The organism is Lentzea sp. NPDC060358, from assembly GCF_042725365.1.
GTDB lineage: Bacteria > Actinomycetota > Actinomycetes > Mycobacteriales > Pseudonocardiaceae > Lentzea.
This window is the reverse complement of record NZ_JBHXCW010000027.1, coordinates 1-52,920: the sequence shown is the minus strand read 5'-3', so window position 1 is coordinate 52,920 and position 52,920 is coordinate 1. Positions and strand designations below refer to the sequence as shown.

General features: G+C 68.7%; 52 protein-coding genes. 26 read left to right on the top strand and 26 right to left on the bottom strand.

Annotated features, from left to right (window positions below; genetic code table 11):
- Positions 1-41: 41 nt before the first annotated feature.
- Both ACFWGZ_RS08820 and ACFWGZ_RS08815 read right to left on the bottom strand, forming a co-directional pair.
- Positions 42-311 (bottom strand): hypothetical protein, encoded by a 270-nt coding sequence (locus ACFWGZ_RS08820; protein WP_382450895.1) that lies wholly within the window; start codon positions 309-311, stop codon positions 42-44.
- 88 nt (positions 312-399) lie between these two features.
- Positions 400-663 carry a hypothetical protein gene (locus tag ACFWGZ_RS08815; RefSeq protein ID WP_382450894.1) on the bottom strand — a complete coding sequence of 88 codons (264 nt, stop codon included), beginning with the start codon at positions 661-663 and terminating at the stop codon, positions 400-402.
- A gap of 214 nt (positions 664-877) precedes the next feature.
- On the opposite strand from ACFWGZ_RS08815, the gene ACFWGZ_RS08810 reads away from it, so the two are divergent.
- Both ACFWGZ_RS08810 and ACFWGZ_RS08805 read left to right on the top strand, forming a co-directional pair.
- Complete coding sequence (locus ACFWGZ_RS08810) at positions 878-2,128, top strand: DUF885 domain-containing protein (RefSeq protein ID WP_382450893.1); 1,251 nt, start codon at positions 878-880, stop codon at positions 2,126-2,128.
- 400 nt (positions 2,129-2,528) lie between these two features.
- A complete protein-coding gene (locus ACFWGZ_RS08805; RefSeq protein WP_382450892.1) occupies positions 2,529-3,821 on the top strand; it encodes a PhoH family protein in 1,293 nt (430 codons plus the stop codon).
- Between the two features lie 61 nt (positions 3,822-3,882).
- Here the strand turns inward: ACFWGZ_RS08805 and ACFWGZ_RS08800 are convergent, their stop codons facing one another.
- From ACFWGZ_RS08800 to ACFWGZ_RS08775, 6 genes are all read right to left on the bottom strand, one after another.
- Positions 3,883-4,653, bottom strand: coding sequence for an ABC transporter permease (locus tag ACFWGZ_RS08800; protein ID WP_382450891.1), 771 nt, complete (start codon positions 4,651-4,653; stop codon positions 3,883-3,885).
- Entirely contained in the window at positions 4,650-5,603 is a 954-nt protein-coding gene (locus tag ACFWGZ_RS08795) for an ATP-binding cassette domain-containing protein (protein ID WP_382450890.1), read from the bottom strand. Before ACFWGZ_RS08795 ends, ACFWGZ_RS08800 begins: the two co-directional genes overlap by 4 nt.
- A gap of 1 nt (position 5,604) precedes the next feature.
- Entirely contained in the window at positions 5,605-7,056 is a 1,452-nt protein-coding gene (locus ACFWGZ_RS08790; protein ID WP_382450889.1) for a GuaB1 family IMP dehydrogenase-related protein, read from the bottom strand.
- 31 nt (positions 7,057-7,087) lie between these two features.
- Positions 7,088-7,870 carry a GNAT family N-acetyltransferase gene (locus tag ACFWGZ_RS08785; RefSeq protein ID WP_382450888.1) on the bottom strand — a complete coding sequence of 261 codons (783 nt, stop codon included), beginning with the start codon at positions 7,868-7,870 and terminating at the stop codon, positions 7,088-7,090.
- A gap of 306 nt (positions 7,871-8,176) precedes the next feature.
- On the bottom strand, positions 8,177-9,814 hold the full coding sequence (locus ACFWGZ_RS08780) for an ATP-dependent DNA ligase (RefSeq protein ID WP_382450887.1): 1,638 nt from the start codon (positions 9,812-9,814) through the stop codon (positions 8,177-8,179).
- A gap of 251 nt (positions 9,815-10,065) precedes the next feature.
- On the bottom strand, positions 10,066-11,412 hold the full coding sequence (locus tag ACFWGZ_RS08775; protein WP_382450886.1) for a PLP-dependent aminotransferase family protein: 1,347 nt from the start codon (positions 11,410-11,412) through the stop codon (positions 10,066-10,068).
- 48 nt (positions 11,413-11,460) lie between these two features.
- Between ACFWGZ_RS08775 and ACFWGZ_RS08770 the strand changes: the two genes are divergently transcribed.
- Positions 11,461-12,327 (top strand): DMT family transporter, encoded by an 867-nt coding sequence (locus ACFWGZ_RS08770; RefSeq protein ID WP_382450885.1) that lies wholly within the window; start codon positions 11,461-11,463, stop codon positions 12,325-12,327.
- On the opposite strand, the gene ACFWGZ_RS08765 is transcribed toward ACFWGZ_RS08770, so the two are convergent.
- Together ACFWGZ_RS08765 and ACFWGZ_RS08760 are read right to left on the bottom strand one after the other, a co-directional pair.
- Positions 12,320-12,874 (bottom strand): hypothetical protein, encoded by a 555-nt coding sequence (locus ACFWGZ_RS08765; RefSeq protein WP_330856121.1) that lies wholly within the window; start codon positions 12,872-12,874, stop codon positions 12,320-12,322. The two genes, ACFWGZ_RS08770 and ACFWGZ_RS08765, sit on opposite strands and share 8 nt — an antisense overlap.
- Positions 12,875-12,930: 56 nt before the next feature.
- Positions 12,931-14,907 carry a thioredoxin domain-containing protein gene (locus ACFWGZ_RS08760; RefSeq protein WP_382450884.1) on the bottom strand — a complete coding sequence of 659 codons (1,977 nt, stop codon included), beginning with the start codon at positions 14,905-14,907 and terminating at the stop codon, positions 12,931-12,933.
- Between the two features lie 54 nt (positions 14,908-14,961).
- On the opposite strand from ACFWGZ_RS08760, the gene ACFWGZ_RS08755 reads away from it, so the two are divergent.
- The 3 genes from ACFWGZ_RS08755 to ACFWGZ_RS08745 are packed head-to-tail and all read left to right on the top strand — an operon-like array spanning position 14,962 to position 19,378.
- A complete protein-coding gene (locus tag ACFWGZ_RS08755) occupies positions 14,962-16,299 on the top strand; it encodes a 3' terminal RNA ribose 2'-O-methyltransferase Hen1 (RefSeq protein ID WP_382450883.1) in 1,338 nt (445 codons plus the stop codon).
- Positions 16,299-18,767, top strand: coding sequence for a polynucleotide kinase-phosphatase (locus ACFWGZ_RS08750; protein WP_382450882.1), 2,469 nt, complete (start codon positions 16,299-16,301; stop codon positions 18,765-18,767). The genes ACFWGZ_RS08755 and ACFWGZ_RS08750 overlap by 1 nt, the downstream gene beginning before the upstream one ends.
- Positions 18,764-19,378, top strand: a complete 615-nt coding sequence (locus tag ACFWGZ_RS08745) for a DNA polymerase beta superfamily protein (RefSeq protein WP_382450881.1) — start codon at positions 18,764-18,766, stop codon at positions 19,376-19,378. Before ACFWGZ_RS08750 ends, ACFWGZ_RS08745 begins: the two co-directional genes overlap by 4 nt.
- A gap of 10 nt (positions 19,379-19,388) precedes the next feature.
- Here ACFWGZ_RS08745 and ACFWGZ_RS08740 read toward each other — a convergent pair whose 3' ends face one another.
- Positions 19,389-19,670, bottom strand: a complete 282-nt coding sequence (locus tag ACFWGZ_RS08740) for a hypothetical protein (RefSeq protein WP_382450880.1) — start codon at positions 19,668-19,670, stop codon at positions 19,389-19,391.
- Positions 19,671-19,672: 2 nt separating this feature from the next.
- The gene (gene mca, locus ACFWGZ_RS08735) at positions 19,673-20,542 is read right to left on the bottom strand and encodes a mycothiol conjugate amidase Mca (protein WP_382450879.1); all 870 of its coding nucleotides are present in this window, start codon (positions 20,540-20,542) and stop codon (positions 19,673-19,675) included.
- A 96-nt stretch (positions 20,543-20,638) separates the two neighbouring features.
- On the opposite strand from mca, the gene ACFWGZ_RS08730 reads away from it, so the two are divergent.
- Complete coding sequence (locus tag ACFWGZ_RS08730) at positions 20,639-21,061, top strand: DUF4307 domain-containing protein (RefSeq protein WP_382450878.1); 423 nt, start codon at positions 20,639-20,641, stop codon at positions 21,059-21,061.
- 184 nt (positions 21,062-21,245) lie between these two features.
- The gene (gene greA / locus ACFWGZ_RS08725; RefSeq protein WP_382450877.1) at positions 21,246-21,743 is read left to right on the top strand and encodes a transcription elongation factor GreA; all 498 of its coding nucleotides are present in this window, start codon (positions 21,246-21,248) and stop codon (positions 21,741-21,743) included.
- A 25-nt stretch (positions 21,744-21,768) separates the two neighbouring features.
- Here the strand turns inward: greA and ACFWGZ_RS08720 are convergent, their stop codons facing one another.
- The gene (locus ACFWGZ_RS08720) at positions 21,769-22,278 is read right to left on the bottom strand and encodes an Lrp/AsnC family transcriptional regulator (protein WP_382450876.1); all 510 of its coding nucleotides are present in this window, start codon (positions 22,276-22,278) and stop codon (positions 21,769-21,771) included.
- 74 nt (positions 22,279-22,352) lie between these two features.
- Between ACFWGZ_RS08720 and hppD the strand changes: the two genes are divergently transcribed.
- Together hppD and ACFWGZ_RS08710 are read left to right on the top strand one after the other, a co-directional pair.
- The gene (gene hppD / locus ACFWGZ_RS08715; protein WP_382450875.1) at positions 22,353-23,534 is read left to right on the top strand and encodes a 4-hydroxyphenylpyruvate dioxygenase; all 1,182 of its coding nucleotides are present in this window, start codon (positions 22,353-22,355) and stop codon (positions 23,532-23,534) included.
- A gap of 55 nt (positions 23,535-23,589) precedes the next feature.
- Positions 23,590-23,835, top strand: coding sequence for a hypothetical protein (locus ACFWGZ_RS08710; RefSeq protein WP_382450874.1), 246 nt, complete (start codon positions 23,590-23,592; stop codon positions 23,833-23,835).
- A gap of 66 nt (positions 23,836-23,901) precedes the next feature.
- Here ACFWGZ_RS08710 and ACFWGZ_RS08705 read toward each other — a convergent pair whose 3' ends face one another.
- The 3 genes from ACFWGZ_RS08705 to ACFWGZ_RS08695 all read right to left on the bottom strand — a co-directional run bounded on the left by ACFWGZ_RS08705 (position 23,902) and on the right by ACFWGZ_RS08695 (position 27,708).
- Positions 23,902-25,047 (bottom strand): cystathionine gamma-synthase, encoded by a 1,146-nt coding sequence (locus ACFWGZ_RS08705; RefSeq protein WP_382450873.1) that lies wholly within the window; start codon positions 25,045-25,047, stop codon positions 23,902-23,904.
- Between the two features lie 120 nt (positions 25,048-25,167).
- Positions 25,168-26,250, bottom strand: coding sequence for an RDD family protein (locus ACFWGZ_RS08700; protein WP_382450872.1), 1,083 nt, complete (start codon positions 26,248-26,250; stop codon positions 25,168-25,170).
- Between the two features lie 87 nt (positions 26,251-26,337).
- On the bottom strand, positions 26,338-27,708 hold the full coding sequence (locus tag ACFWGZ_RS08695; RefSeq protein WP_382450871.1) for a cystathionine beta-synthase: 1,371 nt from the start codon (positions 27,706-27,708) through the stop codon (positions 26,338-26,340).
- Between the two features lie 117 nt (positions 27,709-27,825).
- On the opposite strand from ACFWGZ_RS08695, the gene ACFWGZ_RS08690 reads away from it, so the two are divergent.
- The 3 genes from ACFWGZ_RS08690 (at position 27,826) to ACFWGZ_RS08680 (ending at position 30,385) form a co-directional block, all read left to right on the top strand.
- On the top strand, positions 27,826-28,698 hold the full coding sequence (locus tag ACFWGZ_RS08690) for an SGNH/GDSL hydrolase family protein (RefSeq protein ID WP_382450870.1): 873 nt from the start codon (positions 27,826-27,828) through the stop codon (positions 28,696-28,698).
- A gap of 91 nt (positions 28,699-28,789) precedes the next feature.
- Complete coding sequence (locus ACFWGZ_RS08685; RefSeq protein ID WP_382450869.1) at positions 28,790-30,010, top strand: acetyl-CoA C-acetyltransferase; 1,221 nt, start codon at positions 28,790-28,792, stop codon at positions 30,008-30,010.
- Between the two features lie 165 nt (positions 30,011-30,175).
- Positions 30,176-30,385 (top strand): hypothetical protein, encoded by a 210-nt coding sequence (locus ACFWGZ_RS08680; RefSeq protein WP_382450868.1) that lies wholly within the window; start codon positions 30,176-30,178, stop codon positions 30,383-30,385.
- On the opposite strand, the gene ACFWGZ_RS08675 is transcribed toward ACFWGZ_RS08680, so the two are convergent.
- Both ACFWGZ_RS08675 and ACFWGZ_RS08670 read right to left on the bottom strand, forming a co-directional pair.
- Positions 30,382-30,768, bottom strand: a complete 387-nt coding sequence (locus ACFWGZ_RS08675) for a GNAT family N-acetyltransferase (protein WP_382450867.1) — start codon at positions 30,766-30,768, stop codon at positions 30,382-30,384. The genes ACFWGZ_RS08680 and ACFWGZ_RS08675 overlap by 4 nt on opposite strands.
- A 126-nt stretch (positions 30,769-30,894) precedes the next feature.
- Positions 30,895-31,701, bottom strand: coding sequence for a Bax inhibitor-1/YccA family protein (locus ACFWGZ_RS08670; RefSeq protein WP_382450866.1), 807 nt, complete (start codon positions 31,699-31,701; stop codon positions 30,895-30,897).
- 318 nt (positions 31,702-32,019) lie between these two features.
- Here ACFWGZ_RS08670 and ACFWGZ_RS08665 point away from each other — a divergent pair, with 318 nt between their 5' ends.
- Genes ACFWGZ_RS08665 through ACFWGZ_RS08655 form a run of 3 tightly spaced genes read left to right on the top strand, consistent with a single transcriptional unit; the run spans position 32,020 to position 35,334 of the window.
- Entirely contained in the window at positions 32,020-33,408 is a 1,389-nt protein-coding gene (locus ACFWGZ_RS08665) for a collagen binding domain-containing protein (RefSeq protein ID WP_382450865.1), read from the top strand.
- Positions 33,393-34,112 carry a class F sortase gene (locus ACFWGZ_RS08660; RefSeq protein ID WP_382450864.1) on the top strand — a complete coding sequence of 240 codons (720 nt, stop codon included), beginning with the start codon at positions 33,393-33,395 and terminating at the stop codon, positions 34,110-34,112. The genes ACFWGZ_RS08665 and ACFWGZ_RS08660 overlap by 16 nt, the downstream gene beginning before the upstream one ends.
- A 52-nt stretch (positions 34,113-34,164) precedes the next feature.
- Positions 34,165-35,334, top strand: coding sequence for a polysaccharide deacetylase (locus tag ACFWGZ_RS08655; RefSeq protein ID WP_382450863.1), 1,170 nt, complete (start codon positions 34,165-34,167; stop codon positions 35,332-35,334).
- 13 nt (positions 35,335-35,347) lie between these two features.
- Here the strand turns inward: ACFWGZ_RS08655 and ACFWGZ_RS08650 are convergent, their stop codons facing one another.
- Positions 35,348-36,382, bottom strand: coding sequence for a PQQ-dependent sugar dehydrogenase (locus tag ACFWGZ_RS08650; RefSeq protein WP_382450862.1), 1,035 nt, complete (start codon positions 36,380-36,382; stop codon positions 35,348-35,350).
- 304 nt (positions 36,383-36,686) lie between these two features.
- Between ACFWGZ_RS08650 and pqqA the strand changes: the two genes are divergently transcribed.
- The 6 genes from pqqA (at position 36,687) to ACFWGZ_RS08620 (ending at position 40,937) form a co-directional block, all read left to right on the top strand.
- Positions 36,687-36,806 (top strand): pyrroloquinoline quinone precursor peptide PqqA, encoded by a 120-nt coding sequence (gene pqqA, locus ACFWGZ_RS08645; protein ID WP_382450861.1) that lies wholly within the window; start codon positions 36,687-36,689, stop codon positions 36,804-36,806.
- A 79-nt stretch (positions 36,807-36,885) separates the two neighbouring features.
- Positions 36,886-37,575, top strand: coding sequence for a pyrroloquinoline-quinone synthase PqqC (gene pqqC / locus ACFWGZ_RS08640; RefSeq protein WP_382450860.1), 690 nt, complete (start codon positions 36,886-36,888; stop codon positions 37,573-37,575).
- The gene (pqqD, locus tag ACFWGZ_RS08635; protein WP_382450859.1) at positions 37,572-37,838 is read left to right on the top strand and encodes a pyrroloquinoline quinone biosynthesis peptide chaperone PqqD; all 267 of its coding nucleotides are present in this window, start codon (positions 37,572-37,574) and stop codon (positions 37,836-37,838) included. Before pqqC ends, pqqD begins: the two co-directional genes overlap by 4 nt.
- Positions 37,831-38,898 (top strand): pyrroloquinoline quinone biosynthesis protein PqqE, encoded by a 1,068-nt coding sequence (pqqE, locus tag ACFWGZ_RS08630; RefSeq protein WP_382450858.1) that lies wholly within the window; start codon positions 37,831-37,833, stop codon positions 38,896-38,898. Before pqqD ends, pqqE begins: the two co-directional genes overlap by 8 nt.
- The gene (gene pqqB, locus ACFWGZ_RS08625) at positions 38,895-39,770 is read left to right on the top strand and encodes a pyrroloquinoline quinone biosynthesis protein PqqB (protein WP_382450857.1); all 876 of its coding nucleotides are present in this window, start codon (positions 38,895-38,897) and stop codon (positions 39,768-39,770) included. Before pqqE ends, pqqB begins: the two co-directional genes overlap by 4 nt.
- 18 nt (positions 39,771-39,788) lie before the next feature.
- Positions 39,789-40,937 (top strand): PucR family transcriptional regulator, encoded by a 1,149-nt coding sequence (locus ACFWGZ_RS08620; RefSeq protein WP_382450856.1) that lies wholly within the window; start codon positions 39,789-39,791, stop codon positions 40,935-40,937.
- Here the strand turns inward: ACFWGZ_RS08620 and ACFWGZ_RS08615 are convergent.
- Complete coding sequence (locus tag ACFWGZ_RS08615) at positions 40,891-41,739, bottom strand: SGNH/GDSL hydrolase family protein (protein ID WP_382450855.1); 849 nt, start codon at positions 41,737-41,739, stop codon at positions 40,891-40,893. The two genes, ACFWGZ_RS08620 and ACFWGZ_RS08615, sit on opposite strands and share 47 nt — an antisense overlap.
- 117 nt (positions 41,740-41,856) lie before the next feature.
- Here ACFWGZ_RS08615 and ACFWGZ_RS08610 point away from each other — a divergent pair, with 117 nt between their 5' ends.
- Complete coding sequence (locus ACFWGZ_RS08610) at positions 41,857-42,597, top strand: inositol monophosphatase family protein (protein ID WP_382450854.1); 741 nt, start codon at positions 41,857-41,859, stop codon at positions 42,595-42,597.
- Complete coding sequence (locus ACFWGZ_RS08605) at positions 42,594-43,265, top strand: SDR family NAD(P)-dependent oxidoreductase (protein ID WP_382450853.1); 672 nt, start codon at positions 42,594-42,596, stop codon at positions 43,263-43,265. The genes ACFWGZ_RS08610 and ACFWGZ_RS08605 overlap by 4 nt, the downstream gene beginning before the upstream one ends.
- Here the strand turns inward: ACFWGZ_RS08605 and ACFWGZ_RS08600 are convergent, their stop codons facing one another.
- The gene (locus ACFWGZ_RS08600; protein ID WP_382450852.1) at positions 43,266-44,369 is read right to left on the bottom strand and encodes an MrcB family domain-containing protein; all 1,104 of its coding nucleotides are present in this window, start codon (positions 44,367-44,369) and stop codon (positions 43,266-43,268) included.
- A 656-nt stretch (positions 44,370-45,025) separates the two neighbouring features.
- Here ACFWGZ_RS08600 and ACFWGZ_RS08595 point away from each other — a divergent pair.
- Positions 45,026-45,847, top strand: a complete 822-nt coding sequence (locus tag ACFWGZ_RS08595; protein ID WP_382450851.1) for a hypothetical protein — start codon at positions 45,026-45,028, stop codon at positions 45,845-45,847.
- 143 nt (positions 45,848-45,990) lie between these two features.
- Here the strand turns inward: ACFWGZ_RS08595 and ACFWGZ_RS08590 are convergent, their stop codons facing one another.
- The 3 genes from ACFWGZ_RS08590 to ACFWGZ_RS08580 are packed head-to-tail and all read right to left on the bottom strand — an operon-like array spanning position 45,991 to position 49,858.
- Positions 45,991-46,998 (bottom strand): ComEC/Rec2 family competence protein, encoded by a 1,008-nt coding sequence (locus ACFWGZ_RS08590; protein WP_382450850.1) that lies wholly within the window; start codon positions 46,996-46,998, stop codon positions 45,991-45,993.
- Positions 46,995-47,717: a hypothetical protein gene (locus ACFWGZ_RS08585; RefSeq protein WP_382450849.1), complete on the bottom strand. Its 723-nt coding sequence runs from the start codon at positions 47,715-47,717 to the stop codon at positions 46,995-46,997. The genes ACFWGZ_RS08590 and ACFWGZ_RS08585 overlap by 4 nt, the downstream gene beginning before the upstream one ends.
- Positions 47,718-47,764: 47 nt before the next feature.
- Complete coding sequence (locus tag ACFWGZ_RS08580) at positions 47,765-49,858, bottom strand: ATP-binding protein (RefSeq protein ID WP_382450848.1); 2,094 nt, start codon at positions 49,856-49,858, stop codon at positions 47,765-47,767.
- Between the two features lie 121 nt (positions 49,859-49,979).
- Here ACFWGZ_RS08580 and ACFWGZ_RS08575 point away from each other — a divergent pair, with 121 nt between their 5' ends.
- On the top strand, positions 49,980-51,311 hold the full coding sequence (locus ACFWGZ_RS08575; RefSeq protein WP_382450847.1) for an N-6 DNA methylase: 1,332 nt from the start codon (positions 49,980-49,982) through the stop codon (positions 51,309-51,311).
- Positions 51,312-51,579: 268 nt separating this feature from the next.
- On the opposite strand, the gene ACFWGZ_RS08570 is transcribed toward ACFWGZ_RS08575, so the two are convergent.
- Both ACFWGZ_RS08570 and ACFWGZ_RS08565 read right to left on the bottom strand, forming a co-directional pair.
- Entirely contained in the window at positions 51,580-51,774 is a 195-nt protein-coding gene (locus ACFWGZ_RS08570) for a DUF397 domain-containing protein (protein ID WP_382450846.1), read from the bottom strand.
- Positions 51,761-52,639: a helix-turn-helix domain-containing protein gene (locus ACFWGZ_RS08565; protein ID WP_382450845.1), complete on the bottom strand. Its 879-nt coding sequence runs from the start codon at positions 52,637-52,639 to the stop codon at positions 51,761-51,763. Before ACFWGZ_RS08565 ends, ACFWGZ_RS08570 begins: the two co-directional genes overlap by 14 nt.
- Positions 52,640-52,920 lie beyond the last annotated feature (281 nt).

The window sequence follows — 52,920 nt, the reverse complement described above, 5'->3', positions numbered from 1 at the left end:
CTGCCGCGTGCGGTGGGCGCCCCTTCGAGTGCGAGACGAGATCAGTCGTCCCAGCCCATCCAGTCAGCGCCGTCCTCGATGCCGCCGGCGGCACAGGTGTCGGTGAGCGAGGGCGAGTTCACCGGAACCGCCGCGCCGAGCACGCCGACGTTGTTGCCGCAGGCACCGACGGTGCCGTTGACGTTGTTGGCGTTGCCGACGACCAGCAGCGGCAGGTTGGTCCACTCGTGGCCCTCCTGGGCCATCGCGGGGGAACCGACGGCCAGGAACGCAGCGGCGACACCGAGGGCGGCGGCAGCCTTCTTCAGCACGATTTTCTCCTCATGAAGGTGGACAGCGGTGGAAACAAATCCGGGAGCGCCAGAAAATGGCGCCCCCGGACGCAGAACGAGAAAGGGATCAGCCCTCGTCGACAATGCCGCCGGCGGCGCAGGTGTCGGTGAGCGACGGCGAGTTGATCGGCAGGGCGGCGCCCAGGACACCGACGTTGTTGCCGCAGGCACCGACGGTGCCGTTGACGTTGTTGCCGTTCAGCAGGACCAGCAGCGGGCCGTTGGCCCAGGTGTAGCCCTCGCCGGCCATGGCGGCCGGGGCGAACGCGAGCGACAGGGCGGCAGCGGCGACGACCGCGGCACAAGCCTTCTTCACGTCAATCTCCTTCATGTCGGGTTTTCCCCGTCATTTCCGGAGTCTTCGGGGATCTCCGGAGCGGTGGGGTCTCCGTGCGGAAACGCTATAGGCAGTGATCGCAATCGACCGCACGGGTGACACCATTGTGTGACGACGTGATCAACAACATTCCCCGATCAGGTGGTGGTGGTTTCACGATTCGGTCGCCGCCAAGACGCCGTGGTAGACGCTCTACGCTCTTCGACTTGTGGAGGCCGACGAGCTGGTTCGCGGATATCTGGTGCTGGGGCTGCGGCTCGGGCGCCTGGTGTCCGGGTTCGTCGACTCGTTCACCGGCGACCCGGCGCTGAGCCGGTCCGTCGACAACGAGCCGCGCCTGCACCCGCGGGCACTGGCGGGCCACGCCCGGCAGTTGCGCGCCGAACTGCCCGGCTGCGACCTCGCCGAGCAGCGCAAACAGTTCCTCGACGCGCACCTGCGCGCGCTGGAGTGCACCGCCCGCAAGCTCGACGGGGAGCGGATCGGGTTCGTCGACGAGGTCGAGCGGTACTTCCAGGTCCGGATCCGCCCCGGCGACGAGGACTCCTACGCCCACGCCCACCGCAAGCTCGACGCGGTCCTCGAGGGCCCCGGCTCGCTGGCCGAGCGCCTCACGGCCTTCCGCACGGCCGACGAGGTGCCCGCGCGCCGGCTCCAGGGCGCCGTGCAGGCCGTCTCCAGCGCCCTGCGGGACCGGGTGCGGCGCACGTACGCGCTGCCCGAGCAGGAGATCGTCGAGTACCAGGTCGTCACCAACAAGCCGTGGAGCGGCTTCAACCACTACCTCGGCGGCTACCGCAGCCGGGTCGCGGTCAACGCCGACCTGAACCACCGGATGTCCACCCTGCCGCACCTGGTCGCGCACGAGTCCTATCCCGGCCACCACACCGAGCACTGCCGCAAGGACGCGGGCCTGGTCGCCCAGCGCGGGTGCGCGGAGCAGTCGATCTTCCTGATCAACACCCCGCAGTGCCTGATGGCCGAGGGCATGGCCGACCTCGGGCTGCACGCCGCGGTCGGGCCCGGCTGGGGCGGCTGGGCGGAGGAGATCTTCCGCGACCTGGGGTTGCGAATGGACGGCGAACTGTCCGAAAAGGTCGAGTCGGCGTCATCGGGCCTGCTCACGGTGCGCCAGGACGCCGCCCTGCTGCTACACGATCGGGGTGGGGATCCGGATGACGTCGTTGCACATCTGTGCAGGTGGCTGCTAGTGCCCGAGCGGCGGGCGCGGCAGATGGTGCGTTTCCTGGCGGATCCGCTGTGGCGCGCGTACACCACCACGTACGTCGAAGGAGTCCGTCTCGTGCGGGCCTGGCTGGACGTCCGGGCACCGGGAGAAACGCTCGGCTCGCGTTATCTGCGGCTTCTCGACGAGCCCCTGGTTCCGGTCTCGCTCGAGAACGAGGTCAGGAACGGTCTGTCGTGGCTCGCTCACGGATCGCCGGAAAACATCGCTTGACCAGCGGAAACACGGAAGCGGTCACGTTTCGGGATGTTTTCGGGCAGATGACGAATTCGAATTCACCTGTGTGGCTTCGTGCCGTTGGGGCACTTCCACAGGTAACTTCGAAACCGGCGGGACGCGACCACTGCGGACCGCGCAGGGAGGCTCTGATCGTGGCAGACGAAGTCGCGAGGGGGCCGGCACCCGGCCCTCGTGGTCGGCCCGCCTGACGCCACACCGGCGGAAGGCGAGACGACCGATCAGGGTGGTGCCTGGCCCAGCGAGGAGCGGACGCGGGTGCCGCGTTCGTGAGGGAGTTGCCGTGAACGCACGACGTCCCGCGAGCCGTTCCTCAGGCTCATCGCGCAGTTCTTCCTCCCGGCGCAAGTCCGCCGCCCCAGCCATCACGACATATGTGCTGGACACGTCGGTACTGCTGTCCGATCCCCTCGCCCCCACCAGGTTCGCGGAGCACGAGGTCGTGCTCCCGCTCGTGGTGATCAGCGAGCTGGAGGGCAAGCGCCACCACCCCGAACTGGGCTGGTTCGCGAGGGAAGCACTGCGTCTGCTCGACGACCTGCGCTTGCGGCATGGTCGCCTCGATTCGCCGATCCCCATCGGGGATCTGGGAGGCACCTTGCACGTCGAGCTCAACCACTCCGACCCGGAGGTGTTGCCATCAGGTTTCCGAACGGACTCCAACGACGCCCGAATCCTCGCCTGCTCCCTCAACCTCGCTGCTGAGGGGCGCAACGTCACCCTGGTGACGAAGGACATGCCGCTGCGGGTCAAGGCCGGTTCGGTCGGCCTGCCGGCGGAGGAGTACCGGGCGCACGACGTCACCCTGTCAGGCTGGACCGGCATGTCCGATCTGGACGTTCCCCAGTCCCTCGTGGACGGCCTGTTCAAGGAGAACGTCGTCGACCCGACCCAGTACGAGGACCTGGAGCACATCGCCGAGCTGCCCTGCCACACCGGACTGAGGTTGCTGGCGGGCACGTCGAGCGCTCTGGGCCGGGTGACCGCGGACAAGCAGATCAGGCTGGTGCGCGGAGATCGGGAGGCGTTCGGACTGCACGGGAGGTCCGCCGAGCAGCGGATCGCGCTGGACCTGCTGCTCGACGCCGATGTCGGCATCGTCTCGCTGGGCGGACGTGCGGGCACCGGCAAGTCGGCACTGGCGCTGTGCGCCGGTCTCGAGGCGGTGATGGAACGCAGGCAGCACCGCAAGGTCGTGGTCTTCCGGCCGTTGTACGCGGTCGGCGGCCAGGAGCTCGGGTACCTGCCCGGCAGCGAGAACGAGAAGATGGGGCCGTGGGCGCAGGCGGTGTTCGACACCCTCGGCGCGCTGGTGAGCCAGGCGGTCGTGGAAGAGGTGATGGACCGCGGGATGCTCGAGGTCCTGCCCCTCACCCACATCCGCGGCCGTTCGCTGCACGACTCCTTCGTGATCGTCGACGAGGCGCAGTCGTTGGAGCGCAACGTGTTGCTGACCGTGCTGTCCCGCCTGGGCAGCAACTCGCGGGTGGTGCTGACGCACGACGTGGCGCAGCGCGACAACCTGCGGGTGGGCCGGCACGACGGCGTGGCGGCGGTGATCGAGAAGCTGAAGGGCCACCCGCTCTTCGCCCACGTCACCCTGACCCGCTCGGAGCGCTCGCCGATCGCGGCCCTCGTCACGGAGATGCTGGAGGACTACGCCTCCTAGCGTCCCGAACGAGGACGGCCCCGCGCAGCTTCCGTTGCGCGGGGCCGTTTCCACGTGTCCGCTAGTCGAGCGCGCGCTTCATGAACCCGCGCAACCCGAGGCCGCCGAACCCGGCGATCGCGACGACGAGCACGAGCAGCACGACCGGCATCGGGATGTGCGGCACGCCCGGCACCAGTTCGGCGCGCATGCCCTCGCTCACGTAGGTCAGCGGGTTGAGCGCGCAGATCACCTTGAACCACAGCAGGTTGTCGCTGAGCGACCGCCACGGGAACTGCGCGGAACCCGTGAACAGCAGCGGGGTCAGGATCACCGCGAACATCACGTTGACCCGGCGCGCGGGCACCGACGTGCCGATGACCATGCCGACGCTGCCACCGGCCAGGCACCCGAGGACGATCACCAGCAATGCGCCGGGAATGCCCTCCCAGGCCCAGGACACGTCGAGCATGACGAACCCGACGGGCACCATCAGCACCGCCGCGAAGAACCCGCGGATCGCACCGAACACGATCTTCTCCACCGCCACGAGCGGGATCGAGATGGGCGCGAGCAGCCGGTCCTCGATCTCGCGCGTCCACGAGAAGTCCAGCACCAGCGGCAGGGTCGTGTTCTGCAGCGCGCCCAGGAACCCGTTCATCGCGATGATGCCCGGTAACAGCACCTGGGCGAAGTCGCCCTGCACGTACCCGATGTCCCCCAGCACCTTCGCGAAGATGAAGAGGATGAAGAACGGCTGGATGATCACCTGCGCGAGGAAGCTCGGCAGTTCGCGACCCGTGACGAAGACGTCGCGCCACAGGATCGCCCGGAACGTCGTCAACTGGCTCACCGCAGCTCCCTGCCGGTCAGGTGGATGAAGACGTCTTCCAGGCTGGGCTTGCCGATCGCGACGTCGCTCACGACGACGTCGAGGCCGCTCAGCACGGTCAGCACCGCGGGCAGCGTGACCGCGGTGTCGGCGTCGGTGTAGACGCGGTACATGGCGCCGAGCTCCTCGACGCGCTGCACGTCGTCCACTTCGGACAGCGCCTGGACGATCTTGGCGGACTCGGGGCCGTTCGGGCTCACCGTGACGCTGACCGTGTTGCTGCCGGGCAGGCTCCGCGTGAGCTCGGCCGGGGTGTCGAGGGTGAGCAGCTTGCCGTGGTCGACGATGCCGACGCGGTCGCACAGCTTCGCGGCCTCGTCCATGTCGTGCGTGGTCAGCACGACCGTGACGCCCTCGTCGTGCAGGGCGGCCACGCGTTCGTGGACGAAGAGCCGGGCCTGCGGGTCGAGGCCGGTGCTCGGCTCGTCGAGGAACAGCACCTTCGGGCGGTGCATCAGCGCGCGGGCGATCATCAGCCGTTGCGCCTGGCCGCCCGACAGCGTGTCGACGAGCGCCTTCGCGTGGTCCTTCAGGCCCATCCGCTCCAGGATGTCGTCGGCGAGCGCTTCGCGTTCCCTGGAACCGATGCCGTGGTAGGCCGCGTGGAACAGCAGGTTCTGCCGCGCGTTGAGCGAACGGTCGAGGTTGTTGCGCTGCGGCACGACGGCGAGCAGCTGCCGTGCGCGCTTCGAGTCGGCGACCACGTCGACGCCCTCCACGAACGCCTGCCCCTCGGTGGGGCGCACGCGCGTGGTCAGCACGCCGACCGTCGTGGTCTTGCCGGCTCCGTTCGGGCCGAGCAAACCGAAGACCTCACCACGTCGGACGGAGAAGCTCAATCCGTCGACCGCAGGTTTTTGTCCTGGTTTGTAGATTTTGCGGAGTTCTCTTACCTCGACCGCTTCGTCCATTTCACCATCCCCCTGGCAGGGGCCGTCCCTCCGCGAACCCAGCCGCCGACTGGATGCCGAGAACTGCCCTGGCGTGGAATTCCTCGAGCGAAGTCGCGCCGGCATACGTGCAGGCCGAGCGGACGCCGGAGGTTATCGCATCAAGCAGGTCCTCCACACTCGGCCGCACCGGGTCCAGGCGCATCTTCGACGTGGAGATGCCTTCTTCGAACAATCCCTTCTTGGCGCGGTCGAACGCGTTGTCGCTGCGCGTGCGGGCCGTGACGGCACGTTTCGACGCCATTCCGAAGGATTCTTTGTAGAGGTTTCCGCGTTCGTCGCGCTGCAGGTCGCCCGGCGACTCGTAGGTGCCGGCGAACCAGCTGCCGACCATGACGCTGCCGGCGCCGGCCGCGAGCGCCAGCGCCACGTCGCGCGGGTGCCGCACGCCGCCGTCGGCCCAGACGTGCTTGCCGAGCCGGCGCGCCTCCGCCGAGCACTCCGCGACGGCGCTGAACTGCGGCCGCCCGACACCGGTCATCATGCGCGTGGTGCACATCGCGCCGGGACCGACACCGACCTTGACGATGTCCGCGCCGGCCTCGACCAGGTCGCGCACGCCCTCCGCGGTGACGACGTTGCCCGCCGCGATCGGCACGTGCGGGTGCGCGCCGTCCACGGCCTTCCGCACCGCCTTCAGGGCGGTGATCATCTTCTCCTGGTGCCCGTGCGCGGTGTCCACGACGAGAACGTCCACACCGGCCTCGAGCAGCGCCTCGGCTTTGGCCTTCACGTCACCGTTGACCCCGATCGCGGCGGCGATCCGCAGCCTGCCGTCCGCGTCCGCCGCGGGCTGGTAGACCTCCGCGCGCAACGCCGCGAGCTCGGTCAGCACCCCGCTGAGCCGGTCCTGCTCGTCGACGCCGAGCGCGACCTTGTGCGTGCTGTGGTGGAGCTTCTCGAAGACGTCCTGCGGCTTCGTGCCGAGGGGCAGCTTCAGCACATCGGTGTTCATCACGTCGCCGAGGCGCGCGAACCGGTCGACGCCCGTGAGCGCCGCCTCGTCGACGACCCCGAGCGGCCTGTTGCCCTCGTCCACGACCACGACCGCGCCGTGCGCCCGCTTGTGGATGAGGTTCCACGCGTCGGCCACCGCGTCGCCCGTGGTGAGCGTCAGCGGGGTGTCCCAGACCGGGTGCCGCTCCTTGACCCACGAGGTGATCTCCGCGACGGCCTCGGTCGGCACGTCCTGCGGGATGACGACGATCCCGCCGCGCCGCGCGATGGTCTCCGCCATCCGCCGGCCTGCCACGGCCGTCATGTTCGCGACGACGACGGGGATCGTGGCCCCGGTGCCGTCCGAAGTGGAGAGGTCGACGCCGAACCGCGACTCCACGGCGCTGCGGCCGGGAACGAGGAACACGTCGTCGTAGGTCAGGTCGTAAGAGGGTCGATGCCCTTCGATGAACCGCACGTGCTTCCACGATACGCGTCTTCGCAGGTTCTCACGGTGTCCAGACGTACCCCGTGGTCGTGGTGACCGCCACGAACCCGAGCCGTTCGAGGATCGGCCGGCTGTCCTCGGTGGCGTCGACCTGGAGGTACTTCACGCCTCTCGCCAGCGCCGTTTCCGCCCGGTGCGCGACGAGGGCGCGGTAGATGCCCTTGCCGCGCCACTCGGCGAGGGTGCTGCCGCCCCAGAGACCGGCGAACTCCGTGCCGCGCACGACCTCGAGCCGCGCGGAGGACACGACCCGGCCGCCCGCCTCGGCCAGGACGATGACCGTGTCGGGGTCGTCCTTCTTCTCGAGCAGGTAGTCGACGAGGAAGCTGACGTCCTTGCCGAACGCCTCGCTCGACGACGCGACGGCACTGCGGATGTCGGCCGCGTCCCTGGTCTCCCTGAGCGTGATCTCCCGGTCGAGCCGGACGGGCGTGGCCATCTCCTCGGCCCTGCCGATCAGCACGGTCTCGAGGCCGTCCGACTCGAACCCCGCCTCCACGAGCCGTTCGGGCAGGTCGGCCGGGGTGTCGTGGCCCCAGGTCTTCCACTCGAACTCCTGGCCGAGGGCCTGGAAGAAGTCGCGCTGGCGGGTGATCAGGTCGTCGAGCTCGCGGCCGGTGACGCCGAGGGCCGGTGATCCCGCGACGAAGCCGCGGCGGTTCGGGTAGGACACGCGGTGCACGGGGCCGTCGAGGTCGACGGTGGCCTCGGGGTCGCGGGAGGCCCACTCGGCGGAGCGGGCCTGGTCGTCGTACGCGCGCAGGAGCGTGGAAGCATCGGTCACCGGCGGGACGGTATTGCCGGGTGACGGCTGGTCGCACGCGATTTTCGGAGTGGGGCCTGGCCGCGAGTGCCGGGGCGCGGGGACGCGATGGGGCTGGGCCGAGGTGTGGGGACGAGGTGCGGGGACGCGGGGACGAGGTGCGAGGGCACCAGGTGCGGGGCGACGAGGTGCGGGGCGACGAGGTGCGGCGGCACCCGGACGGCCGCCAGGTGGGAGCCGGGCGAAATGTTCGGCGCAAGTGCGGCTCGCCGGTCCGGGTCTCCCGGTCCCAGCGGCCCCGACGCCCCGGAGGACAGCCGGGACGCCTCACTCCTCCGGCGTCGGCTGGCCCTCCGGCGTCGGCTGGCCCTCCGGCGTCGGCTGGGTTTCCGGCGTCGGCTGGGTTTCCGGAACCGGCCGGGCCTCCGAGACCGGCCGGGCCTCCGGGACCGGCCGGGCCGCGGGCAGCAGGGCTCGCACCTCGTCGATCGTCGTCGCCTCCGACGGGTCCTTGTCCGGCCGGTAGCGCACCACGCGGGCGAAGCGCAGGGCCACGCCGCCGGGGTAGCGCGGCGAGACCTGGACGCCGTCCAGCTCGATCTCGATCACCAGCTCCGGGCGGACCGTCACGACCCACTCGGAGCGGTCCACGGCGATGGCCTGCAGGGCCTCGGTCTGCCACTTCAGCAGTTCGTCGGTGAGGCCCTTGAAGGTCTTGCCGACCATCACCGGCGGGCCGCCGTCCGGGTCGCGGGCGCCCAGGTGCAGGTTCGACAGCCAGCCCCGGCGGCGGCCGCTGCCCCACTCGACGCCGAGCACCACCAGGTCGAGGGTGTGGACCGGCTTCACCTTCTGCCAGGCCCTGCCGCGGCGGCCGGCGGCGTAGGTGGAGGCGAGCGACTTGACCATCACGCCCTCGTGGCCCGCGGCCAGCGAGGCCGTGACGACCTCGGCGGCCTCCGCGGGCGACGGGTCCTGCACGCCGGGGATGACGTGCTCGCCCGCCACCTGGCGCAGCGCCGCGAGGCGGTCGCGCAGCGGTTCGTCGAGCAGGTCCTTGCCGTCGAGGTGCAGGCAGTCGAAGAAGTACGGGTGCAGGAGCAGCTCGCGTTCGTCCTGCGCGCCGAAGCGGCTCATCGTCTCCTGGAACGGGCGGGGCCTGCCCTCGTCGGTCAGGGCCAGGGTCTCGCCGTCGAGCACCACGGAGGTGCAGGGCAGGCCGCGGACCAGCTCCACCAGTTCGGGCACGGTCTTGGTGATCTCGCGCAGCGTGCGGGTGTAGACGTGCACCTCGTCGCCCGCGCGGTGCACCTGGATGCGGGCGCCGTCGAGCTTGTGCTCCACCACGCAGCTGCCGATCTCCTCCAGGGCCTCGTCCAGCGACTCCGCGGGCGAGGCGAGCATCGGGCGCAGCGGACGGCCCACCTCCAGGCGGAACGCCTCCAGCTCGGCGGCACCGCCGTGCAGCGCGGCCACCGCCGTCTCCGGCAGGCGGCCGGACAGCATGAACGCGCGGCGGACCGTCTCGCCGGGCACGTCGGCCGCCGAGGCGATGGCGTCGAGCATCACGCCCTCCAGCGCGCCCTGGCGCAGCTCGCCGGTGAGCAGCCGGCGCAAGAAGTCCTGCTCCGCCTCCGTGGAACGGGCGAAGAGCGCGGTCAGCAGGTCGACCCGGCGCTGGGCGGAGCCCTTGCCGGAGGTCGCCGCCACCTCGGCGAACGCGGCGTCGACCTCGGCGATCGTGAGCCCCGCTGCGGCGGCCGGGGGCACCGCGAGGTCGACGACCGTGCGCCAGCCCGTGCCGATGCGGCCCTGCCGGGGCGTGCCGATGAGGAACGACACCACCGCGACCACGACGTCGGCCGTCGCCGAGCGCAGCACCGCGGACAGCGCCTTGACCTTGGCCAGGCGCGACCGGGTCGCCGCCACGGCGGTCGACGTGTCGACTACTTCGGAGAAGAGCACGGGTCCCATGGTGCACCCGAGCACTGACAATTTCTCGAGACGCGGGCCAGGCCGGCCCGGCCGACGGATCTACCTGGGGATTCACTGGACGATGCGCGCCCTGCCGGCCGCCGCTCCCGGCACCGGCGACCGCGAACACGTCCTGGGCGACGACGTCGGCACCCGGCGCGAGCACGGCCTGGGCGACGACGTCGGCCCCCGCGCGAGCACGGCCCGGGCGCCGACGTCGGCGCCTAGCGCCAGCACGTCCGCTAGGCGGCTGCCGCGATCTCCCCGACCGCCTCGCGCAGGCGGTCCGGCGACAACGCCGCGTACCCCAGCACCAGACCGGGCCACATCGGCGTGCGCGTGTACTGCGCCAACGCCCACACGTGCACCCCTCGTGCCTCGAGCCTGCCCTTCAACGCGAGGTCGTCCGTCCCGTCCGGCATGCGCAGCACGACGTGCAACCCGGCCGCCACGCCGACGGCCTGCCATCCCGGCAGGTGCTCCGCCACGGCTTCTAGCAACGCATCGCGCCTCTTGCGGTAGAGCGCGCGCGTTCGGCGCAGATGGCGGTCGTAGCCGCCCGTCCGCAGCAGGTGCGCGAACGCCGCCTGCGGGATCGTGCCGGTGCCCATGTCGTTGTACTGCTTGCGCCGCACGATGTCCTCGCGCAGGCGTTCCGGCACCACCAGCCACCCCAGGCGCAACGCGGGCGCCAGCACCTTGCTCGCCGTCCCCTGGTACACCACGTGCTCGGGTGCGAGGGCCTGCAACGCGCTCAGCGCCGGCCGGTCGTACCGGTGCTCGGCGTCGTAGTCGTCCTCGATGATCAACGCGTCCCGCGACCGCGCCCACTCCACCAGCGCGCGGCGGCGTTCGGGGTGCAGCACCACGCCCAGCGGGAACTGGTGCGCGGCCGTCACGAGCACGGCCCGGCAGTCCGTCCGGGACAGGAGGTCGACCCGGATCCCCTTGTCGTCCACGGGGATCGGCACGGTGTCGAGACCGTGCGACCGCAGCATGTGCTCGCTGCCGAAGTGGCTGGGCTCCTCGATCGCGATGCTGCCGTCGAGGACGCGCGCGGTCAGCTGCAACCCGTCCGCGGCGCCGTTGGTGATCACGGCGTCCCGTGCGACTACGGCCCGCACCCGCGCCAGGTAGTCGACGATCTCCTTGCGCAGCCCCGCGAACCCGGCGGGGTCGGGGTAGGCGAGGTCGTCGTCCGGCAGCTCGGCCAGCGCCGCCCGGTGCGCGGAAACCCATTCGGAGCGCGGAAAGGCGCCCAGCGCGGGCAGCCCCGGCCGCAGGTTGTACCGCCACCGCGGCGGCGGCTCCGGCACCCCGCACGCGTCGGCGGGCCCGAGGCTCGCGACCGTGGTCCCCGAACCGCGGCGCGACGTGAGGTACCCCTCCGCCACGAGCTGCGTGTACGCCGACGTCACCGTGCCGCGCGCGACCCCGAGCTGCGTCGCGAGGTCCCTGCTCGACGGCAGCCGCGTACCCGGCACGAGCCGTCCGTCGCGGATCGCCCGGCGCAGCTCGACCTCCACGCCGCGCCGCCGCTGGTGCCCCGGCAGCAGCAGCTCGCGGAAAGTGGTCCAGTTCGTGGCCATCGAAGTGGAGCTTATGCCTGGACCAGTCCGGCGCAAGGCTCTAGCACCATGAGACTCGGGGTGGCCGCGGGAGCGGCAGCGGCAACGATCGTCGGAGCGTCGGTGCCGGTCACGGGGATGCTGGAGGGCTACCCGGTGCTGACCGGCCAGGCGATGCGCTATGCGCTCGGTGCGGCCGTGTTGCTGCTGGTGGCACGACGCTTGCCCATGCCGTCGTGGCGCGACATCCCGCCGTTGCTGGGCGTCGTCGCGACGGGCATGCTCGGCTTCAACGCCCTGTTGATCGCCGCGCAGCAGTACGCGGAACCCGGTTTCGTGGCCGCCGTGATGGGCGGCTCCCCTGTCGCACTGGCGTTGCTCTCACGCCAACGCACTACCTCGGCCCTGGTGGGTGCCGTGGTGGTGGCGGCGGGCATCGTGCTGTTGTCCGGCGGCGGTTCGTGGCACGGTCCCGGACTCGTGCTCGCCCTGCTCACGATGGTCGGCGAGGTCTGCTTCACGCTGTTCGCCGTCGGGGTCGTGCGCCGCCTCGGCGTGCTGGGCGTGGCCACCTGGACGTGCCTGCTGGCGACGGTGATCGGCGCGGTGCTCGGCACGTTCGTCGGCGGCTGGCAGGTGCCGGACGCCCGGCAGACGTCCGCTCTCGTGCTGCTGGCGGTCCTCGTGACCGCGCTGGCGTTCGGGCTCTGGTACTTCGCCGTCAACCGGCTGGGCTCCGACCGCGCCGGCGTGCTCATCGGCCTGATGCCGGTGTCCGGCCTGGCCACCTCGGTCCTGCTGGGCGCCCAGCACCTCACGCTCGTGTCGGTCCTCGGCGTCACCACGGTCGCGCTCGGGTGCGTCATCGGCCTGCGCAGGGCGCCGGAGCCGTCCGTCGGCCTCGCGGTCGAACGGACGGCTCCCGGCGTCACGTGAGGTCGGGCCCCTGCGAACGCAGGTCGTCGACCTTCGACATCGCGTCGCGCAGCTCACCGAGCCACGAGTCGGCGTGCTCGCCGACCAGCCGCACGGCCCACGCCAGCGCATCGGCACGAGACCGCGCCACGCCCGCGGCGACCAGGGTGTCGAGCACCTGGCGTTCCGGCTGGCGCAGGCGCGTCATCACCGGCACGGCCAGGTGCGTGAACAGCTCGCGCGTGCCGCCCTGGACCGCGCCCCAGGCCACCTTGCGGCCGTAGCGGTGCTCGGCCTGGCGGGCGATCTCGATGCGCTCGTCCCGCGTCTCCTCGCGCCAGCGGGCGATGCGGCCCGACTCGGCCGCGGCGCGCGAGGCGTCGTCGAACTCGCCTTCCAGGTCGGCCAGCGTGCCGACGACCGTGATCTCCTCGCGGTCGACGACCACCTCCGGCGCGCCCGTGAACCACGCGTCGGGCAGCCGGCCCGCGAACCACGCCGCCGCGTCGTCGGCCGACGGCAGGTCAGCCTGCTGCCACCCGCCTCGTCCTCGCCATCCTCGTCCCATCGGAACCACCCCTGATTACATGATTACGTCGTTGCCGACGTTACGCCTGCAATCAGTCAGAGGGTGTTCGCCGTCAGCGAAGTGACCAGCGCGTCCACCGACGCCACGGGCAGGTCGCACACGTAACTGCGGCACACGTAGGCCGCAGGGGCCTCATCGAGCAACGGCCGGTCTTCGAGCATCGGCACCGACGACTGCTCTCCGGCAACGACGACGCCGCCTCCGGGCACATGGGCGACCGCCGCCGCCCACAACGCCGCACGGCGCGGATCGTCGCCCGCACCCACGACGGCCACCTGCAACGGACCGGCGACCAACGTCTCGGCGACCGTCAGCCAGTGACCGGCGAAGCGCGGCGCGCGAGCGGCCAGCAGCCCGGCCCGCGTCACCGCCGCCGACGCGGCCTCCGCGTACCGCGCCGACCGGTCGGGCCCGGAGAGCAGGGACGCCGTCACCAACGCCGAGGCCAGCGAGGACGCCCCGGACGGCGACGCGTTGTCGGTCGAGTCCGCAGGACGGCGAACGAGCACCTCGGCGTCGTCGGCGGTGTCGTAGTAGGCACCGGGCGTGTCCGCCACGGCGAACCGGGCGAGCGCCGTGTCCAGCAGCCCGCACGCCAGGTCGAGCCACCGGATCGACCCGGTGACCTGGTGCAGCGCCAGCAGTCCGTCGGCGAGGCAGCCGTAGTCCTCCAGCACGCCGGACGACGGCCCGGCCACGCCGTCCCGCGAGGTCCGCAGCACCCGGCCCTCGACCAGGTGGACCGAGGTCAGCAACGACGCCGCCTCGAACGCCGCCGCGACCCACGCGGGTTCGGCGAAGAACGCGCCCGCCTCGGCCAGGGCCGCGATCGCCATGCCGTTCCAGGCCGCGACCACCTTGTCGTCCCGGCCGGGCTGGGGCCGCGCGGAACGCCGTTCCAGCAACGCCGCCCGCACCTGCTCCCCCGGTTCCGACACGAACCGCAGCGTCGACTTGCCGTCCTCGAAGTTCGGCTCCGCGGTGACCCCGAAGGCCGCGGCCGCGTCACCCAGCTCGTCGGGGGACCACACGTAGGTCAGGCCTTCGACGCCGTCGGTGTCCGCGTCCAGCGACGCCGCGAAGCCTCCTTCGGCCGTTCGCAGGTCCCGCAGCAGGAACGAAGCCGTGTCCCTGGCGACGCGCGCATAGCGTTCCGAACCGGTGACGCGGGTCAGGTGCGTGTAGAAGCGCAGCAGCAAAGCGTTGTCGTACAACATCTTCTCGAAGTGCGGCACGATCCACGACGCGTCCACGCTGTACCGCGCGAACCCGCCGCCGAGCTGGTCGTACATGCCGCCGTTCGCCATCGCGTCGGCCGTCGACGTCGCCATCGAGATCGCCTCGACCGACCCGGTGCGCTCGTGGTGGCGCAGCAGGAACTCGACGACCATCGACGGCGGGAACTTCGGTGCGCCGCCGAAACCTCCGTTGCGCCGGTCGAACTCGCCCAGCAACGACACCACCGCACCGGCCAGCGCATCGGAGTCCACAGTGGACGGCGGTAGCGGCGCGGCGTGCCGGGAGATCTCCTCCACCACGGCGGACGCGGACTGCAGGACCTCGTCCGGGCTGGCGGCCCACGTGGCCGACACGGCCTCGATGAGCTGCGTGAACGACGGCATGCCCTGCCGCGGCGACGGCGGGTAGTAGGTGCCGGCGTGGAACGGGCGCGCGTCGGGCGTGAGGAACACCGTCATCGGCCACCCGCCGTGGCCGGTCATGGCCTGCGTGACCTCCATGTAGACGGCGTCGACGTCGGGACGTTCCTCGCGGTCCACCTTCACGGACACGAAGTGCTCGTTCAGGTACGCGGCGACTTCGGCGTCCTCGAACGACTCGTGCGCCATGACGTGGCACCAGTGGCAGGCGGCGTACCCCACGGAGAGCAGCACCGGGACGTTGCGCCGGCGCGCCTCCGCGAACGCCTCCTCGCCCCACGGCCACCAGTCGACCGGGTTCCCGGCGTGCTGGAGCAGGTACGGGCTGATCGCGTCCGCGAGTCGGTTCGCCATGCCTCCACCCTAAATCGCCTGCGGAAACGGCGTCGCTCGATCAGACTCGTGCGGGTGTTGCTCACCATGACCACGACCCACCGGCCGGCGACCGACCTCGGTCACCTGCTGCACAAGCACCCCGACCGGGCCCGGTCCTTCACGACGAGCTCGGGTGTCGCGCACGTCTTCTACCCCAAGGCGACGCACGACGAATGCACGGTCGCCCTCCTGCTGGAGGTCGACCCCATCGCGTTGGTGCGAGGTCCCGGCAGCACGCTCACCCAATACGTCAACGACCGCCCGTACGCGGCGGGCTCGTTGCTCACGGTCGCGCTCGGCACCGTGTTCCGCACGGCCATGAACGGCCGCAGCGACAGCCTGCCCGAGCTCGCGAACACCCCGATCCCGCTGGTCGTCCGCATCCCCGCGCTGCCGCACCGGCTCGCGGAGCGGCTGTTCACGCCGCTCGGCTGGACCGTGGAGACGACCGGGCACGGCGACTCGCGCTACGGCGACGTCACGCTGACCGGCACCCTCAAGGTCAGCGACGCCCTCAAGCACCTCTACGTGCTGCTGCCCGTCCTCGACGGCGGCAAGCACTACTGGGTCGCGGCCGACGAGGTCGACAAGCTGCTCAAGGCCGGCGACGGCTGGCTGGCGGCGCACCCGGACAAGGAGCTGATCACCACCCGCTACCTCGCCCGCAGGCGTCCGCTGGTCACCTCGGCCCTGGAGCGCCTCGCCGACGTCGACGAGGTCGAGCCGGAGGAGCTCGACAACGCGCTGGCCGAACCGAAGGTCTCCCTTGCCGCCCAGCGCAAGGACGCCGTGGTCGCGGCGCTGAAGGACGTGGGTGCGAAGCGCGTGCTCGACCTCGGGTGCGGTGGCGGAGCCCTGCTGCGGGCGCTCGTGAACGATTCCTGGTTCACCGAGGTCCACGGGGTCGACGTGTCCGCGAAGGCGTTGCAGGAGGCCGAGCGCAAGCTGCACCTCGACCGCATGGGCGAGCGGCAGCGCGAGCGGATCACCCTGCGGCAGTCGGCCCTGACCTACGCCGACCCGGCGCTCGCGGGCTACGACGCGGCGGTGCTGATGGAGGTCGTCGAGCACGTCGACCCGGCGCGCCTGCCCGCGCTGGAGCACTCGGTGTTCGCGGTCGCCCGGCCGCGCACGGTGCTGGTGACGACGCCGAACGTCGAGTACAACCCGCTGTTCGAGACGTTGCCGGAAGGCCAGCTGCGGCATTCCGACCACCGTTTCGAGTGGACTCGGGCGGAGTTCGCGGAATGGGCCGACGGCGTGGCCGAACGTCGTGGCTATGCAGTGCGGTACGTGCCGATCGGACCGGAGGACGCCGACCGCGGCGCTCCGACCCAGATGGCCGTGTTCAGCGTGAAGGACGTGAACTGATGGAACTGAAGATTCCCGACCTGTGTCTGGTGGTGCTGGTCGGCGCCTCCGGTTCGGGCAAGTCCACGTTCGCGCGCAAGCACTTCCTGCCCACCCAGGTGCTGTCGAGCGACTACTTCCGCGGGCTCGTGTCCGACGACGAGAACGACCAGTCGGCGTCCGCGGCGGCGTTCGAGGTGCTGCACTTCGTGGCTTCGAAGCGGCTGGAAGCCGGACGGGTCACCGTGGTCGACGCGACCAACGTGCAGGCGCCCGACCGGGCCAAGCTGGTCGAGGTCGCGCGGAGGGCGAACGTGCTGCCGGTCGCGATCGTGCTCGACACCCCAACCGAGGTGTGCCTGGCGCGCAACGCGGCCCGGCCGGACCGCGACTTCGGCGCGCACGTCGTGAAGCGGCACCGCGACGCGCTGCGCCGGTCGTTGAAGTTCCTCGGCAGGGAAGGCTTCAAGCGCGTCCACGTGCTGCGCACGGAGTCCGAAGTGGACAGCGCCACGATCGTCCACGAGCGGCTGCTCAACGACCTGAAGCACGAGACCGGCCCGTTCGACGTGATCGGCGACGTGCACGGCTGCCGCGCGGAGCTGGAGGAACTGCTCACCGAGCTCGGTTACACCCTGGTCCGCGACGCCGAGGGCCGGCCCGTCGACGCCGTGCCGCCGGACGACCGCAAGGCCGTCTTCGTCGGCGACCTCGTCGACCGCGGCCCGGACACCCCCGGCGTGCTGCGGCTCGTCATGGGCATGGTCGGCAACGGCCACGCCCTGTGCGTGCGCGGAAACCACGAGGAGAAGCTGGTCCGGGCGCTGCGCGGGCACAAGGTGACGATCCGGCACGGGCTGGAGAAGTCGCTGGAGCAGCTGGCGCAGGAGACCGAGGAGTTCCGCCTGGCCGCCACGAAGTTCTGCGACGGCCTGATCGCGCACTACGTCCTCGACGGCGGGAACCTCGTCGTCGCGCACGCCGGACTGCCCGAGCGCTACCACGGCCGCGCGTCGGCGAAGGTGCGCAGCTTCGCGCTGTACGGCGACACGACCGGCGAGACCGACGAGCACGGACTGCCGGTGCGCCTGCCGTGGGCGAACGACTACCGCGGTGCGGCGATGGTGCTGTACGGCCACGTCCTGGTGCCCGAGGCCGAGTGGATCAACAACACGATGTGCCTCGAGACGGGTGTGGTGTTCGGCGGGAAGCTCACGGCGCTGCGCTACCCGTCGCGCGAGATCGTGTCCGTGAAGGCCCACCAGGCCTGGTACGAGAGCACGTCGCCGTTCCCGCCCAAGGCCGTCGAACGCGCACCGGACGTGCTGGCGCTGAGCGACGTCACCGGCCTGCGCCGGATCGAGACGTCGGTGGCGGGCGCCGTCACGATCCGCGCCGAGCAGTCGGCGTCGGCGCTCGAGGTCATGAGCCGGTTCGCGATCGACCCGCACGACCTGCTGTACCTGCCGCCGACGATGGCGCCGACGGCGACCTCGCAGCGCGACGACGTGCTGGAGCACCCGGAGGACGCCTTCGCGGAGTACCGGGCCGCGCGCGTCTCGCAGGTCATCTGCGAGGAGAAGCACATGGGCTCGCGCGCGGTGTTGCTGGTGCGCAAGGAGGGCGGCGCGATCTACACGCGCACCGGCCGCGCGTTCTTCGACGGCGCACTGGGCTCCGAACTGCTCGACCGTGTGCGTTCGGCTTGTTCGGGGCTGTTCGACGAGTTCGCCACCGACTGGCTGCTCATCGACGCCGAGCTGATGCCGTGGAACGCCAAGGCGTCCGGGCTGATCCGCGAGCAGTACGCGGCGGTCGGCGCGGCGGCCGGCGGCGCGCTGCCGGTCGCCGTCTCGGTGCTGGAATCGGCCGCGGCTCGCGGTGTCGACGTCGCGGACCTGCTGGCGCGCACCGCTCAGCGGGCGTCGAACGCCGCCGCCTACAGCGCGGCGTACGAGCGCTACTGCTGGCCGACCGACGGGCTGGAGGGCGTGCGGATCGCGCCGTTCCAGCTGCTGGCGGCCGAGGGGCGGACGTTCCACTACCGCTCGCACCTGTGGCACCTGGAGACGCTCGCGAAGCTGGACGGCCCGCTGTTCCAGCGCACGCGGCACCTCGTGGTCGACGTCACCGACCCCGAGCATGTCGCGGCCGGCGTGCAGTGGTGGGAGGAGCTGACCGCGGACGGCGGCGAGGGCATGGTCGTCAAGCCGCTCGCGCACCCCGGCGGACGGGTGCAGCCGGGCGTGAAGGTCCGCGGGCGCGAGTACCTGCGGATCATCTACGGCCCCGACTACACGCAGCCGAGGAACCTGGCGCGGCTGCGCAAGCGTTCGCTCGGCCGCAAGCGCGGACTGGCCCTGCGCGAGCACGCGCTGGGCCTCGAGGCGCTGGAACGCCTCGCGCGCGGCGAGCCGCTGTGGCGCGTGCACGAATGCGTCTTCGGCGTGCTGGCCCTGGAATCGGAACCGGTGGACCCGCGGCTGTGATCCTCGAAACGATCGTCGGCTCGCACGCCTACGGCCTGGCGACCGACGAGTCCGACGTCGACCGGCGCGGGGTGTTCGTCGCGCCCGCGGAGGCGTTCTGGCGGTTCGACAAACCCGCGACCTCGGTCGAGGGCCCGGACCCGGAGCAGCTGAGCTGGGAGGCCGAGCACTTCTGCAAGCTGGGGCTGAAGTCGAACCCGACGGTGCTGGAGACGCTGGTGAGCCCGCTGGTCGAGATCAGCACGCCGCTGGGAGAGGAGCTGCGGGACCTGCTGCCCGCGTTCCTCTCCCGGCACGCGGTGCGCTCCTTCACCCGCGCGACGGAGATGCAGCTGTCGCGCGCGGGCCGCAACCTCAAGCCGAAGCAGCTCATGCACGTCGTGCGGCTGCGGCTGGTGGGCCTGCACCTGCTGCGCACCGGCCGGTACGACATCGCGGCGGACCGGTCGCTGCTCAAGATCCGCGACGGCTCGATGCCGTGGGACGATGCGGTGGCGTGGGCGCACCGGCTCGGTGACGAGATCGCCGCCGCGCGCGGCCCGTTGCCGGAGGAGCCGGACTCCGGCCGGGTCGAGGACTGGCTGGTGTCGGTGCGCAGGAGGTCGTTGTGAGCGACGACTCCTAGTCGGCCTTCTTCGCCTCGGAACCCGTCCCGGGCGCGGCCTCGGAGGGCTGGTCCTGCGCGGCCGGCTCGTCGAACGACGCCGGCAGGCCCTTGATGTGCTTGTTCATCGACTTGACGAGGAAGAACACCGCCACGAAGAACAGGATCAGCAGGACGAGGCCGACCGGGGAGGACTTGCCGAAGTCCTCGCCCTGGCCGCCCTTGTCGTCGTTCGTGTTCGACGGCTGCACGGCGACGAACGCCACCGTGCTGCCGAGGTCGAATTCAGGGGAGAGCACCCCTAGACCTTAACTCCGGCGAACAGGTCGTTCTCCGGCAGCGTCGAGTCGACCTGCGAGCGCACGAGCTCGTACTCCTCGGTCGGCCAGATCTCGCGCTGCATCTCCATCGGGATGGCGAACCAGCGGCTGGTCGGGTCGATCTGGGTGGCGTGCGCCTTCAGCGCCTCGTCGCGGACGTCGAAGTAGTCCGCGCACTCGATCTGCGTCGTCACGCGCTGCATGACGTCGGGGCGGTCGGTGCTCCAGTTCGCGAGCCACTCCGTGTAGGGCGACTCGATGCCGCGGGCCTCCATCGCCTCGTGGAACGCCACGATCTTGGCGCGCGAGAACCCGTGCCCGTAGTAGACCTTCTGCGTCTGCCACGCCTCGCCCAGCTCCGGCTGGTACTCGGGGTCGGCGGCGGCGTCGAGCGCGGCCATCGAGACCTCGTGCGTGCGGATGTGGTCCGGGTGCGGGTAGCCGCCGTTCTCGTCGTAGGTCACGACGACGTGCGGGCGGAACTCGCGGATGGCCTGCACCAGCGGGGGCACCGACTCCTCCAGCGGCACGAGGGCGAAGCAGCCCTCGGGCAGCGGCGGCAGCGGGTCGCCCTCCGGCAGGCCGGAGTCCTTGAAGTTCAGCCAGCGGTGCTGGATGCCGAGGATCTTGGCCGCGGTGGCCATCTCCTCCCGGCGGATCTCGACCATGTTCGCGAGCACGTCCGGCTTGTCCATCGCCGGGTTGAGGATGCTGCCCGCACCACCGTCGGTACAGGTCACGACCATCACGTCGTGGCCTTCCGCGATGTAGCGGGCCATCGTGGCCGCGCCCTTGCTCGACTCGTCGTCGGGATGTGCGTGCACTGCCATAAGGCGCAGCTTTTCGGCCATGACCCCCGTGGTCCTCCTGTGTCTACGGTCCTGCGACACTCATCAACTGAACGTCGGTCACCATTGTTCCCCAGACGCCGAGGAGGGCGCGGACAAGTGGCACAGCGCGCGCTCCCCGAGGGGCGGTACAGCCGTCAGGGCGCCAGGCCGCTCGCGAAGTGGGGCCGCTGGGCGTTACTCGCTGTAGCGGTGGCGGTCGGTGCGGTGGTCGCTTTCGTCGGTTACCGAAATCTCGGCACAAAGCCGATCGAGGCGAAGCAGACGGCGTTCACGATCCTCGGCGACGACCGCGTGCAGGTCAGTTTCGAGGTTTCCCGAGATCAACCGGAACGTGCGGCGGTCTGCATCATTCGGGCCCGGTCCAAGGACGGGGACGAAGCAGGCCGGCGCGAAGTTCTGGTTCCGCCGGGAAATTCGCTCGTCGTCGAGACAACAGTTCTCCGGAGCTCGAAGCCCCCGGTCACCGGTGAGGTGTTCGGGTGCTCCTACCAGGTTCCCGCCTACTTGTCCACGAGCTAGCGGCCAAGCGGGTGATCTGCGTTGTGAACGGCGAGATTGGGAACAAATCGCCGTCGCTGAACGTTGTCTCCGTGTTATAGTTGCAGCTCAAGCACGGCCCCGGCGCGGGCCGTGTTTTTCCGTTCCGGGCCCCCGGCTCGGGAACTATCTGGTGCACACGCGTGCGCCAGAGCAAGACGAGGAGTTGGTGACCGTGAGCGACACCCAGGTGACCTGGCTGACCCAGGAGGCCTACGACCGGCTCAAGGCTGAGCTGGACGAACTCATCGCGTACCGCCCGGTCATGGCTGCCGAGATCAACGCCCGCCGCGAGGAGGGCGACCTCCGCGAGAACGGCGGCTACCACGCGGCCCGCGAGGAGCAGGGCAAGCAGGAGGCGCGGATCCGCCAGCTGCACGAGCTGCTCCAGGCTGCCAAGGTCGGCGAGGCCCCGACCACCAAGGGTGTCGCAGCGCCGGGCACGGTGCTCACGATCCGTTACGAGGGTGACGACGAGTCGGAGACCTTCCTCCTCGCGACCCGCGAAGAGGGCGCGCACGGCGAGATGGAGGTCTACTCCCCGCTTTCGCCGCTCGGCAAGGCGCTCAACGGCGCGAAGGACGGCGAGACGGTCTCGTACGAGCTGCCCAACGGCAAGCAGCAGAAGGTCACGCTGATCTCCGCTGTTCCCTACGGCGGGTAACACGACGACGTTGTCGAAGGGCCGGTCACTTCGGTGACCGGCCCTTCACGCGTTCCAGGAGCGGACGCACCCGCGGCGGCACCGGCGTCGACAGCGCGATCGAGGTCGAGAGCCGCCGGACGTGCGGGACGTCGACGATGTGGTCGACCACGCGCTGCAGGTCGGCGTTGGACCGGGCGACCATTCTCACGAAGAGATCTCCCTGACCCGTGGTCGCGTGCACCTCGCACACCTCGGGGATCGCCGCCAGCCCCGCGCACACCTCGGCCCGCCGGCCCTGCGCGATCTCGACGGTCGCGAACGCCGTCAGCCCGTAGCCCATCTCCCCCAGGTCGAGCGCCGGCGGGAACCCGGCGAGCACGCCCCTGCCGGTGAGCCGGTCCAGCCTGGCCTGCACCGTTCCCCTCGCGACGCCCAGCCGCCGGGAGCATTCGAGGACGCCCAGGCGGGGCTCGTCTGTCAAGAGCAGCAGCAGCTTCGCGTCGAGTTCGTCGACGGGCTGGTCAGAGTGCTCACCCTGCTGGTCGTTGGTCACAGATCACCATACAAATTGTGCAGCGAAATCGTCGACTGTTGCTCACCCTGCTAGGTCGAATCATGCTGATGAACATGACGCAGCAGCTTGACGACGTGAGCTACGACCAGCTCAGGCAGCTCGTGGGCTTGGTCGACTACGACGCGACCAAGGACCCGTTCCCCGTGCGAGCCATGGACGCCGTGGTGTTCGTCGCGGGCAACGCCACGCAGACCGCGTGGCTGTACCAGGTGGCGTTCGGCATGGAGCTGGTGGCCTACGCCGGCCCCGAGACCGGCCAACGCACCCACAAGTCGTTCGTGCTGAAGTCGGGCTCGGCCCGCTTCGTGATCCACGGCGGCGTCACGCCCGGCTCCGAGCTCCTCGACCACCACCGCCGCCACGGCGACGGTGTCGTCGACCTGGCTCTGGAGGTCGGCGACGTCGACCAGTGCATCGAGCACGCCCGCAAGCAGGGCGCGACCGTGCTGGAGGAGCCGCACGACGTCTCCGACGAGCACGGCACGGTGCGCATGGCGGCCATCGCGACGTACGGCGAGACCCGCCACACGCTCGTGGACCGCTCCAAGTACACCGGCCCGTACCTGCCGGGCTACGTCGCCAAGTCGTCCTCGGTCAAGCGTCCCGAGGGTGCGCCGAAGCGCCTGTTCCAGGCCGTCGACCACTGCGTCGGCAACGTCGAGCTCGGCAAGATGGACTACTGGGTCGAGTGGTACAACCGCGTCATGGGCTTCGTGAACATGGCGGAGTTCATCGGCGACGACATCGCCACGGACTACTCCGCGCTGATGTCCAAGGTCGTCTCCAACGGCAACCACCGCGTCAAGTTCCCGCTGAACGAGCCGGCGGTCGCGAAGAAGAAGTCGCAGATCGACGAGTACCTCGAGTTCTACGAGGGCGCGGGCGTCCAGCACATCGCGCTGGCGACCAACGACATCATCAAGACCGTGACGTCGATGCGCGACGCGGGCGTCGAGTTCCTGGAGACCCCGGACTCCTACTACGACGACCCGGAGCTGCGCGCCCGCATCGGCGAGGTCCGCGTCCCGATCGAGACGCTCAAGGAGCACCGCATCCTGGTCGACCGCGACGAGGACGGCTACCTGCTGCAGATCTTCACCAAGCCGATCGGCGACCGCCCCACGGTGTTCTACGAACTGATCGAGCGCCACGGCTCGCTGGGCTTCGGCAAGGGCAACTTCAAGGCCCTCTTCGAGGCGATCGAGCGCGAGCAGGAGCGCCGCGGCAACCTCTGATGGCGTTCCCCCGGTAAGGTGGCTTCACGGGGGCAACACATCGTGGGGAGGTGGCATGGCACTCGCACGACGCGTGGCCGCGGTGATCCCGCTGGTCGGAGCCGTGACCACGGCTGTGGCACTGACCGGCGCGGCCTTCTTGACCGTGGCGCACGCGGGCTGCGACGAAGCCGGCCGCTTCGTCCGCACCGGTGAGTCGATCGAGTTCGTCGGTGGCTGTGTGAACGGTGCCGATCTTCCGGCGGCTCCCGCTGCCGAGGTGGAGAACGTGGACCGGTTCGGCGGCTCCAAGAAGCCGTAGACGCTGTACGCACGAGAAAGGCCCCTCTCCTGGCGGGAGGGGCCTTTCTCGTGCGGTTCGGGCAGCTCAGCCCAGCGCTTCCAGCAGGTCCGCCACCAGGTCGTCGCCCGACTCGATGCCCACCGACACGCGCACCAGGTCCGCCGGCACCTCCAGCAGGGAGCCCGACGTCGAGGCGTGGGTCATCTTGCCGGGGTGTTCGATGAGCGACTCGACGCCGCCGAGCGACTCGGCGAGGGTGAAGAGCTTCGTCCGGGCGCAGACCTCCAGTGCCGCGGACTCGCCGCCGTCGACGATGAACGACACCATGCCGCCGAAGCGGCGCATCTGCTTCGCGGCGACCGCGTGGCCGGGGTGCGACTCGAGGCCCGGGTAGATCACCTTGCGCACGCGCGGGTGGCGGGTCAGGGCCTCGGCCACCAGCTCGGCGTTGTCCGAGTGCTTCTCCATGCGCAGTTCGAGGGTCTTGATGCCGCGCAGGGTCAGGTAGGCGTCGAACGGGCCGGGGACCGCTCCCGCGCCGTTCTGCAGGAAGCCGAAGGCCGCGTCGGTCTCCTCGTCGGAGGTGATCAGGGCGCCGCCGACCACGTCGGAGTGGCCGCCCACGTACTTCGTGGTCGAGTGCAGGACCACGTCCGCGCCCAGTTCCAGCGGGGTCTGCAGGGCCGGGGAGGCGAAGGTGTTGTCGACGACCAGCTTCGCGCCCGACTCGTGGGCCACCGAGGCGATGGCCGCGATGTCGCCGATGTTCAGCAGCGGGTTGGTCGGGGTCTCGATCCAGATCAGCTTGGTCTCCGGGCGCACGGCCGCGCGGATCGCGTCCACGTCCGACACCGGCGCCGGGGAGTGGGTGACGCCCCACTGCGAGAAGACCTTGTCGATCAGGCGGAACGTGCCGCCGTAGGCGTCGTTCGGGATGACGACGTGGTCGCCGGGCTTGAGGAACGCGCGCAGCGCCGCGTCGGTCGCACCCATGCCGGAGGAGAACGCCCTGCCGTAGCGGCCGCGTTCCAGGGACGCCAGGCAGGTCTCCAGCGCCCGGCGGGTCGGGTTGCCGGTGCGGGAGTACTCGAAGCCCTCGCGCAGACCGCCGACGCCGTCCTGGGCGTAGGTCGAGGTCGCGTAGATGGGCACGTTCACCGCACCCGTGGTCGGGTCCGGGTCCTGACCGGCGTGGATCGCCCTGGTGGCGAAGCCGTATGGGGTGCTCATGTCCGCAGGGTACTCACCCATCTGGCCCCCGGCGGTGGTGGTCCAGCCAGTGAACCGGAAAACGGCAAGGCCCCGGTCACCGACGCGGTGACCGGGGCCCTACCGGGACTGACCTGGGGCTTACCAGCCCTGCTGCTGGCCGCCGTAGCCCTGCTGCGGGGCCTGGCCGTAGCCGCCCGGCTGCTGCTGCGGGTAGCCGCCGGTGCCCGGCTGCTGCTGGAAGCCACCGGTGCTGCTGCCGCCGCCGTAGGGCGAGGCGGTCTCCGGGGCGTTGACCACGACCGACTTCATGATCTTGTCGGCCCAGGTCTGCTTCTTGGGCTCCCACAACGGGGCGAAGAAGCCCGCGTAGCACGGCAGGGCGTCGACGATGTGGCACAGCTGGCGCACGAACGTCGTGCCGGCGCCGAGCGGCTGGCCGGTCTCCTCGGAGATCAGCTTGATCTTCGCGACCTTCTTGCCGATCGACTGGCCGGTCTGCCCCTGCTTGATCACCGTGTTCCAGATGATGAAGCCGAAGTTGGCCACGTAGACCAGGATGCCCAGGAACATGATGCCCGGGGCGTCCGCGCCGACCGCGATCGCGACGATGATGTAGTACAGGATCACCGTGACGACGGTCGGTGCCGCGATGTCGATCAGGTAGCCGATGGCGCGCGTGCCCCACTCGGCGTAGCCGGTCGGGGGCGGCGGGGCCATGCCGGGAGCGCCGTAGCCGGGTGCGCCGCCGTACCCGGGCTGGCCGTACGGCGAAGCCGCCTGCTGGCCGTAGGGGTTCGACTGCGGAGCGCCGTAGGCCTGCTGCTGCGGCTGCCCGTAGGGCGACGCGGCCGGCTGGCCGTACGGGTTCGACTGCGGGGCGCCGTAGGGCTGCTGCGGCTGGCCGTAGTGCTGCTGCGGAGCGCCGTACGGGGGCGGCTGCTGGGCGGGGAACCCGCCGGAGCCGGGTCCCTGCGCCGGGAAGCCGCCCGAGCCGGGGGCTGCCGAGGGCGGCACCTGACCGGGGCTGACGACCTGGGTGGCGTCCGCGTTCTGCTGTGCGGCAGGAGCCTGACCAGGCGAGACGACCTGCGTCGCGTCCGGGTTGGGGTTGGCAGCGGAGGGCTGCCCACCTCCCGGGACGATCTGCGTGGCGTCCGCGTTGGGCTGCTCCTGGTGCGGCTGACCGCCGAACTGGTTTCCTGGCGGCTGCGGAGCGTTCATCCGGTTTCCAACCCCCTTGGCTGGGCCGTGTACGAGTAAGACTGATGATCTGGGGCGTCACGCTATCGGACGCACCCGGTTCTACGCTCAGCGACCAGCCAAGAACCCCAGAATGTCCTGTCGCGTGACTACGCCGGCGGGCTTCCCGTCCTCCAGGACGAGGGCCGCGTCGGCGTGCGAGAGGGCGTTCATCGCGATGCCGACCGGCTCGCCCGCGCCGAGCGTCGGCAGCGGCGGCGACATGTGGTTGTCCAGGCGGTCCGAGAGCTGCGCCTTGCCGGTGAACAGCGCGTCGAGCAGGTCCCGCTCGTTGACCGCGCCCGCGACCTCGGCGGCCATGACCGGCGGCTCGGCGTTGACGACGGGCATCTGCGAGACGCCGAACTCGCGCAGGATCGCGACGGCGTCGCCCACGGTCTCGTTCGGGTGAGCGTGCACCAGATCGGGGAGCATGCCGCCCTTGCGGCGCAGCACGTCGCCGACGGTCGCACCGGTCGAGTCGGGCGGGAGGAAGCCGTAGGAGGCCATCCAGCGGTCGTTGAAGACCTTGGACAGGTAGCCGCGGCCACCGTCGGGGAGGATCACGACCACGACGGCGTCCTCGGGCAGGTCCTTCGCGACGCGCAGCGCGGCGGCGGCCGCCATGCCGCACGAACCGCCGACGAGCAGGCCCTCCTCGCGGGCGAGGCGGCGGGTGATGTCGAACGAGTCCGCGTCGGAGACCTCGACGATCTGGTCGGCGACGGTCTTGTCGTAGGCCTCCGGCCAGAAGTCCTCGCCGACGCCCTCGACCAGGTACGGGCGGCCGGTGCCGCCGGAGTAGACCGAGCCCTCCGGGTCGGCGCCGATGACCTTGACGGCACCGTCGGAGACGTCCTTGAGGTAGCGGCCGGTGCCGGAGATCGTGCCGCCGGTGCCGACGCCCGCGACGAAGTGGGTGATCTTCCCCTCCGTCTGGCGCCAGATCTCGGGGCCGGTCTGGTGGTAGTGGCTCGCCGGGTTCTCCGGGTTGGAGTACTGGTTCGGCTTCCACGCGCCGGGGATCTCGCGGACGAGCCGGTCTGAGACGTTGTAGTAGGAGTCCGGGTGCTCGGGCGCGACGGCGGTCGGGCACACCACGACCTCGGCGCCGTAGGCCTTGAGGACGTTGCGCTTGTCCTCGCTGACCTTGTCGGGGCACACGAACACGCACTTGTAGCCCTTGCGCTGCGCGACCAGGGCGAGGCCGACGCCGGTGTTGCCGGACGTGGGCTCGACGATCGTGCCGCCGGGCTTGAGCTCACCGGAGCGCTCGGCCGCCTCGACCATCCGCAGCGCGATGCGGTCCTTCACGCTGCCGCCGGGGTTCAGGTACTCGACCTTCGCCAGGACCGTGGCCCTGATGCCGTCGGTCAGCGAGTTGAGCTTGACCAGCGGCGTGTTGCCGACCAGATCGACGACGTGCTCGACGTACTCCACCGGTATCTACTCCCTGCTCCCACTCTCCGAGATAGCGGGACGAAGCGTAGCTCTAGTGGCTGCGGAGGGTGATTCGAACGGCGCGGCCGACGATTCCACCGGAAGGGGGTGCCTCGGATGATCGGACTGAGGACGCTGCGAGCGGTGACGATGACGGCCGCGACGCTCGGGGGCCTCTCCGGCGCGCTGGTGGGCCTGCTGAACGAGCAGGGCAAACGCGCCCGCGTGGCCATCGGCGTGCTGGAACACCTCTGGCCCGCGCCCGACGGGGTGTACTTCGACGACGGCGGCGACCCGTTGCGGCTCGCGGTGCTCGGCGACTCGATGGCGGTCGGCGTCGGTGTGACACATCCCTCGCAGATGCCGGGCGTGTTGCTGGCCCAGGCGCTGGCCGAGGAGGCGGAACGGCCGGTGCGGCTCTCGACCTACGCCGTCAGCGGCTCCACCACGCGCGACCTGGTGCCGCAGGTCGACGCGGCCGTGCGGGACGAGCCGCAGGTCGCGCTGGTGATCATCGGCGCGAACGACGTGACGTCGCGGATCGGTGCCCGCGAGTCGGCCCTGCTGCTCGCCGACCAGGTCCGCAGGCTGCGCGCCGCCGGCTGCGGTGTCGTCGTCGGCACCTGCCCCGACCTGGGGATCGTCCGGCCGATCCCGCAACCGCTGCGGGCGCTCGGCCGCCGGTACAGCCTGCGGCTCGCGGCGGCGCAGACCGCGGAGGTGCGGCGCGCCGGCGGGGTGCCGGTGTCGCTCGCGAACCTGCTGGCGCCGGAGTTCCTGGCCCGGCACGTCGACATGTTCAGCTCGGACCGCTTCCACCCCAGCGCGATCGGCTACGAGGCGGCGGCAGGCGTGCTGCTGGCCCCGTTGTGCCAGGTCGCGGGTTTGTGGCCGGGGTGGGCCGCGTCGCCGCTGCCGGTCCGCTCAGCGGCGGCGCTGGCGGTCCGGCCGTCCCGCGTGCCGCCGTGGCTGCAGAAGCGGCACGCCTGAGTTCCGAAATCCTCGTCACTCGCGCTGGCCGGGGTGAGCGGGCGTTAACTACGCTCGGCGGCAACCTTGACTCTCAACGAGGAGTTTCGTGATGCCTGAGGCCGTGATCGTCTCCGCTGCCCGCTCCCCCATCGGCCGGGCGGGCAAGGGCTCGCTGAAGGACCTGCGGCCCGACGACCTCGCCGCGCGGATGGTGAAGGCGGCGCTCGACAAGGTTCCCCAGCTCGACCCCGCGCAGATCGACGACCTGATGCTCGGCTGCGGCCTGCCCGGCGGCGAGCAGGGCTTCAACATGGCGCGCGTCGTCTCCGTGCTGCTCGGCCAGGACACCCTGCCCGGCACGACCGTCACGCGGTACTGCGCCTCGTCGCTGCAGACCACGCGCATGGCCCTGCACGCCATCAAGGCGGGCGAGGGCGACGTGTTCATCTCCGCGGGCGTCGAGATGGTGTCGCGGTTCGCCAAGGGCAGCTCCGACTCGTGGCCGGACACGCACAACCCGCTCTTCGGCGACGCGGAGGCGCGCACGGCCTCCGTCGCCGCCTCGGGCGCCTCGGAGTGGACCGACCCGCGCACGCTCGGCGTCCTGCCGGACGTCTACGTCCCGATGGGCCAGACCGCCGAGAACCTCGCGCTGCTCAAGGGCGTCTCGCGCCAGGAGATGGACGAGTTCGGCGTCCGCTCGCAGAACCTCGCCGAGAAGGCGATCGCCGACGGTTTCTGGGCCCGCGAGATCACGCCGGTCGAGCTGCCCGACGGCACGGTCGTCTCCGCGGACGACGGCCCGCGCGCCGGCGTGACCTACGAGGCCGTGTCGCAGCTCAAGCCCGTCTTCCGCCCCGACGGCCGGATCAACGCCGGCAACTGCTGCCCGCTCAACGACGGCGCCGCGGCTCTCGTGGTCATGTCCGACACGAAGGCCCGAGAGCTCGGCATCACCCCGCTCGCCCGGATCGTCTCGACCGGCGTCTCGGGCCTGTCGCCGGAGATCATGGGCCTCGGCCCGGTGGAGGCCTCGAAGCGCGCGCTGGCGCTCGCCGGCCTGTCGATCTCCGACATCGACCTCGTGGAGATCAACGAGGCGTTCGCCGCCCAGGTCATCCCGTCCTACCGCGACCTCGGCATCGACCTCGACCGCCTGAACGTCAACGGCGGCGCGATCGCCGTCGGCCACCCGTTCGGCATGACGGGCGCCCGCATCACCACGACCCTGATCAACTCGCTGCAGTTCCACGACAAGCAGTTCGGTCTCGAGACCATGTGCGTCGGCGGCGGCCAGGGCATGGCGATGGTCGTCGAGCGGCTGAGCTGAGCTTTTCCTTTCAAGATCTGCAATTTGTCGCTTGCAAGTAGCTCCGTGTCACCCGGACGGAGCTACGTGCAAGCCCCCTTTCTGCCGATGAGACAAACTGTCGCTCAATGGCGTCATCAGGCGAGGGGAAGTCCGTCCCCACCCGTGAACAAGGAGGGATCGGACATGCCGTACGTGTGGTGGCAAAGTGAATACGACCTGCAATGCCACGCTTTTCCCCGAGACCAGGCGGACGGGGATCGCAGCTTCTACGAGGCCGTGTGCGAGCACTCGGTGCCTGATGAACGGGTCTCCCGCGCCCAGGCGGGCATGCTCTGCACGACCTGCCTGATCAAGGTGGGCACCGAACTGCCGGACCTCAGCTGGCGCGCCTAGGTGCGCTTCATGCCGATCGAACCCGGTGCGCTGTCCACGAACCCGTGCCGTGCGTAGAGACGGCGGCCAGGCGGGTCTGCCAGCAGGTTGACGTAGGCGCCCGGCGCCCGTTCGTCGATGTGGCCCAGCAGTGCGGTCAAGACCGCGTCACCGATGCCCTTGCGCTGGTGGTGCGGCAGCACGGCCATGTCGATGACGTGGAAGTACCAGCCGCCGTCACCGATCACGCGGCCCATGCCCGCGATTTCCCCTGATTCCACGTGAACGACGTGACACGCGGCCCACGCGCCGCGCACGCCTTTTTCAGCCTGTTCGCGCGTGCGTTCACTCAGACCGGATTCCTTGCGCAACCGCAAGTAGTCGTCGACGGCCGGCGGTTCCATGACGAGCCGATAAGCGGTGTCCACGCAATTCCTCCTGCCGCCGAATTCCGCGCAATTGTTTCACGTTCGAGAAACGGCGAAGGGGCGCCCCGCCGCAGCGGAACGCCCCTCCGGCCCACCCGGACGTCAGTCCGAGTTGAAGTACGACAGCAGGCGCAGGATCTCGGTGTAGAGCCACACCAGGGTGACCGTGAGACCGAACGCGATCTGCCACGCGAACTTCGCCGGGACACCGGCGCGGATCGCCTGGTCGGCGGCGTCGAAGTCGATCAGGAAGCTGAACGCCGCGAGGCCGATGCAGACGAGGCTGAAGATGATCGCGAGCGCGCCACCGTCGCGCAGGCCGAGGCCGCCCGTGGTGAAGAAGCTCATGATCAGGTTGAACAGCATGAGGACGGCGACGCCGATGATCGCGCCGGTGATCCACTTGGTGAACTTCGGCGTGACGCGGATCGCGCCGGTCTTGTAGACCACCAGCATGCCGGCGAAGACGCCGATCGTGCCGATGATGGCCTGGCCGATGACCACGACGCCCTGACCGGGGTTGCCGGTCCAGCGGTCGATCATCGTGCCGATGATGCCGCTGAACGCGCCGAGGAAGACGCCCTCGACGGCGGCGTAGGCGATGACCAGCGGCGGGCTCGGGACTCGCTTGAACGAGATGATCAGACCGAGCACCAGGCCGATGATCGCGGCCGGGAACAGCAGGACCCACGCCTGCATGAGGTAGGTGACGACGGCGGTGACGGCCACCACGGCCAGCGTGATGCCGGTCTTGGTGACGACGTCGTCGATCGTCATCGGCCGCTCGCTGGTCAGCGGCGGCGGGGCCTGCTGGTAGCCAGCCTGCTCTGGCTGGCCGAAGCCTGCGTAGCCTCCGTACCCGCCGCCGGTCGGCAGGTTACGGAAAGCCGGGTTGCTGCTCGAGCGCACCTGGTCCTCCTGGGGCGTTGCTTACGCCGTCACGGGGTTCAACGTGCACACGTGGTGACGTGTTCCCCGTCGGTAAAGGCGACTTTACCCCCGACGACGATCACACGTGCGCAAATGCGGCCCTGACTCCGGAGCGTTATGCGACTGCGGCGTGTCGCGGCACGGCGCGCTCGAATCGAGTAACCCACATCACACCGCATTCACGATCACACTCTCCGTAGCCCCCAGACTTCCCTCTCGTGGGGGCTTGTCGCCGGTCTGGGGGACCGACAAGCTCGGGCGCGGGATACACACAGGTCAGAGGGGATCAGATTCACAATGGGCTGGAAACGTCTGGCCGCCGTGGCGATGGTCTCGGGGCTCGCGCTCCTGACCGTTCCCGCGACGGCGACAGCAGTCGGCGTCAAGGGCATCGGCCACAACGCGTCAGGTCTCCAGCCCAACGCCACACCGGGCAGCGAATGGCACGGGTCCTACATCTGGCAGGACAAGCAGGTGTGGTGCGTGCAGTACGCGCTGCCCGCCCCCGACAGCAGCGTCGGGTACAAGGAGGGCGACGCGTTGCGGACGAAGGCGGGCAAGGACCTCGCTCCCGACATCGCCGCGAACATCTCCTACCTGCTGCTGCGCTACTCCACGACCAAGTCTCCGGACGAGGCCGCCGCGCTCGCGCACTTGTTGCACAGCTGGACTTCCGCACCGGATGGGGAGGTTCGGCTCGACACGACCGACCCGAAGTACCTCGCCTACGACGCGCCGTTCTACGCCGCGCGCCTGCCGCAGTCCGTCCTGGACACCGTCGCGCGCATCAAGGCCGACGCCGAGGCCAACCGCGGCCCGTGGGCGCTCAGCGCCACCGCGCCGAAGGAACCGCTGATCATCGGTGCCGAATCCACCTGGACCGTGTCGCTGGTGAAGGCCAACGGCCAGGGCGTGCCCAACGGCGCGATCGACTTCACGCTGACCGACGCGACGCTGCCCGACGGCAGCACGTCCGGCAAGGCCACCACGGGCGCCGACGGCAGCCCCGCCGCGATCAAGGTCGTCGCGACCGGCGAGAAGCCGTCGATCGCCGCCGTCGCGGACTCCCCCGCCGACCGGCCGGTCGTCCACCAGCCGATCCAGACGGACAACATGCAGCGCATGGTCACGACCGGCGGCGAGAAGAAGCTCAACGCGAACGCCAACGGCCAGGCCAAGACCGCGCCGGGCGCCGTCAAGATCACGAAGATCGACTCCGAGACCAAGAAGTCGATCGCGGGCGTCGCGCTGCGCGTCACGGCGAAGGACCAGGCCTCGCCCGCGAAGAAGCAGGACGACTCGGACCTCGTCGGCACCGACGGCAAGCCGCTGGTGCTGCAGACCGGCGCCGACGGCACGGTCGAGGTGCCGGACCTGCGCACCCCGCAGGAGATCTGCCTCGTCGAGGTGGCCGCCCCCAAGGGTTACGAGGAGTTCTTCGACCCGAAGGCGCCGCCGTCCGCGTGCGGCACGCTCGCCGCGGGCCAGACGCTCGCGCTCGAGATGGTGAACAAGCCGAACACGCCGGTGGTGCCGAGCACGATCCCCGCGGGCACCGAGGGCCAGACGCCGGTCGCGACCGCGTCGTTCGACACGCAGCTGCGCCCCGGCCTGATGCTCGGGGTGGGTGGCCTGGTGCTGCTCGGTGCGGCGCTGGCAGGCTTCCTGGCGTGGCGCAGGCAGTGAGCAGTTCCCGGGCGTTCCTGACCGGTGCGCTGGTGGCGGGCATCGCCGCCGCCGGCGTTCTGGTCGCGACGTCCGAGGTCGAGGTCGTCGGTGGCCGCGCGGTCGCCGACGACATCCCCGTGGTCGGTCCCGGCCCGGTCGCCGACAGCCTGAGCACCGGCCGCGGTGCCGACCTCACCGGGCTGATCGGCGGGGCGAACACGGACAACGCCAAGCCGGCCGACCCGCCCCCCGCGACGCAACAGCAGCAGCCCGCGCCGCCCAAGGCCGGTCCCGGGTCCGTGCGGCTGCCCGCGGGCGGTTCGGCCACGCTGGTGCGCCGCGAGGTCAAGGACGGCGTCCTGCCCGTGCCCGACGGCATCGGCGAGGCGACCTGGTGGGGCACCGAGCTCGCCGGTGCCGAAGGTGCCACGGTCCTCGCCGGGCACGTCGACTGGAGGGGCGCGAAGGGCCCGTTCGCGGAGCTGTGGCAGGCGCAGAACGGCCGCGAGGTCGTGATCGCCGACAGCGCGGGCAAGGAGTTCCGGTTCCGCATCAAGCAGATCGAGACCGTGCGCAAGGAAGAGCTGCCCGCCCGCGCCGTCGAGTTCTTCGGCCCTCGCGGCCCGCACCGGCTCGTGCTCGTCACGTGCGGCGGCACGTGGATCGGCGGTCAGCAGGGCTACGAGGCCAACCGGGTCGTGATCGCCGAACCCGTGGCGTGACCAGTTCTCGACTCCGCGCAACCCCTTCGGGTGACCAGTCGTCTCCTTAAGTGTGAAACGCTGGGGATGGCTGACCACGGGCGTGGCGCTCGCACTGGCCTTGGTGCTGGTGATGACTCTCGGGCCGAACAAGGACGCGGGGACCCAGGCCGAAGCCGGCCCACTGCCGATGGCGCCGCGACTGCCCGCTCCCAAGGACGCGGGGCCGACACCGACGGTGCCCGCCCCCACCCAGCAGCAGCTGCAGAAGCAGCCGTGGATGCACAAGCTCGCCCCCGGCGAGAAGCCGCCGCAGTTCGTGCTCTTCTCCTTCGACGGCGCGGTGTCGAAGCAGCACTGGGACAAGGTCCTGCCGATCGCCAAGGAGAAGAACGCACACGTCACCGGTCTGCTGTCCGGCGTCTACATGCTGGCCGACCTCGACAAGATGCAGTACCAGCCGCCCGCGGGGCTCAAGCGCGGCGTCTCCGACATCGACTTCGGCGGGACCCGCCAGGACATCACCAACCGGATCGGCTACCTGAACCAGGTGATCGCCGACGGCCACGAGATCGGCACGCACTACAACGGCCACTTCTGCTCCGGCGGCACGCAGCCGTCGGTCGACAAGTGGGACAACGCGGCCTGGAACGCGGAGCTCGACCAGTTCAAGATGATCGTCGACAAGGCGCGCGCCGCCGGCCTCAATCTGCCGGAGGGCGCCGTCCGGGGTGGGCGGACGCCGTGCCTGGAGGGCAACTGGGGCCAGGCCTTCCCGGCGATGGCGGCGCACGGGCTCGTCTACGACACCAGCAAGGTGGCGCTCGGCGTGCAGTGGCCGACCGTCCAGAACGGACTGTACGAGTTCCCGATGCCCGAGGTGCGCGTCCCGGCGCTGGGCAAGCAGGTCGTCATGATGGACTTCAACCTCTGGTACTCGCTGAACGGGGCGAAGGAACAGCCGGAGCGCGCGCCCGACTTCACCCAGATCGTCTTCGACACCTACAAGTCGGTGCACCAGGCCGCGTTGAACGGCAACCGCGCGCCGATCGTCGTCGGCAACCACTTCAACGAGTGGAACGGGTCGGCGTTCTCGAGCGCGATGGAACTGTTCCTCGAGTACGTGTGCGACAAGCCGGAAACGGTGTGCGCCACCTACACCGAGGTGATCCAGTGGATGCAGCTGCAGGACCCGGCGGTGCTGGACCAGCTCCGCCGGATGCCCGCAGCCCGCAACTGGTGACTCCGCCGGCCGGTCAGCCGTCGGTCGAGATGATCCGGTCGTCGGTCGAGCCGGGCGAACCGTTGGCGTCCTGGTTCGACGTGCCCAGCCACAGCGTGCCGTCCGGCGCCGGGGCGACCGCGCGCACCCGGCCGTAGCTCGTGAACACGGCCTGCGGCGTGCCGAGCGCGGTGCCGCTGACCGGGATCTTCCACACGCGCCGGCCGGTCACCGCGCCGACGTAGAGCGCGTTCTTGTAGAGGGCGACGCCGGTCGGACCGGCCTGGCTGTTCTGCCACGTCACGACCGGGTTGGTCAGACCGGCGACGTTGCAGTTGCCCTCGCACGTCGGCCAGCCGTAGTTCTTGCCGGCCTCGATGCGGTTGAGCTCGTCGGTCCGGTTGTTGCCGAACTCCGTGGCGTACGCGGTGGTGCCGACCCACGTGATGCCCTGGACGTTGCGGTGGCCGATCGAGTAGACGACGCTGCCCGCGCGGGGGTTGCCGGCGGCGGGCTGACCCGCGGCGTCGAAGCGCAGCACCTTGCCGCCCAACGAGTTCCAGTTCTGCGAGTTGGCGGTGTTCTGGCCGTCACCCGTGGTGGCCCACAGGTAGCCGTCCGGACCCCACTCCAGGCCGCCGCCGTTGTGGTAGCGGTTCTTGGGGATGCCGGTCACGATCGGCTGCGGCGTCCCGCCGAGCTGGAGCTTGGCGACGCGGTTGTCGCTCGCCGTCGAGTAGTAGATGAAGACGGAGTTGTCCGAGGCGAACGTCTTCGACACGGCGAGGCCGAGCAGGCCTCCCTCGCCGCCGGTCGTCTGGGCCGCCTCCACCGTGTCCAGTTCGGTCACGGTCGTGCCGGTGATCTTCTTGATCTTGAGGGTGTCCCGCTCGGTGAAGATGCCGCTGCCGTCCGGCAGGAACTCGATGTCCCACGGGATGTCGAGCTTCGTGGCGAGTGTCCGCTCCGCCAGCGGCGCGGGGTCGTCCTGCGCCGAGGCCGGCACGGCGCACAGGCTGGCGGCCAGGGCAGTGCAGGCTGCCGCGGCTGCGATACGACGAGCACGCATGTGCTCTCCTTACGGTCCGCTCGTGAGGTTTCGGGCTTCGGCGGCGGAGTTGCAGGGCGTGGTTACCCAATCACACATCGCAGTAACCGGCAAAGGTCATCCGATGTATTTCGTCGAATGAAGACGATTGCCCGATGATCTACCCGCTGACCTGGGGTTCCACCCGATGACTACAGGTAACTTCCTGTACGGTCTGGACCTCGGCAGTCTGGACGTCCTACCGTGAGGTTCGCCGCCGCACCCCCCACGGAAAGCGCCTCGAGCCCTTCCCGGGCCCGCAGGCCGGACACCCGAGGAGTTGCGCATGAACCCTGTCGCCACCACCGAGCCGAAGCTTCCCGAGGTCAAGCGCGAGTGGGTCAAGCCCGACTTCCGCGACTTCGACACGCCGATGGAGGTCACCGCCTACGCGGCCCGCAGCTGACGCCGGATCCCGCGCCGGGGCCTCCCACCGGGGAGCCCCGGCCCCGTCCCGCCCGGTTTCCCTGCGACCGAGGAGTTCCATGACCGCCGTTGCCCACGGGGAGTTCGTCGGCGAGCTGCGCGCCCTCGCACCCCGGTACTGGGACAGCCACCCGTTCCACCTGCGCATGCACGAAGGCCGGCTGAGCAAGCACGAGCTCCAGGCGTGGGCCGCGAACCGCTGGTACTACCAGCGCTGCATCGCGCAGAAGGACGCCGCGATCCTGTCCAACTGCCCGCTGCCCGGCATCCGCCGCCAGTGGCGCGAGCGGATCGTCTGGCACGACGGCACGCGGCCGGGCGAGGGCGGCGCCGAGAACTGGATCCGGCTGGCCGAGGCAGTCGGCCTGACCAGGGACGAAGTGCTCGACGAACGGCACGTGCTGCCCGGCGTGCGGTTCGCCGTGGACGCCTACGTGAACTTCGCCCGCACGCAGCCGTGGGTCGTCGCGATCGCTTCCGGGCTCACCGAGATGTTCTCGGGTGCGTTGATGCGCAAGCGGCTCGCGGCGTTGCGGGAGCAGTACCCGTGGATCGCCGAGGAGGGGTTCGCCTACTTCACGAACCGGATCCGGGCCGTCGCCGGTGAAGGACAGGCCACTTTGGACATCGTGGTCGAGCATTCCGTGACCAGAGAACAACAACTGGCCGCCATCGCCGCCCTGTCGTTCAAGTGCGACGTGCTGCGGGCCGTGCTGGACGCCGTCGACTACCACGCGGGCAAGCCGTGAGGGCCGAGGCCGTGCCGCGCATCCGGCGCGGGGTGAGGTGCAGCTACGACCAGATCCGGTCGGCTCACGTCGTGCTGTTCCCCGAGGGCGTGCTGGTGCTGAACGAGACCGCCGCGTCCGTGGTGGCGTTGTGCGACGGCGTCCGTTCCGTCGGCGACATCGCGCTGGCCCTGGCCGGCGAGTACGACGGCGTCGAGGCGTCGGACGTCGCGTCGCTGGTCGACCGGCTCGTCGAGCGGAGGGTGGTGGACGTCGATGGCTGAGGCCCCGTTCGGCCTGCTGGCCGAGCTGACCCACCGGTGCCCGTTGCAGTGCGGCTACTGCTCGAACCCGGTCGAGCTGGTGCGCCGCGACGCCGAACTGCCGACCGAGGACTGGTTGCGCGTGTTCGACCAGGCCCGCTCGCTCGGCGTCCTGCAGATCCACCTCTCCGGCGGTGAACCGCTGCTGCGCCACGACCTGCCCGAGCTGGTCGCGCACGCCAACAGCCTCGGCTGCTACGTCAACCTGGTCACGTCCGGCGTCGGTCTCTCGCGCGAACGCCTGCGGGACCTCGCTTCCCGCGGCGTGGACCACGTGCAGCTCTCGCTGCAGGACGCGACCCGCGCCGGCAACGACCGGATCGCGGGCATCAGGGCGTTCGACCGCAAGGTGGTGGCCGCGGGGCTCGTCCGCGAGCTCGGCCTGCCGCTGACCGTGAACACCGTGCTGCACCGGCAGAACCTCGACAACGTCGCGGGCATCGTCGCGATGGCCGAGGAGATGGGCGCCGACCGCCTGGAGCTCGCCAACACCCAGTACTACGGGTGGGCGCTGCGCAACCGGTCCGCGTTGCTGCCGACCCGTGAGCAGCTCGCCCGCGCCGACCCGGTGGTGGCCGCCGCCCAGGAGCGGCTGCGCGGGCGGATGGAGATCGTCTACGTGATCGCCGACTACCACGAGGCGCACCCGAAGCCGTGCATGTACGGGTGGGGTGCGCGACAGCTGACGGTGGCGCCCGGCGGCGACGTCCTCCCCTGCCCCGCCGCCTCGGTGATCACCTCGCTGGAGGTCGAGAACGTGCGCGACTCGTCGTTGCACGACATCTGGCACTCCTCGCCGTCGTTCAACGCCTTCCGGGGCTTCGACTGGATGCGGGACCCGTGCCGGTCGTGCGCGCGCAAGGAGGTCGACTTCGGCGGGTGCCGCTGCCAGGCGTTCCAGCTGACCGGGGACGCCTCGGCCACCGACCCCGTCTGCTCGCTGTCGCCTGCACGCTCCACGGTGGACCTGATCCTGGAGTCCACGGCCGCTCCCGCGATCGAGATGAGGAAGATGCGGTGAAGGCGGTACTGCTCGGCACGACGGCCGGGGGCGGGTTCCCGCAGTGGAACTGCGCCTGCCCGTTGTGCGTGCGCGCCCGGTCCGGTGCGTTGCCGGCGCGGTCGCAGGACTGCCTGGCGATCACCGGTGACGGCTCCGGCTGGTGGCTCGTCAACGCCTCGCCCGACCTCCGCACGCAGATCGCCTCGTGCGCGTCGCTGAACCCAGGGCCCGGGCCGCGCGAGACCCCGTTGCGAGGCGTCCTGTTCACCGACGCCGAGCTCGACCACGCGCTGGGCCTGCTGACGTTGCGCGGCGGCGCGGGGCTGGCGGTGCGGGCGCCCGGCGCGGTGCTGCACGCGTTGCGGGACCAGTTCGACCTGCGCACGGTGGTCGACGGCTACGCGCCGCTGGAGTGGCTGCCGGTGGAGTCGCCGTTCGAGGTCGCCGGGCTGCGGGTGACGGCGTTCGGAGTCAGCGACAAGCGCCCGAAGTACGCCCGTTCGTCCACTGTGGAGGGACCGTGGGTGGTGGCGTACTCGTTCGAGGACCTCACCACCGGGGGCGTGCTGGTCTACGCGCCGTGCCTGGCTTCGTGGCCCGACGGGTTCGACGAGGTCGTGGAGCGGGCGGACTGCCTGCTGCTCGACGGCACGTTCCACGGCGCCTCCGAGATGGGGTCGGCGACCGGCAGCGCGTCCGGCCAGGCCGCCATGGGACACCTGCCCGTGGTGGAGAGCCTGCCACTGCTGCGGCGGTTCCCGTCCGTCCGGCGCCTCTACACGCACCTCAACAACACCAACCCGTTGCTCGACCCGGAGTCGCCGGAGTCGGCCGCGGTGCGCGCGGCGGGCGTCGAGGTGCCGCTCGACGGCACGGTGGTCGAGCTGTAGATCGGCCAGAATCACCGGATGTCCTACGTGATCGGTGGCCGCCCGGTCGCCGCCCGGCTGGTCGCGGAGCTGCCGTGGTTCGCCCGGCGGGTGATCGAGGCGCTGGTGGACCGCGTGCCCGGCTACGCCCAGCTGCCGGCGGAGGAGCTCGACGGCGACATCCACCGCGTCACCGAGCACACGCTGCGGGCCTTCGCCGCCGTGCTGGCGTCCGGTGAGCTGCCCTCCGAGGACGAGCTGCGCTTCCTGCGCGAGTCGGCGGCGAGGCGGGCCGAGGAGGGCGTGCCGATCGACGTGGTGCTGACGGCGTACCACGTGGGCATCCAGGTCGTGTGGGAGGCGCTGGTGCCCGAGGCGCGGCCCGAGGAGGTGGGCGACGTGCTCGCGTTGAACGCCTTGGCCCTGCGCTACCTGCAGCTCGTGACGCCCGTGGTGAGCGCGGGCTACCTCGACGAGCGGCAGACGATGGTCGACGACGAGCGCTCGTCCCGTGCCGCGCTGCTGGCGGGCCTGCTCTCCGGAACCGTTGCGGCGTCGGGACCTCACGTCGTGCTGGCCCTGCACGTGCCGCCGCACCCGGACGAGCTGCTGGACTCCGTCGACGCGTCCGTGGCCTCCCGGCGGAAGCTGCGGCGGCTGCGGGCGGAGCTCGAACGGCACAGCCGCGAGCCGGTGCTGTCGTCGCTGGGTCCCGACGGCGGCCTCGCGCTGCTGCCGGGCGACGACGTCCCGGTGGAGCGCGTCGTGGCCGACGTGACGCGGGCGGCCGGCGTGCCGCTGACGGTGGCGGCGGTCGCGGCCACCGCCACCGAGGTCGCGTCCGCCGCCGTGCTGGCCCGCGAGGTGCTCGCCGTGGCGCTGCGGTCCGGTCCCGGCCTGTACCGGCTCACCGACGTGCTGCTCGAGTACCAGCTGTCCCGGCCGAGCGCGGCGCTGGAGCCGCTGGCCGCGATCGTCGCGCCGTTGACGGGCGAACTGGTGCAGACGCTCGAGGTCTACCTCCGCCGCGGGTCGCGCCGCCCCGCCGCGTCGGAACTGCACGTGCACCCGAACACCGTCGACTACCGCCTGCGCCGGGTGGCCGAGCTGACCGGCCTGGACCCGACGCGGGTCGAGCACGTCACGCTGCTGACGGCTGCCCTGGCCGCGCGGCGCGCGCGACCGTAGCGCCGAACGCCGCCATGCCGGCCGCGTTGGGGTGCAACGGGGCCGCGACGGTCGTCGGCACCAGCCCCTCCAGGTACCGGTCGGCCGGCGCGGCGCAGGTGTCGTGCCCGGCGCTGACGGCCGCCAGGTCCACGTAGGTGGCTCCGCGCTCGGCCGCCTCGGCCCTGGCGGTGGCGCTGAGCAGGTCGACCGAGCCCTGCAGGTAGTCGGCGTCGCGCGCCCAGATCGGCTGGACCGGGTAGCAGCCGCCGGGCCGGATGTAGGTGCCGTACCCCGTGACCAGGACCTTCGCCTTCGGCGCCCGCCGCTTGACCTCGTCGAGCGCCGCACCGAACTCGGGCGCCCACCGGGCGATCTCGGCGGCGACCCGGTCGGTGCCGCCCGCCGTGAGCCGGTCGCGGCACGAGAGCCCGACGGGGTGCGGCAGCAGGTTGATGCAGCCCAGCGCGGTCTGCACGAGCCCGACGTCGTTCCCGCCGATGGTGATCGACACGAGGTCGGTGGTCGGCTTGAGCGCGTCGTACTGCGGCTTGACGAACCCGAACTGCCTCTGCGCGAAGTCGTCCGTGGTGGCACCGGAACACGTGACGTCCGTGAGCCGCGCGCCGAGGATCCTCGCCGCCACCCGCGGGTAGTTGCGATCGCTGCTCCGCAGGCACCACAACGCCGGGTCGACGTCCGGGATCAGCGGACCGGCCGCCGCCGAGTCGCCCAGAGCCACGTACTCGAGCGTGTCCGCCTGCGCGGCGGTTGTTCCGGCGACCAACGTCCCCGCGAGCACCAACCCGGCCAAGATCCGCATCCTGATCCTCCAACGTCGTTGTCAGGTCAGCTCATCGTGGTGGTTCTCGTCACCGGCGCGGGTAGGACGTTGCCCAGAGTCGTCCGGTCGTGGTTGTGACCGATCACAATGGCGTCCGTGACTCCCGGGGAACTTCTCGCGCTGGCCGCCCAGTCGTGCGCCGACGCCGCTTCGCTGTTGCACTCGGCCGAGGTCGACGTCGCGGCGAAGGGCGAGTTCGACCAGGTCAGCTCGGCCGACCTGGCGGTGGAGCGGTTCCTGCGCACGCGGCTGACCGCCGGCGCCCCCGGCTCCGCGGTGGTCGGCGAGGAGCTGGGGGCGTCGACCGCGCGGGTGACCTGGTACGTCGACCCGATCGACGGCACGCGGAACTTCGTGCGCGGCCTCCCGCTGTCGTGCATCTCGGTGGCCGCGGCCGTCGACGGCGACCTGGTGGCGGGCTGCGTGCTCGACCCGTTCCGCTCGGAGCTGTTCACGGCGGCGGCGGGCGTGCCCTTCTCGGTGCGTTCGACGGGCCTGACGATCACCCCCGGCGTCTCCCCGCGCCCGCTGGTGCTGACCGACATCCCGTTGCCCGGCAGTCCTCACGTGGGCGAGATGGCGTTGCTGGACTGGCTGTTGCAGGAAGCCGACGTCCGACGCATCTATTCGACGGCCCTGGCCCTCGCGTGGGTGGCGGCGGGCCGAGCCGACGCGGCCGCGAACCTGGGCGTGCACCCGTGGGACGTGGCGGCGGGCGCGGTGCTGGTGCGCGAGTCCGGCGGCGCGTTCCACCAGGTAGGCGCGGACGGCTTCGCGGCAGGCCGGGGTGAGATCGTCGACCGGCTCCGTTCGCGACTGGAAGGCATCGTCTCGTGATCGATCTCAGTGGCAAGGTCGTCCTGGTGACCGGCGCCGGCGGCGTGGTGGGAGCGGGCATCGCGGCCAGGTTTGCCGCCGCCGGCGCCCACGTCGTCCACCACCGGGGCGTCGAGGACGGCGACCTCCGCACGCAAGCCTCCGAAGTGGTGGCCCGAGCCGGCGCACTGGACGCCGTGGTCAACTGCGCGGGCGTACAACCCGTGGAACCGTTGCCGGGCATGACGATCGAGCAGTGGCAGTCCGTTGTGGACACGAACCTGACCGCCCCGTTCGCCGTGACGCAGGCAGCCGCCGAAGTCCTCCCCGCAGGCGGCTCGGTCACGCACATCGCCTCGATCGAAGGCCGCTTCCCAGCCCCCGGCCACGCCCACTACGCCACCTCGAAGGCCGCCCTGATCATGCACGCCCGCGCCGCCGCGCTGGAGTACGGGCCGCGCGGCATCCGCGTGAACACCGTCTCGCCCGGGCTGATCGCGCGGCCCGGGATCGCGGAGGAGTGGCCTTCGGGCGTGGCCCGGTGGGAGGCCGCGGCGCCGCTGGGGCGGTTGGGGACTCCTTCCGACGTGGGTGATGCTTGTGTTTTCCTGGCTTCGGACATGGCTCGGTGGATCACCGGGCACGACCTGGTGGTGGACGGCGGGGTGACGGCCCGGCCGACCTGGTGATCACTTCCCGACGAGGTACCGGTAGGACACGGGTGTCAGGTTGGGTTCCTCGACCTTCCACGGGTGGATGACCTTGAGTTCGCCGCCCGATGCTGCGGGAGGCGTGACGGACCGGTCGAGCACGATGCTGCTGACGACCATCAGCATGGTGTTCGGGTACTCGCGCAGGTGCAGGTCGACCTCGTTCTTGGTCAGGATGATCTCGGAGTCGTCCGACCAGGTCGTCGTGGTGCCCTTGACCTCGACGAACAGGTGCTCTTCAGCGCGCCGAGCATCGAGGTCGTAAGACTCCTTGGCACCGACATCCTTGACCCGGTACCCCTGTTCCCTGAGATGCGCCGTCGCCACCGCCACGGCGCGATGTTCGATCGCGACGCGTTCCGCCACGCTGAGCCGGAGCCCTCGCCCTCGCCGCGCCTTTCCCGCCGAGCGCTCGGCCTCGACCTCCGCATCCGCGATCTCAGGAGCCACCTCTCCCGGAACATCGACGGCGTGCGCCTCGATCTCGTACAGCTCGCTGAGCGCTGAGACGAGAAACGTCAGATCAGCGGCAAGCACTTCATCTGAAGGCAGCCCCTCCAACGGGTACTCGAACGCCACGACGTTCCCGTTTTCGTATCCGGGTCCGAGAGAAGACCTGCGCGCCTTGAGCTCGATCGCTTCGACAAGATCGGGGCGCGCCTGCAGCCGAGTCGCCAACACGTCTCGCGCCCAGTCCGCTCGCCGCCGGAGTTCCGCTGCGGGGCGGGCGGGAAAACCCGTGTTCTCCCAGCGCGTCGTGCCCTGGTTCAACGACAGGTAGACACGATCTCCCTGTGCTCCGAACAGGTAGACGACGTACCAGCCTTTGGTCGCGTTGGGCGAGCGTCCCGCCGAACACACCCGCGCCCACGGAATCTCGGACTTGGCACCGGTGGCGTCCTTCGCCTCCACCTTCCAGTCGTCGATCGCGACCGACGCCGCTCGTCCCACACCAGGCAACCGTTCCTGCAACCAGCTCGCCACGTGCTTCCGGACGAGACGCCCGCGCTGCTCCATCGCGGGCGTGTTCTTGGAGGTCCACTCGGGCTGCAACAGCAGCACGTCACGCAGCAGCTCACGCATGGGACCACTCCAGGCCATCGACACGATCAGTAATCACAAGATCGCACTTCGCCCGATCGAGCGTTACCTGATCGGTGATGGTTGAACACGGAATGCTCCACCAGCGCAGCAACACCGCTTTGGCTGTGATCACGAACACAGATGCCGACGGCGCCTCGATACGGCTGTTGGCGAGGTGCGGAACGCTCGCGACAACGCGGAAAGACCCGGTGTCACGAGGAGTTACAAGATCATCGCCTGACCGGGACTTGCCTGGTCACAGGGCGGATCTATGTGATGAACGGTGGTACCCCCGACACGGTACGTACTAGTCCCTCCCCTACGCGCACCTGCCGCGAACTGCAGATATCTGCCAGCGTTCCGATCACATATAGCCGTCGACGCCGTAGCGGTGACGCCCGCTGACGCGCCAAGACTGGTCACTCTGACTCCTGTGCACCCGTACCGGACCGACTGGGCGCGGTGCGGCCCACGCGGCGCGTCGCCCTGGCCGGAGTTCGCGCCTCATGCGGTGATGCGACGACCGCAGCGATCCGGCCGCTGATCGTGGATGTGCGGCTCACCCCAGCAAGGGTCGAGCCGCAGAAGACCGGTATCAGCTCCTCTTCGGCGCGTCTCCGTGGTAACCCGCCTAGCGGCAGGAAGACAATTGCGGCATGGCGAGGACCCACGAAGGCCTGCTGACGAGGTTGCAGAACGACCTGGCTGACCAGAGCGTGTCAACGGCGCATCTGCTACAGACCTGCATCCTTCTCGGCGGGCAGAGCAAGTCACAGAAGCTTCGAGACTGGGCACGTCAAGAACTGCATGGTTACAAGAACGACGATGAGATCCCGGTCTACCGCCACGTCGCCGGAACCATCTGTGTTGACGGCATCGCCGGCAACAACCTCTGGACGGGCAACGTCATCACGCCGGGGCAGCTACCCAAAGCACTACGTGATCGAGGCCAGAACGAGTGGATCAAGCTGACACAAGGCGTTGCCGAACTTGAGGATGCAACGCGCACCGACAAAACCTCAATCCAGCTATCGCCGTATAACCCGGCGGCCATAGCCGCGCTGATGAATGAGGAGAATCCACGTCCCTACCAGCGCTACACCGCGCTCTATTGGAGCGTGAGCCGGTCAGCGTTGGTCAACGTCGTGAGCAACATCCGTACGGCATTGGCCGACATCGTTGCCGAGCTGGCCGATGCACTGCCCGAGGACGAGGACGTGCCGACGAAGGAGATGGTCGACAAGGCCACCACACGCTTTACCGTGACTGGTGACAGCAACACCATCACGATCGTCTCTGGGCAATCTGCTAGTCAAGGGGCTGTCGTGAACGTGACCGGAGCCGCAACGACATCTGACAAGTCCAGTGGCGGGATCCTCCAGTGGATCCGCGACCGAAAGATGATTGTAGGAGCCGCAACCATCGTCGTTGCTGTCGCCGGCGTGGCGACATGGCTGGAATGGAATCCATTCAAGTAGGCCATTCTTCCGAACAACTTGAGCCAAGACGTCGACTGAGATCTGCGATAATTCGTCGATGTCGGATAGCCTATTGCACGTCTCGCCAACACCTCGTGCGCGAATACTGCCCGCACGCCGCCAAGGATGACACCGGCGAACGACTAGCCGTTGGCCAAGCATTGAGGAGAACTGACTTTTGCCGAAATAAAAGGAAGATGAGCAGCACGAGTTGGCCGATACAAGAGTCCGCCGTCCTGCCACTCAGCAACAACGGTGCCCGCACAGCACGACCTACCGTTTTTTCCTGATGAAGGCCAGCTCGCAAGCAGATGCTCCTGCTCATCAGAAAGATCCGACCCGGGGTGACAACGGGTACTCAACTGCGTACATGCGATGTGTGCACCAGGAACAGCCTCTCGAACACCCGTAATGATATCGGGCAGCGGATTCTTGAACCGAGTGCGACCAAGAGAGAACACGACCAGCTCTGGAGCAACCTTCTCACACAGAGCACGAGCAAAATTACGCTCGTCCCGCGTGTTGGCACCGCCCCCATGATGCGGAAAAACGAGGATAGGCGCGCTGATGTCAACATCGCGATTAATGATCGATTCAAACCCCTTGCTATCAATATCGCCAGGTAGCAATGCCGCCGGAAGTCCGTCAAGATGCACCCTCAGAACCGCAGACATCCGATTGCTACTTATCGAACCAAGCCGATGCCGCCCTCGCGTCGGCCCAATCCCAGCATGAAACACATCTGGATGGATGATCTCGATCCTGACTCTATCAAAGTCGAGGTCACCGTTAGCGCCGACGTTCAGGTTGCTCTTGAATAAAATTTCTCCGCGATTGAACTTATCCCGTGCCACCGTAAGTAGATCTATATACGTCTCAGAGTCTTGGATAGCGTTAGGGTTCGCCCACAAAGTTCCGACTTTGACTTCATCATTGCTGATCAGCCTGGCAGCGCCACCGATGTGATCGTCGTCCGCATGAGACAAGAGAAGGTGGACAACCGAGTCGCAACCGTTCTCCACTAGCGCCGCAGCGACACGCGGCGTACGAGGAATATCCACGACCACGCTGCGGGCACCGTCCCGTATGACAGCACAGTTACCATGGCCCACATCCAGAATCGCCACTTCTAATGGCAGCTGATCCGTCATACCGTCGGCAGCCAATCTTCAGGGATATCTGGCGCTGGCTCAAACTCCCGAAAGAAGAGTTCACCGGCAGTTTCAGCGTAAATATTGACCTCAGCCATGAAACGGCGTCTCTTGAGACGACGTGGAGGAATACCCTTGACCAAGTCTCCGATGAGTGACACCGGAATAGACACTGTTTGCTGTGGTCGCCATGCCGTCACCACAACCTCAGCGATCAACCCGTCAGGCCCATCACGCGTGTCTTCGACCCGCACTACGGTGCGATATGCCTTTCTCTGCGGCAAATAGATTCCACGGCGCTCATCATCCGCAATGGCGAGCGCTTGGGTAATCAAATCCGGACTATTGCCTTCGGAGCCGCGATTCAACATCTGCGGAATACCCGACCGCCACTGCCTGATCGTAGTATTCTCGTCACTATTCGCGTAGCTGGTAATCAGGATGGCGGGAATTCTGACCACGTTTGCGCGGGCCACAACCTCGGCGCCGGAGTACGAGATAGGCCCAGCGTGCCCTAGACGGTGGTCGCTAATCGCGGCAGCTGCCTTTTCTACAATCTCCTTAACCATCTCTTCAACGCCGCGAGGATTCGGCTTGATGAGGATGGGGTCAAAGCCGGCTTCGTCCACCAGCCAACGCAGAGCGTTCGCCGCCTTCGCGTTATCGTCCAGAACCGCCACCTGGTCGCCAATCCGCAATGGCCTATCCAAGACCGGCAAAACGACCACCTCGGTTCGCTTCTCGCAATGCGACGCTATAGCTAATTCTAGTCAATTGTCCGAGGCAGCTCAATAATGAACTCCGCGCCACCGAGCTCACCCCGAGCCTTAACGTGGACCTCACCCTGTATGTCCCTTGCAATATCCTTGACGATCGTAAGACCCAATCCAGTGCCGTCTTCCCGAGTGGTCCTCCCGGGAAGCCAGATCTCGTCCAGTGCCATCCGCGATGTATCGATGCCGGGACCATTGTCGAGTACGGATAGCACAACGGACTCATCGAGAGTTTCCGTGCGCACGACGATCATCCGTGAATCCGTGCCATTCTCATGCGGATGCGTAAAGGCGTAGACGGCATTGGCGAGCAGGTTCGCGAGTATCGCCTCAATAGAGGCCACAGTGGTTCGGACCGCTGGACCATCCCCAGCCAATTGAAGCTCAGTACGAATATTAGCGAGTTCCAAATGCGGGGTAAACATGCTCGTCAGGTCTTCGATCACCGCATTGACTGCAACGACCTGCGCACGACGCTTCCTTCGATGCAAGAGGCGCAGCGGAATATCCGCATAGGTTCGAAGCGACTCTGCTGCATCGTCAATTGTTCCGACCTGCTCCGCAAGCTCACTTTCGTAAACCTCGGCTAGGAGCTTCCTAGCCCGACGAGCAAGTGCGCGAGAGGCAACCTGAATCAGATCAACAGGGTTCTTTGTCTCATGGGCGAATACAGCCGCAGTCGTACCGACGGTTGCCAGAGTCCGGTAAAGAAGCAAGTCATTCTCGACTGTTTGAACCTTTTCGTCGTAGGCTTGACGAAGTCGATCCGTAGCTTCGCGCACAACCCGTTGCTGCGGTGCCGGCAGCGCGCGAATCGTGTCCTCAACTTTTGCCCACGCAGATTTCGTCTCCGACTCCGCCTGATCTTTCGCTTCCCGTCGACGCTTTTCACGAATCTGCAAGCGTTGCGATGCAGCCCAGTCCAAGACGTTTTGCCCGAATTTGGCTAGTTCAAGAAATGCCGAGTTTTCCAGGAATCCCATGCGGTCAGTCTTGGGTTTGAGCTGCTGCTCGTCATCATCTAGAGCAATCCGACCAACCGACGTGTTAGTGCCTGGTCGCACTTCAGGGCTTCGAACCCTTCGCAGGTTCATCTCAAGCCAGTCGTGCCCTTCATCTCCGTATGGGTGCACTCGGAGAGATCGGTGGTATAGATGCACACCGCCGACTGCTTTGAGCCAAGCTCTCACTTCGCCGACCTTGCGGCGCGAGTTTCGGACCACGAAAGATTCAGCACTGAGGTTGAACGTCCAGAGCTCGAACTCGGCCGCAGGAGCAAAGTACCGCATCGTCGATTCGCCGCGTGTAGCCGGACTAGCCGAACTAACGTCGAAATGATCCCCGACAGCTAGTTCAGCGCCGCGCCAGTCATGGAGAGACGCACTCGCCTGACCGTTCTCATCCAAGAAAGCGCGAATGACATACTCGGCTTCATCAAAATACTTGAGCTGAACCAGCGTTTCCAGTTTCTGAAACTCTGGCGCTTCAAGCCGCACGGAAAACACGTCAGGAGCAGCGAACGGACCCGTAAGCAATACAAGTGCCCGCGCGAGTCGCTCTACGTCACGCTCCTCGAAAGTTGAGACTAAGTTTGTTACCTCAATGCGCGTGCCCTGGCCACACTCGGTCTTCGATGTCTCAATATTTAGTTGGACCTCTTCGACAGCATCAACCGCATCGAAGGCATCCCAATCAATCTTAAGAACGTGCTCAACTCCGGGAGTCTCCCGCGGGCGCGTCGTCAGCGTGACCTGGCGGCCGAGACGAAGTGCAGCTAGTCGACCGAGGCCCTTTTCGCCAACTTTTCGCCGAAGAGTTCGACTGTGCGTGGCCTCAGCCTTCGGTGACTTACCGAGGAGCAGCCAGCCGCTGATGATGTCGTCGAGGGACATACCATCGCCGTCATCGGTGACGACTACAGTCCCACCAGGCTGATCAACATCCAGCAGCTCAACAACACATGTCGTGGCGTCTGCGTCGTACGCGTTCCGGACGAGCTCGATGACTCCGAGATCCGGATGAGGTACGAGCTCTTCGCCGAGGCGTCGCAGGATGTCGGGGGCGAACCGTAGGGTTGCTTCGCGCATGGCCCCCTCCTGCCTCGTTCTGCGCACCGCGCTCGGTGCGTCACCATGTGACAGCGCGTTGACCGACAGTACTGTTACATAGCCGGTTCGTGCTGGGCTTCGACAACCTCGGGAGCAGTCTGTGGCAGTCGCCTCTGGCAGTTCAGCATTCGCTGAGCACCGCGTTTGGCTCGATGAACTGCTTCGAGGCATCCTCCAAGGCCACCCGATTGGAGCAGAGCTGATCGATCTCGGCCTCGACGGGCACTCAGCCGCCGAGGCCCGGCGGCTATTGCCTCTCGATTTTCGCCGCAGCGTTGGAGCGTTTTTTACGCCTAGCACGCTTCGAGCAGAGGTTAGCGCAATCTTGCGTGATATCCCAGGAAGAAGATACCTGGACCCGACTTGCGGAGCAGGTGACCTTCTCCTAGCTGCTGCCGATCATCTCCCCATCAAAAGGACACTTCGCGAAACGATTGCTAATTGGAACTCGCACCTGGCCGGCTGGGATCTTCACAAGGAGTTCATCCAAACCACCCAGCGAAGAATCGTCCTACACGCCGCCAAGCGCCACCTTCTCGCTACAGGTTCGGCACGATGGAAGAATTCGGACTACGACGGTTTTTTGACGCAGATCCAGGTCGGTAATGCTAGCGAGAACCTGCACGACACAGGCGGTAAGCACGATGTCGTGCTCCTAAACCCGCCGTATGTAAGAGTTCCAGTACAAAGGCCAGACATCTCGTGGGCCGGTGGCAGCACATCAAGCGCAGCCATTTTCCTTCTTGACGCGGTCGACTATCTCGATAATGGCGCCCACATCGTCGCAATCCTGCCTGACTCCTTGAGGAGCGGCACCAACTTCTCAAAGTGGCGCGCAGCTGTTGAGGCGAAGTCAGATGTCAAGCTAGTGAGAAATAGCGGGCAGTTCGACCAGCATACCGACATCGATGTTTTTCTGCTGGTCCTGCAAGTGCGCTCACATGGCCCGAGCAACAAGGATGTAGAGTGGTGGCCCAAAGTCGATCACAGCGTTACCGTCTCAGATAGGTTCGATGTGCGAGTCGGCACGGTTGTAGACAATCGCGACCCGCTCGAAGGCAAAAACTACCCTTTCCTAGTTGCCCGTGACCTTCCAACGTCGGGAACCAGCACTGCCCCTAAACGTCGTCGACGATTCAGTGGCAGAGTATTTACTCCTCCTTTTGTTGTCATTCGTCGAACTTCCCGTCCAGCAGGCAAAAACACTGTCGCTCGATCTAACGGCGTTTTGATCACCGGTAAGTCTGCCATCGCGATCGACAATCATCTAATTGTTGCCACGCCGCGATCCGGCACAGTTGAAGAATGCAAACAGCTCCTGAGGGTGCTCGACTCTCCCAGCACTACATCGTCGTTGGACGACAGAATTCGTTGCCGACATCTAACGGTAGGCACCGTTCGAGAGCTCCCCTGGATCGAGGATCAGACATAAACGCGCACCTGCGCAAACCGTCCCACTGCGAGGGACGTGGCAGATGCTGCTTGGCAAGCGGGAACGCGTAATCACGACGTCACGCCGACGGGCTGACCTGTGTCCTCTCGGCAGGTGAGCTTCACACGGCAGCGCGTTGCCTTACCTCTTGCTTAAAGATCGCTTCCGAGCCTTCGGCTCTGCGCACTGCAGCTGACGACCGAGGTACCGGTTTGATGATCGAGCACCCAGCCCGTCGTAGTTCATGCACGGAGAGGCGTGCACGGGCTCAATGCCTGAAGCCGCCAGACTTGCTGTGGGCAACGAACCCGGTCCAAGCGCTCGGGCCTACGACGAACGACCCGCCGCCGGGGTCCTTGCTGTCCCGCAACTCGATCTCGGTCTGGCGGACGGCGAACTCAATGCAGTTGTTGTCCGGAGCGGTGTAGCTGGACTTGCGCCACGTCTTCTCAGGGTTCGTCATCTCGCTGGAGTCTCTCCTTGAAGAGTTCAGCCTGGTCGCGGATGACCTTGAGCGACTCTTCGGGCGTGAAGGCCAGCTCGTCCGCGATCTCGTTGAACGAGTTGCTGAACTTGTCTACGTCCACGTCATTCTCCACCCATCGGCCGCCTCCCCTGGTCTCCAGGTAGACGACGTCCGGGAAGTCCTCATCGTCGAAGCTCAAGATGGTCACGCCGTCGATGGCGTAGGCGCCGGCCTCCTCGCCGATCACCTGGATCGTCACGTTCGGGAGAGCCGCGGACGCCTGCAGGTGGAGCAGCTGCGCGTACATGGCGCCAGGGCCGCCGACTGCGCGGCGGAGAGCTGCGATGTCGATCAGGAAGTGCGCTTGCAGCGGAGCGTCGCCCTGTAGCCGCATCTGGCGGCTTTGCCGAGCGGCGACGGTGCGGTTGGCGGGGACCTTCGGGTTGACGAAGAGGTGCGCCGCTTCGCGGAGGGCGAGCGTGTACTCCGGGACCTGCAGCATGCCTGGGATCCAGACCGCTTCCACCTGCTTCAACTTTGAGGCGTCGGCTTCGGCGCGGGCGTATGAGCGGGCAGCCTGGTTGTACGCGGCTGGGTGTTGGACGCGCGTGCTGTCCTGCTTCGCGTCTTCCCAGTACTCGGTTGCCTTGCGCCGGCGGTCTTCGTCCGCCTCTACGAGGTCGAGGTACAGGCCGAGGTCTGCCCAGCCGAGGAGGTTCGTGCCGTTGAGGCACTTCGACAGGTGCGCCTCGGTCTTGCGGAGTTCGCTCGCCAGGTAGCTGAGGTCCTTGCCTGCGTCCTTGCGCAGCTGATCGAGCAGGCGGCCCAGCTTGGACTTCCTGTACGTCTTGTCGCTCGGCACCCGGTTGCCTCCTCGCGCTGCGGAACTCGTGATCACCCTAGTCACGCGCAGGTCAGGGCAGGTTCACACGTTCTGGTTATCGCATTAGGGGTTAATTAACCCCTAATGTAGTCCCTGTCGGCGGTACCCTTGGCCCCTTGTGGGAACTGGTCCGGACGGGCGTGTCCAGGCTGGTAGCGCGCCACGCCCAAGGGTTCCGTCGGCCCCAATTCGGTCCGACGGAGGGTTCTGGCGATGGAGCGTGTTGAGGATGTTGTTCCCGTCGTCGTGAACCTGACGCG

Coding starts and splice junctions, on each gene's coding strand:
- ACFWGZ_RS08615 (WP_382450855.1), bottom strand. CDS start 41,739: ATGCGGATCTTGGCCGGGTTGGTGCTCGCGGGGACGTTGGTCGCCGGA.
- pqqC (WP_382450860.1), top strand. CDS start 36,886: ATGACCGCCGTTGCCCACGGGGAGTTCGTCGGCGAGCTGCGCGCCCTC.
- ACFWGZ_RS08595 (WP_382450851.1), top strand. CDS start 45,026: ATGGCGAGGACCCACGAAGGCCTGCTGACGAGGTTGCAGAACGACCTG.
- ACFWGZ_RS08620 (WP_382450856.1), top strand. CDS start 39,789: ATGTCCTACGTGATCGGTGGCCGCCCGGTCGCCGCCCGGCTGGTCGCG.
- mca (WP_382450879.1), bottom strand. CDS start 20,542: ATGGCCGAAAAGCTGCGCCTTATGGCAGTGCACGCACATCCCGACGAC.
- ACFWGZ_RS08770 (WP_382450885.1), top strand. CDS start 11,461: ATGAGACTCGGGGTGGCCGCGGGAGCGGCAGCGGCAACGATCGTCGGA.
- ACFWGZ_RS08750 (WP_382450882.1), top strand. CDS start 16,299: ATGGAACTGAAGATTCCCGACCTGTGTCTGGTGGTGCTGGTCGGCGCC.
- ACFWGZ_RS08795 (WP_382450890.1), bottom strand. CDS start 5,603: ATGGACGAAGCGGTCGAGGTAAGAGAACTCCGCAAAATCTACAAACCA.
- ACFWGZ_RS08705 (WP_382450873.1), bottom strand. CDS start 25,047: ATGAGCACCCCATACGGCTTCGCCACCAGGGCGATCCACGCCGGTCAG.
- ACFWGZ_RS08760 (WP_382450884.1), bottom strand. CDS start 14,907: ATGGCGAACCGACTCGCGGACGCGATCAGCCCGTACCTGCTCCAGCAC.
- ACFWGZ_RS08700 (WP_382450872.1), bottom strand. CDS start 26,250: ATGAACGCTCCGCAGCCGCCAGGAAACCAGTTCGGCGGTCAGCCGCAC.
- ACFWGZ_RS08680 (WP_382450868.1), top strand. CDS start 30,176: ATGCCGTACGTGTGGTGGCAAAGTGAATACGACCTGCAATGCCACGCT.
- ACFWGZ_RS08685 (WP_382450869.1), top strand. CDS start 28,790: ATGCCTGAGGCCGTGATCGTCTCCGCTGCCCGCTCCCCCATCGGCCGG.
- ACFWGZ_RS08775 (WP_382450886.1), bottom strand. CDS start 11,412: ATGGCCACGAACTGGACCACTTTCCGCGAGCTGCTGCTGCCGGGGCAC.
- ACFWGZ_RS08600 (WP_382450852.1), bottom strand. CDS start 44,369: ATGCGTGAGCTGCTGCGTGACGTGCTGCTGTTGCAGCCCGAGTGGACC.
- ACFWGZ_RS08815 (WP_382450894.1), bottom strand. CDS start 663: ATGAAGGAGATTGACGTGAAGAAGGCTTGTGCCGCGGTCGTCGCCGCT.
- ACFWGZ_RS08650 (WP_382450862.1), bottom strand. CDS start 36,382: ATGCGTGCTCGTCGTATCGCAGCCGCGGCAGCCTGCACTGCCCTGGCC.
- ACFWGZ_RS08710 (WP_382450874.1), top strand. CDS start 23,590: ATGGCACTCGCACGACGCGTGGCCGCGGTGATCCCGCTGGTCGGAGCC.
- ACFWGZ_RS08570 (WP_382450846.1), bottom strand. CDS start 51,774: ATGACGAACCCTGAGAAGACGTGGCGCAAGTCCAGCTACACCGCTCCG.
- ACFWGZ_RS08665 (WP_382450865.1), top strand. CDS start 32,020: ATGGGCTGGAAACGTCTGGCCGCCGTGGCGATGGTCTCGGGGCTCGCG.
- ACFWGZ_RS08580 (WP_382450848.1), bottom strand. CDS start 49,858: ATGCGCGAAGCAACCCTACGGTTCGCCCCCGACATCCTGCGACGCCTC.
- ACFWGZ_RS08590 (WP_382450850.1), bottom strand. CDS start 46,998: ATGACGGATCAGCTGCCATTAGAAGTGGCGATTCTGGATGTGGGCCAT.
- pqqA (WP_382450861.1), top strand. CDS start 36,687: ATGAACCCTGTCGCCACCACCGAGCCGAAGCTTCCCGAGGTCAAGCGC.
- pqqE (WP_382450858.1), top strand. CDS start 37,831: ATGGCTGAGGCCCCGTTCGGCCTGCTGGCCGAGCTGACCCACCGGTGC.
- ACFWGZ_RS08765 (WP_330856121.1), bottom strand. CDS start 12,874: ATGGGACGAGGATGGCGAGGACGAGGCGGGTGGCAGCAGGCTGACCTG.
- ACFWGZ_RS08690 (WP_382450870.1), top strand. CDS start 27,826: ATGATCGGACTGAGGACGCTGCGAGCGGTGACGATGACGGCCGCGACG.
- hppD (WP_382450875.1), top strand. CDS start 22,353: ATGACGCAGCAGCTTGACGACGTGAGCTACGACCAGCTCAGGCAGCTC.
- ACFWGZ_RS08675 (WP_382450867.1), bottom strand. CDS start 30,768: ATGGAACCGCCGGCCGTCGACGACTACTTGCGGTTGCGCAAGGAATCC.